Source organism: Butyrivibrio sp. WCD2001, assembly GCF_000424485.1.
Lineage (GTDB): Bacteria > Bacillota > Clostridia > Lachnospirales > Lachnospiraceae > Butyrivibrio.
In genome coordinates this window covers 692,054-748,168 of record NZ_AUJZ01000001.1, presented here as the reverse complement: position 1 = coordinate 748,168, position 56,115 = coordinate 692,054, and the positions used below count along the sequence as shown (strand labels likewise).

At 42.7% G+C, this 56,115-nt stretch carries 38 protein-coding genes, 2 tRNA genes and 1 pseudogene (1 of these 41 running past the window's edge); 32 read left to right on the top strand and 9 right to left on the bottom strand.

The genetic code is table 11. The annotated features are described in order from the left end of the window. A pseudogene (locus G630_RS24520) lies at positions 1–163 on the bottom strand (ISNCY family transposase); the annotation flags it as partial. Positions 164–333: 170 nt separating this feature from the next. Between G630_RS24520 and G630_RS20510 the strand changes: the two are divergent. The 9 genes from G630_RS20510 (at position 334) to G630_RS0103090 (ending at position 14,172) form a co-directional block, all read left to right on the top strand. Continuing rightward, complete coding sequence (locus G630_RS20510; protein WP_022760563.1) at positions 334–3,018, top strand: right-handed parallel beta-helix repeat-containing protein; 2,685 nt, start codon at positions 334–336, stop codon at positions 3,016–3,018. An 18-nt stretch (positions 3,019–3,036) separates the two neighbouring features. After that, the gene (locus G630_RS0103125) at positions 3,037–4,341 is read left to right on the top strand and encodes a hypothetical protein (RefSeq protein ID WP_022760564.1); all 1,305 of its coding nucleotides are present in this window, start codon (positions 3,037–3,039) and stop codon (positions 4,339–4,341) included. Then, the gene (locus G630_RS0103120; protein WP_022760565.1) at positions 4,342–5,061 is read left to right on the top strand and encodes a DUF6320 domain-containing protein; all 720 of its coding nucleotides are present in this window, start codon (positions 4,342–4,344) and stop codon (positions 5,059–5,061) included. Between the two features lie 88 nt (positions 5,062–5,149). After that, complete coding sequence (locus tag G630_RS0103115) at positions 5,150–6,322, top strand: pectin acetylesterase-family hydrolase (protein ID WP_022760566.1); 1,173 nt, start codon at positions 5,150–5,152, stop codon at positions 6,320–6,322. Between the two features lie 188 nt (positions 6,323–6,510). Next, positions 6,511–7,317: a class B sortase gene (locus G630_RS20505; protein ID WP_022760567.1), complete on the top strand. Its 807-nt coding sequence runs from the start codon at positions 6,511–6,513 to the stop codon at positions 7,315–7,317. 58 nt (positions 7,318–7,375) lie between these two features. Further along, positions 7,376–7,834, top strand: coding sequence for a hypothetical protein (locus G630_RS0103105; RefSeq protein WP_022760568.1), 459 nt, complete (start codon positions 7,376–7,378; stop codon positions 7,832–7,834). Positions 7,835–8,500: 666 nt separating this feature from the next. After that, positions 8,501–9,664 (top strand): hypothetical protein, encoded by a 1,164-nt coding sequence (locus tag G630_RS0103100; protein ID WP_022760569.1) that lies wholly within the window; start codon positions 8,501–8,503, stop codon positions 9,662–9,664. A gap of 146 nt (positions 9,665–9,810) precedes the next feature. Continuing rightward, positions 9,811–12,849 (top strand): hypothetical protein, encoded by a 3,039-nt coding sequence (locus G630_RS0103095; protein WP_155831916.1) that lies wholly within the window; start codon positions 9,811–9,813, stop codon positions 12,847–12,849. Positions 12,850–12,912: 63 nt separating this feature from the next. After that, entirely contained in the window at positions 12,913–14,172 is a 1,260-nt protein-coding gene (locus G630_RS0103090) for an NADase-type glycan-binding domain-containing protein (RefSeq protein ID WP_026497725.1), read from the top strand. A 2-nt stretch (positions 14,173–14,174) separates the two neighbouring features. Here G630_RS0103090 and G630_RS0103085 read toward each other — a convergent pair. Beyond that, a tRNA-Gly gene (locus tag G630_RS0103085) sits at positions 14,175–14,245 on the bottom strand. An 80-nt stretch (positions 14,246–14,325) separates the two neighbouring features. Between G630_RS0103085 and mscL the strand changes: the two genes are divergently transcribed. Beyond that, positions 14,326–14,808 carry a large conductance mechanosensitive channel protein MscL gene (gene mscL, locus G630_RS0103080; protein WP_044958459.1) on the top strand — a complete coding sequence of 161 codons (483 nt, stop codon included), beginning with the start codon at positions 14,326–14,328 and terminating at the stop codon, positions 14,806–14,808. 74 nt (positions 14,809–14,882) lie between these two features. Here the strand turns inward: mscL and G630_RS0103075 are convergent, their stop codons facing one another. Further along, entirely contained in the window at positions 14,883–15,911 is a 1,029-nt protein-coding gene (locus tag G630_RS0103075) for a 3-deoxy-7-phosphoheptulonate synthase (protein WP_022760573.1), read from the bottom strand. A 301-nt stretch (positions 15,912–16,212) separates the two neighbouring features. Between G630_RS0103075 and G630_RS0103070 the strand changes: the two genes are divergently transcribed. The 5 genes from G630_RS0103070 to G630_RS0103050 all read left to right on the top strand — a co-directional run bounded on the left by G630_RS0103070 (position 16,213) and on the right by G630_RS0103050 (position 22,601). Beyond that, complete coding sequence (locus tag G630_RS0103070; RefSeq protein WP_026497723.1) at positions 16,213–18,279, top strand: methyl-accepting chemotaxis protein; 2,067 nt, start codon at positions 16,213–16,215, stop codon at positions 18,277–18,279. 101 nt (positions 18,280–18,380) lie between these two features. Then, the gene (locus G630_RS0103065) at positions 18,381–19,466 is read left to right on the top strand and encodes an acyltransferase (protein ID WP_026497722.1); all 1,086 of its coding nucleotides are present in this window, start codon (positions 18,381–18,383) and stop codon (positions 19,464–19,466) included. A gap of 57 nt (positions 19,467–19,523) precedes the next feature. Next, a complete protein-coding gene (locus G630_RS0103060) occupies positions 19,524–20,069 on the top strand; it encodes an NUDIX domain-containing protein (protein WP_022760576.1) in 546 nt (181 codons plus the stop codon). Continuing rightward, positions 20,066–21,931, top strand: coding sequence for a C1 family peptidase (locus G630_RS0103055; RefSeq protein WP_022760577.1), 1,866 nt, complete (start codon positions 20,066–20,068; stop codon positions 21,929–21,931). The genes G630_RS0103060 and G630_RS0103055 overlap by 4 nt, the downstream gene beginning before the upstream one ends. A 370-nt stretch (positions 21,932–22,301) precedes the next feature. After that, a complete protein-coding gene (locus tag G630_RS0103050; protein WP_026497721.1) occupies positions 22,302–22,601 on the top strand; it encodes a hypothetical protein in 300 nt (99 codons plus the stop codon). Between the two features lie 59 nt (positions 22,602–22,660). Here the strand turns inward: G630_RS0103050 and G630_RS0103045 are convergent, their stop codons facing one another. Continuing rightward, positions 22,661–23,353: a PilZ domain-containing protein gene (locus G630_RS0103045; RefSeq protein ID WP_022760579.1), complete on the bottom strand. Its 693-nt coding sequence runs from the start codon at positions 23,351–23,353 to the stop codon at positions 22,661–22,663. Between the two features lie 128 nt (positions 23,354–23,481). Between G630_RS0103045 and G630_RS0103040 the strand changes: the two genes are divergently transcribed. The 4 genes from G630_RS0103040 (at position 23,482) to G630_RS0103025 (ending at position 31,580) form a co-directional block, all read left to right on the top strand. Further along, positions 23,482–26,043, top strand: coding sequence for an ABC transporter ATP-binding protein (locus G630_RS0103040; protein ID WP_242829890.1), 2,562 nt, complete (start codon positions 23,482–23,484; stop codon positions 26,041–26,043). After that, positions 25,964–27,862, top strand: a complete 1,899-nt coding sequence (locus G630_RS20500) for an ABC transporter ATP-binding protein (RefSeq protein ID WP_242829889.1) — start codon at positions 25,964–25,966, stop codon at positions 27,860–27,862. The genes G630_RS0103040 and G630_RS20500 overlap by 80 nt, the downstream gene beginning before the upstream one ends. Positions 27,863–27,962: 100 nt before the next feature. Further along, positions 27,963–30,935, top strand: a complete 2,973-nt coding sequence (locus tag G630_RS0103030; protein WP_026497719.1) for a glycosyl hydrolase 115 family protein — start codon at positions 27,963–27,965, stop codon at positions 30,933–30,935. Positions 30,936–31,010: 75 nt separating this feature from the next. Further along, complete coding sequence (locus tag G630_RS0103025; protein ID WP_026497718.1) at positions 31,011–31,580, top strand: hypothetical protein; 570 nt, start codon at positions 31,011–31,013, stop codon at positions 31,578–31,580. 100 nt (positions 31,581–31,680) lie between these two features. Here G630_RS0103025 and G630_RS0103020 read toward each other — a convergent pair. The 3 genes from G630_RS0103020 to G630_RS0103010 all read right to left on the bottom strand — a co-directional run bounded on the left by G630_RS0103020 (position 31,681) and on the right by G630_RS0103010 (position 34,062). Beyond that, positions 31,681–31,752, bottom strand: a tRNA-Trp gene (locus G630_RS0103020). A 124-nt stretch (positions 31,753–31,876) separates the two neighbouring features. Then, a complete protein-coding gene (locus tag G630_RS20495; protein ID WP_049946062.1) occupies positions 31,877–33,496 on the bottom strand; it encodes an alpha-amylase family glycosyl hydrolase in 1,620 nt (539 codons plus the stop codon). A gap of 23 nt (positions 33,497–33,519) precedes the next feature. Then, positions 33,520–34,062, bottom strand: coding sequence for a VanZ family protein (locus G630_RS0103010; protein WP_022760585.1), 543 nt, complete (start codon positions 34,060–34,062; stop codon positions 33,520–33,522). A 157-nt stretch (positions 34,063–34,219) separates the two neighbouring features. Between G630_RS0103010 and G630_RS0103005 the strand changes: the two genes are divergently transcribed. The 6 genes from G630_RS0103005 (at position 34,220) to G630_RS0102980 (ending at position 45,084) form a co-directional block, all read left to right on the top strand. Further along, positions 34,220–34,687 carry a hypothetical protein gene (locus G630_RS0103005; RefSeq protein WP_026497717.1) on the top strand — a complete coding sequence of 156 codons (468 nt, stop codon included), beginning with the start codon at positions 34,220–34,222 and terminating at the stop codon, positions 34,685–34,687. Between the two features lie 40 nt (positions 34,688–34,727). Beyond that, the gene (locus G630_RS0103000) at positions 34,728–35,318 is read left to right on the top strand and encodes a TetR/AcrR family transcriptional regulator (protein WP_022760587.1); all 591 of its coding nucleotides are present in this window, start codon (positions 34,728–34,730) and stop codon (positions 35,316–35,318) included. Positions 35,319–35,448: 130 nt separating this feature from the next. Further along, on the top strand, positions 35,449–39,324 hold the full coding sequence (locus G630_RS0102995) for a phosphoribosylformylglycinamidine synthase (protein ID WP_026497716.1): 3,876 nt from the start codon (positions 35,449–35,451) through the stop codon (positions 39,322–39,324). A 137-nt stretch (positions 39,325–39,461) separates the two neighbouring features. After that, positions 39,462–40,664 (top strand): carbamoyl phosphate synthase small subunit, encoded by a 1,203-nt coding sequence (locus G630_RS0102990; RefSeq protein WP_022760589.1) that lies wholly within the window; start codon positions 39,462–39,464, stop codon positions 40,662–40,664. Positions 40,665–40,734: 70 nt separating this feature from the next. Beyond that, positions 40,735–44,019: a carbamoyl-phosphate synthase large subunit gene (carB, locus tag G630_RS0102985; protein WP_026497715.1), complete on the top strand. Its 3,285-nt coding sequence runs from the start codon at positions 40,735–40,737 to the stop codon at positions 44,017–44,019. 108 nt (positions 44,020–44,127) lie between these two features. Then, positions 44,128–45,084 carry an alpha/beta hydrolase gene (locus tag G630_RS0102980; protein ID WP_026497714.1) on the top strand — a complete coding sequence of 319 codons (957 nt, stop codon included), beginning with the start codon at positions 44,128–44,130 and terminating at the stop codon, positions 45,082–45,084. Between the two features lie 102 nt (positions 45,085–45,186). Here G630_RS0102980 and G630_RS0102975 read toward each other — a convergent pair whose 3' ends face one another. Continuing rightward, entirely contained in the window at positions 45,187–46,149 is a 963-nt protein-coding gene (locus tag G630_RS0102975) for a GTP-binding protein (protein WP_026497713.1), read from the bottom strand. 177 nt (positions 46,150–46,326) lie between these two features. Here G630_RS0102975 and G630_RS0102970 point away from each other — a divergent pair, with 177 nt between their 5' ends. From G630_RS0102970 to G630_RS0102945, 6 genes are all read left to right on the top strand, one after another. Further along, positions 46,327–47,295: a hypothetical protein gene (locus tag G630_RS0102970; RefSeq protein WP_155831915.1), complete on the top strand. Its 969-nt coding sequence runs from the start codon at positions 46,327–46,329 to the stop codon at positions 47,293–47,295. 192 nt (positions 47,296–47,487) lie between these two features. Further along, positions 47,488–49,584 carry a leucine-rich repeat domain-containing protein gene (locus tag G630_RS0102965; RefSeq protein ID WP_026497711.1) on the top strand — a complete coding sequence of 699 codons (2,097 nt, stop codon included), beginning with the start codon at positions 47,488–47,490 and terminating at the stop codon, positions 49,582–49,584. Positions 49,585–49,696: 112 nt separating this feature from the next. After that, positions 49,697–51,130, top strand: a complete 1,434-nt coding sequence (locus G630_RS23295; RefSeq protein ID WP_049946061.1) for an Ig-like domain-containing protein — start codon at positions 49,697–49,699, stop codon at positions 51,128–51,130. A 204-nt stretch (positions 51,131–51,334) separates the two neighbouring features. After that, complete coding sequence (locus G630_RS0102955) at positions 51,335–53,077, top strand: vWA domain-containing protein (protein ID WP_044958457.1); 1,743 nt, start codon at positions 51,335–51,337, stop codon at positions 53,075–53,077. A gap of 265 nt (positions 53,078–53,342) precedes the next feature. Then, on the top strand, positions 53,343–54,053 hold the full coding sequence (locus tag G630_RS0102950) for an RNA polymerase sigma factor (protein ID WP_242829888.1): 711 nt from the start codon (positions 53,343–53,345) through the stop codon (positions 54,051–54,053). Next, positions 54,046–54,951, top strand: a complete 906-nt coding sequence (locus G630_RS0102945; protein WP_155831914.1) for a hypothetical protein — start codon at positions 54,046–54,048, stop codon at positions 54,949–54,951. Before G630_RS0102950 ends, G630_RS0102945 begins: the two co-directional genes overlap by 8 nt. Before the next feature lie 58 nt (positions 54,952–55,009). Here the strand turns inward: G630_RS0102945 and G630_RS0102940 are convergent, their stop codons facing one another. Continuing rightward, the gene (locus tag G630_RS0102940; RefSeq protein ID WP_026497707.1) at positions 55,010–55,573 is read right to left on the bottom strand and encodes a TIGR01440 family protein; all 564 of its coding nucleotides are present in this window, start codon (positions 55,571–55,573) and stop codon (positions 55,010–55,012) included. A 177-nt stretch (positions 55,574–55,750) separates the two neighbouring features. Here G630_RS0102940 and G630_RS0102935 point away from each other — a divergent pair, with 177 nt between their 5' ends. Then, positions 55,751–56,115: the 5' portion of an SLC13 family permease gene (locus G630_RS0102935; RefSeq protein WP_026497706.1), read on the top strand. It continues 760 nt past the right edge of the window; 365 of the gene's 1,125 nt are visible here — the first part of the coding sequence; the start codon lies at positions 55,751–55,753; the stop codon falls past the right edge of the window.

Here is a 56,115-nt window from a genome sequence, read left to right as displayed (position 1 = left end):
TGCCCGTTGATGCATAGAAGTGATTTCTAAAAGAAATCGGAATAATTTCATCAAGGTCGATATGTGTTTCTAATAGAGACAGGAAAGCAGGTTTGTCATTTTCAAGTTTATCTTGGCAATCTGCAAAGATATCAGCCAAAGAAAGCTGTTTGTATGGTATCATATATATCAGAATAACTCCTTTCTTGGTGTTGGTCAGTGGTTTCTTGTCAATTCTATTGTACCATATCCGGTGAGGGGTTATTCATTTTTATTGCTAGAAAAATGCCGTATTTATGCGGCTTTTGGCGTTTCGCAAACGCCTAATTAAATATTTTTTATGGGGGTAAAGCCATGCAGATTTATGTTTCACAGAGCGTAGTTCGAAGTGGCGACGGAACGAGAAACCATCCATTCCGTTTCATTCAGGAGGCTGCCGACATAGCGCGTCCCGGAGACGTAGTAATTGTTGCTCCGGGTATTTACAGAGAATTTGTGCATCCGAAAAACAGCGGAACCAAGGATCAGCCTATAGTTTATTGTACCACCGAGCCTCAGGGGGCTGTGATCACAGGCGCCGAGGAAATAAAGGAATGGGAACCCTTCAGGGGGGATGTCTGGAAGGTCAGTGTTCCCAATAATATTTTCGGAAATTACAATCCCTTCACAACGAAGGTAGAAGGTGACTGGTACTTTGCCGACAGAGAGAATCATACAGGAGAAGTTTATTTGAATGGAAAATCCATGTATGAAGAGAATTCCCTTGAGGCGGTTGAAAATCCCGAAGTCAGAAGAAGCTCCTGGGATCCGGAATTTAGCGTTTATACCTGGTTCTCAGCGCAGGAGATGAATGACACCGTTATCTTTGCCAATTTTCATGGAAAAGATCCGAACGAAGAAACTGTCGAGATAAGCGTAAGAAGGAACTGCTTCATGCCACTTACCGATGGTATAAATTACATCACTGTGTCAGGCTTTGCAATGAGGCAGGCAGCAACGCAGTGGGCACCGCCTACAGCTTATCAGGACGGACTTATAGGACCGCACTGGGCTAAGGGTTGGATCATTGAGGACTGTGAGATCTATGAATCCAAGTGCTCGGGCATTTCTTTGGGAAAATATCTTCAGAGCGGCAATGATAATAAGTGGACCAAGACCTACATTAAGGATGGCACTCAGACCGAGCGAGATGCTGTTTGTCAGGCAGTAAATGAGGGCTGGGACAAAGAGCATATTGGTTCTCACATAGTAAGAAGGTGTGAAATCCATGATTGCGGGCAGACCGGAATTGTTGGACATCTCGGAGGTGCCTTCAGCGTAATTGAAGATAACCATATTTACAGGATAAATACCAAGCATAATATAGAAGGTGCCGAGATTGGCGGCATCAAGATGCACGCCGCGATCGATACGATTTTCAGAAGAAATCACATCCATCACTGCACCAGAGGAATCTGGCTTGACTGGCAGGCACAGGGAACAAGGGTTACGCAGAACTTTTTCCATGATAATACACCGCCCGAAGGGTGCGAAATAAAGAGCGGATTGTCTCTGGGAGAGGATTTGTTTGTCGAGGTATCGCACGGACCGACTCTTATTGACCACAATCTTATGCTGTCGGATATTTCCTGCAGATTAAGCACTCAGGGTATCGCACTGGTGCACAATCTTATAAATGGTTCGTTTACCTTTGTAGGTGAGGGGTGTGACAACGGCGGACTTAAGTTCCAGAGCTGCAGATACACGCCGTACCATGTTCCGCACTCCACGAAAATTGCGGGATTTATGACTATTCTGCACGGCGATGCAAGATTCTATAACAATATCTTCGTTCAGAAGGAGATAAGGCAGGACCTCAGAGATTATGTGCATCAGGCAGGCTTTGAGTCACTGACGCTATACAATTTTATATGCGGAACCAAGCCCTATGACGGTTATCCCACGAAGGAACAGTATTTTGCCTCGTTAAAACCGATGTCCGGAGACTTCGCTAAGCCCGGCAGCAATGATAAATACTATGATCATCTTCCGGTTTACACCGGTGGAAATGCGTTCTTTAACGGAGCGCAGCCCTGTGACAGCGAGCATTCGCCCTATATTGAGAAAAATCATACCGTTAAGATAATTGTCTCCGAAGAGGACGGACATTTCAGACTTCACACAAACCTCTACGAGTATCTGCCAAGGAGCATGACTCGAATGGTTTCTACTAAGGTTATGGGACAGGCATTTGAGCCGGAGCAGTTTTTTGAAAATCCGGACGGGACAGAGATTATATTTGATACGGACTATTTTGGAAGAAAAAGATCAATCCATCCTCTCTGCGGACCTTTTGAAGAAGGTGCTGCGGACAGATTTACCGTTGCATATCCCACCATGGGCGGACGTGCAATATATTATCACGATAAACACCGCCTTGAAGGAAGAGCGCGTAAGCGTATTTCTCAGAAGGACTTGGAGGATATGGAGCCGGAGCAGAGACCTTTTGGGGAGTTTGAGAACGGTCCCGAGGGTGAAGCAAGCTGGGAAGCCATGGAAAAAGAGGATGAAGTGGCAAGAATCCAAGCTGATATTACAATGACCGGCTGTGAAAATGTTACCTTCCCATACAACGGAACGTTGTTCCAGGTTCAGGATATTTTTGTAAGAGGCAACACGGCGTGGCTTCGCGATCTTAAAACGCAGAGGCTTGTTGAGGTTGACTGCGAATACGGAATCTATTCGGAGAAGAAAAAATGGAGTGTCAGCTCATTGCAGTCTGTAGATGCCGGTTCTGATGCCAATATGAGCGGTATTGTTCAGACAGTGGGAACACTTTTGTGCGTACTCAGTAAGAGTATGGCTCATGATCCCGCAGATGCCTGCAAGACTATAAGCGAGAGAGTAAATAAGGCTCTCGAGCCCCGCATAACTATGAGACTCACACCTAAATATTTAAAATTTATACAGGAGAAAAAATTCATCTCATTAGAGGATGTTATTTACAGAGTAAAGACATCACCTATTGAGCCTGTCACAGAGACTGTTGAGAATCTGTGATACAGATAACTATTAATAATGGAAAGACATACAAATTGGTACAAACTTGATAACGCTGCAAAGATCATTCCTTCAACAGTTAGCGGGGCAAATACGAGAGTTTTTCGTATTTCCTGCGAACTGTTTGAGGAGATTGATCCGGTTATATTACAAAGGGCGCTTGATGAGTCCATCGTCGAATACCCTTTTTTCAATTGCATTTTAAGGAGAGGACTTTTCTGGTATTATCTTGAGGATTCAAACCTTTCCTGCGAGGTGGAGGAAGAGCATCTGCCGCCCTGCAGTGCGCTGTATCTTCCCGGTAAAAAGAGTCTTTTATACAGAGTGTTTTATTATAAAAGACGTATAAGCATAGAGATGTTCCATGTGCTGGCCGACGGAACGGGTGCGTTCATGTTCTTTAGGCGTATGGTGACGAGATATCTCGAGATTGCGCACGATTTTCATGCGGATGACGATTTCTTCGCAGCGGAAATTTCATCACTTCAGGAGAAAAATAACGATGCCTTCAGGCATTTTTATCAGAACCAGAAAGGCTTAAAGCAGCTAAAGAGCCTTTCTTCAAACAATGCTTATCAGCTTCATGGAGAAGCTGACAGTAACAATGAGTCACATATTGTTGAAGCCTGTGTTTCGGCTAAGGCTTTCAAAAAGCTTGCAGAGAAGTATGGCTCAACAGTTGGAGTTCTTTCGACTGCGGTTTATATCGCAGCCATAATAGATACGATGTCGACTGCACAGAAGAAGAAGCCTATTGTTGTAAGTGTGCCGGTAAACCTGAGGCAGTATTTTCAATCTTACACAGCGAGAAATTTCTTTGGGGTAATAAGCATAAAATACGATCCCATGGATTTTGACAATACGCTGCAGAGCATTATAGATGTGGTGAATGCAGCTTTTAAGAAGCAGCTTGAGCCTTCAAGAATTAATGAGACCATGAATTCTTATGCGGCGCTTGAGCATAATATAGCGATAAAGGTTGTGCCGCTTTTCATAAAGGATTATGTCGTAGGACAGTTTGATGCTGCTGCCAAGAAAGGTGTGACGACTTCGATTTCAAATATGGGTGTTATAAAAATGCCCGCTGAGGTGACTCCTTTCATAGAGAGATTTGCGGCGTTTATGACTGCTTCCAAGGAGCAGATAACCATATGCAGCTTCAGGGATAAGATGGTGTTCGGAGAGTGTTCGGCCTTCACCAATCATCCCACGATGCTGAACCTTTGCAGAAGGCTGACTGCTGAGGGAATCGGTGTTGAGATAAGCACCAATGATTATGATGTTCCAATTATTAAGGAAAAGAAGACAAGGGAGAGTAAGTAAATGCATTATTGCCCGAAATGTAAAATTGTAATAAGAGGGAACAAGACCTGCTGTCCTTTGTGCGAAGGAAAAATTCTCGGCAGGAGCGACGTTCTTAGAACCGGTATAGATGAGAGGATGTATGATATCGATGACTTTTCGGAGGAGCCGGATGAGCCCTACCCGACGCTTCCCGAGAGAAAAATCAACGGCGTGACTTTTGTGAAAATATGCACCTTTTTACTGGCAATCATTATAGTACTTGGAATTACTCTTAAGTATCTCTTCGGAGATATGGTGACCTGGGTTGGAATGGTTATTCTCGGAAGTGTTGTGTTATGGCTGGATATACTGGCCATCATGCGCTACCGCTATAACATATTAAAAGTTCTTGCAGTTGAGGTACTTGTCGCGATAATTGTCGACTATTACATTGACAAGGTTACAGGCTTTCACGGATGGAGTGTTATTTGGATGATTCCTTTTTGCCTGGTGGGGCATTCGATCGCGAGCTGGATTATCGCTAAATTTATGAAGCTTCGTATAGAGGAGTACATCATATATATTGTATTTGATGCTGTGCTCGCCTTTTCCCAGGCCTATTTCATCTGGAGCGGTGAAAACACATATCCTTACGCAGCGGTGTTTGTCATGGCAGCTTTCGCGATTGCTGTCGCCGCATTGTTACTGTTCCGCTTTAGAGAGCTTAGCAGTGCAACGCAGAGGATGTTTAACGTGTAAACCTTCTATGTGGCGAGAAGCCACAACGAGAAAATGCTTGCATTTTCGAGTCTGGCTCTGAAGAATTACTTACAAGAGATGATGGATCATGGACTACAAAGAAAAACGCAAAATCAGAAAGCAAAAACTAGAGCAGCAGTTTGGCGACTTCGTGGAGAATTCCATCGGGAAAAGAATAGTTGATAAAGACCTTATTGCCCCTGAACTCCCCGATAAGCCTGAAAAGAAGAAGTGGTACCGCGTTATAATTCCCATGGGGCTAAGTGGTGATGGCTCTGAATATCATGTTTATGTAAAGATTGCAGATCCCAAAAAGCTCTGCATCTTTTTTTCAGGCGGAGGTGTGGCGTACAACGAGTACACTGCTGCAAGGCCTATTACCGGTGGAAAGGTTGCTGCGGATCTTCCCAATTACTATTGGAATAATCTGCGCCCTTTTACTCAGATAATGAACATCGATATGGGGATCATGAACCTCAAGGATAAGGCAAACCCTTTCAAGGACTGGTCTATAATTGATATTCCTTATGCCACCGGCGATTTTCACGTAGGAAACAACGATTTTCCCTATGAAGGTGAGGATGGAGAGAAGCATGTTCTGCATTTTCACGGATATATCAATTTCCTTGAAGCGATGGGGGTATCCAGAAATTTGTTCGGAAACCCGAAAAGACTTCTGATAGCTGGTAACAGCGCAGGCGCTTTTGCGGTTCCGGCACTTACTGATGAGATACTCAGAGTGTGGTATCCTGAGGTGAAAGATGTGACGCTTTTATCGGACAGTGCGCTTCTTCTTTACAATAAGTGGGAGTATACCGCACGGGAAGTTTGGAAAGCTCCGGAGCCGATATGTGATGCCATTAAGTCAGACAACATCACGCTTAGCTGGTATAGACGATTATTTAAAAAATATGGTGACAGACTTAGATATCTTTACTCCAGTTCCACCAGGGATTATGTGCTTAGTGCCTACTATAATGATGTTACCAACAAAACCTACAAGACGGATGCGGATGTTCAGGATGCGTACTATAATCAGCTTAAGGAAATGGTGAAGGAGTTAAAGAATCTTACTCCGAAGTTCGGTATGTTTATAAATGACTGGACGTTGCCTATCGTCACAAAAGGCGGAACTGTCCATACAGCTGTACGGGAACCGTATTTTACCCTTTTTTCGCAAAACGATGTGACAATGGCGCGATGGCTTCACGATGCCGTAAACGGGAATGTTTATGATGTCGGGATGGAGCTACTGAAATGATGTCATAACTATATAGCCTTCCCCCTGTGGGGCGCACGACGTCCGGGGGACGTCGGCTTTGCGCTGACCGGAGCGGAGCGTAGACAAGGTGGCACGAAGTGCCGGATGAGGGGAAACAATATACTAAATTTTTTCTAAGTTTATGCCGAAATAAAGTATGAAAAAATAAAAGCAGGGGATTTATGCGCATGCAAAAACGTAGGGGGAAAATCAGGAAAACAATAAGAAATACTATCCTTACGTTATCCTGCATCACCTTTCTGGTGGTGACAGGTATTTTTGCTGTAGAGATTTATCAGGAGCAAAAGAGCAGCGCCAACATGAGAAAAGTTCAGGCAATGGCAGCCGTTACGGTTGGCGAATCAGGCACCGTAAAGAAGGCTATAAGTGATGATCCTGATGATCCAAAGAACAATCTCGCAGCTCTGAAAATCGAGTACCTGTATAAGAAGAACAAGGATCTGACCGGCTGGCTTCGAATCAACAATTCGGATATTGATTATCCGATAATGTACAGGGAAGGGGATAATGACTATTATCTTCAGCACGATTTTTTCGGAAATGATGACAGAAACGGCCTATTGGTTTTAGATAAAAGATGCAGTTTTGATTTGTCTGATAATCACCTTCTGATACACGGACATAACATGAAGTCCGGAGCATTGTTCGGAACTCTGAAGTATTATAAAGAAGATGAGTATCTTAGAAAGCACCAGGCAGTTGAGCTTGACACACCGACAGAACAGCGATTTTATGAGATAATAGCAGTGGTTGATACCACAGCAAACGGTGAGAAGGATGGCTTTAACTACGCAGATTATATCAATATAAATGATAAGCAGACTTTTGATACCTACATTGCATATCTTAAAGCAAAGTCACTTCACAAGATAGCAGCGACAGCTTCCTACGGTGACCAGCTGCTTACACTTTCAACCTGTGACTATACAATGAAGAACGGAAGATTACTTGTTGTTGCGAAACGAGTAGGATGATAATTTGCTAAATGACAGAGATGAATTTTGAGTCTAAACATCGGAAGGGGAATTTGACATGAAAAAAATACGAGTACTTACAATAATTCCAATTTGTCTTATGCTTATGCTTACGCCTGTATCTGGAATCCGCGCAGGTGCTGTAACGGTTGATATTAAGGACAATTACGATGCCGGACTTTTAGGCGAAGAGAGGGATGGTAACGGTAAAGATGAAGATGAGGATGCTGCAAGCACCGCGAGCTCAAGTACTGCAGCAAACAGTGCATCCAAGGCTTCATCAGCAGCAAGTAATACGGCTTCATCAACTGCTCCGGCAGCAACCACGCCGACAACTACTACGCCGGCAGCAACAGATGTCGCTGCTAACACTGCTTCTACAGCAGCAACCACCACAACAACAGATCTTCCCAAAACAGGTGATGATAACCGCATAATGATTACCTTCATTGCAATGCTTGCCAGCTTTTCCGTATTCCTGACAGCACTGCTTACAGGGAAACATCTTAAGGCATGAAGATACACATATTGTTGATAAGCTTAGGTCCGGACATATTGTTCGGGCCTTTTTATTTTTGGTCTAAAATTTTTAAATTTCCTCTAAAGTTATAATGTTTTTAGCCGATATATAAGATAGCAAGGGATATGCCGAATATCAAAGGATTGATAATCTTTGGTATTCGGCCGTTTTTGTGTTCAAGGAGTGATGCTTTTACCCATAAATGATGCAGAATGGGGATTTATGGGTGTGCCTGGTTAGAGAGGTTACCAAGATTATTCCAATATAGGAAAAATATTGGTATAGCGGAAGGAATTATTTGCCAAGATATTTGATAAATTAGAAATATCTTGGTAAAGAAGCTAGGACTATTTACCAAGAAATTGCTAATAGTAGAATAATCTTGGTAAAGAGAAACGAATTTCCTACCCAGATTTTCAGGAAAAGAACGTTATCTGGGTAAGAGAGGAAGCAAGAACGGGAAATAGTCAGTTAAAAAGAACATAGTTTGCCTTGATATGGACATATCAAGCAATTTCAAGGTAAAGATAAGAAAAATGCCAAACTAGTAGTATCAAGGCAAATATAGGAAAATGCTTACCTTGAATGAGTTCAAAAACAAAAATTCAAGGCAAAATGGGGGATATCTGGGACAACTGCGATTAATAAAAGGAGGGATTGTCTATGATGGAACTCACCGGAATTAAAGAGCAAAACGGTATCTATACATATAGTTATAACGTTACACCGGATAAAGTATCATCAAACGCTAATTCTGCACAGATAGAAACCAATAAAATACAGCAATCAAAGCAAACATCACAGATAAATACAGCCAATACCCAAAGCTTTGCTGACTGCTACAACAATGCGGCCGATACAATTCAGAAAACCTCAAAGTCAGATTACTCAAAGGCAGAGTGGGATGCGCAGAGAACAAAGAATACTGCAATAGGAAAACTTCAAAAGCTGGATGCGGATGTTGCTGCGCTTGAGAGAGTTGCGCCTAATGCACCGCAGGAAGTCAAAAGTGCGTGGATTGATGCTTCCAGGGAGACAGGTTTTAATGGCATGGGATACGGGGAAAGCGGTGCAACAAAGCTCTTTGCGGAAGTATCGGCCAGTGCAAGAATGACAGACAATAGTATTGCAGGAGTCCAGGATCTTTTTGGCGGGACTGTGGATTCAGCAATAGATGCTGTGTCAGCGGCCAGATATGACACCATAAACAACAGTGCAAACGGAAATAGTAAGGAACTGGAATTCTACGACAATCTCTTGGGGAAACTGAACGGCCTCAAGGATGGAAGCTATACGCCGTCAGATGTCAGTACTTTTGAGAAAATGAATAAGAATAATATTGATGTATATCCGGGAGAAGAATCAAAAGCAGTAGAAAAACTGGAACTTCCGGATAATTACGGCCAGGGTTATTTCTTCCATAGGGCGGCAGCGTCTGATGCGGAAGGAAATAGCTTAGAACTTAGTGCTAAGTATCCCGCCGACTATGATAAAACAAATCCGTCGGTTGAAGTCTATGTGAAACAAGGTGATCAGGAAGGCTTATACAAAGTTGAGGTGAATAAGGTAAATCCTGAAACTGCCGGACAGGCAGAACTTTATGGCTTGTTTGCTTATATTGAGGATGACAAAAATGTTCCAAGGAATATAGACCCTGACTCATCAGACCTCTATTATTCAGAACTTGATAAAAAACTGGAGAAGCTTAAGAGTGATAATTTTTCGCAGATAGACACTCAGGAAATGGTAAACACCTTCAAGAGTATGGATACACTTTCCTATTGGGATAAGATAGACCTTAGAAAAAGTCTGATGGAGATTATGTAAATATGATGTTAAAAGGCGGTGTGCGATTGCATACCGCCTTTTGAAATATTGTAAATAATATAGCTTTGATTTAAACTTAAACGAGGAAACTCAACTAATTCAGTAAATAATGATTTTGTTCATTTAGGTCAATAGGGGGAAACCAAATGAGAAGTAAACCATTATCTCTATTACTTATGTCTACGATAGTATGCTGCCTGTTTTCCGGATGTGGCAAAAAGGGAAATGATGCTGCAACAGCTCCTGAAAATAATGGTACGACAGAAGCAGCCCAGAACAGCACGTCCGATTCTGCCGGGGATAAATCTGCAGAAAAATCTGAATCTGCTTCTCCTTATGATGGAGTACCACCGCTTGTCCTGCACAAGACAAGTAAATATGAATGGAATGAGGATAATAAGCCTTATCTCAAACATTACTACAGTTATCTTTCTCTTGGCAAAGAATATGCTGCTTCACACAGCGAGCTTGCGAAGAATATAAATGATGCCAGAGATGATATTGAAGCACACGAGTATGACTATTATACGTTATCCATGGAAGAGGCGAAGGAATATGATGATCTTACCTTCGAGTGCAGCTGGTATACGTATCTTAGGAGGGCTGACAGCAAGTACATCAGCTTTGTCAATGAATGTGAAAATGCGGGAACCTTCGACTTTAATGTCCTGTCATATATAGCGCATTCATATTATGTGGATAGCGGAAAAGAGATTAAGCTGACAGACATCGTTGCTGATGAGGATGCTTTTTATGACCTTCTGGCAGAGAAAGTAAAGAAAAATGTTGACGAAACACTGACGGATTATATGGGAGAGCCGTCGAACCTTGACAAGGAAGGTATTAAAAAAAGTATAAAGACCTGTATGCAAGGCACAGGGTGCGCATGGACTCTGGATCCTCAGGGGGTAACCTTTTGGTTTGATTCAAATGTATTTTCGCCATTTTCAACGTCAAACACTGTATTCTTCTCAGAAGATAAAGATGGGAAGATTTTTAAGGAGGAGTTTGCAAAAGATATCCCGGATGAATGGATAATGATGATGCCGGGAGGAGACAATACGCATTTTGATGAGGATGATGACGGAGAAGAGAATACTGTACTTTCTTCGGAAATAACTGAGTATGATCCGGATTTTGATGACTACTATGTTTCAGGTTTTATGATCAGCTATGAAGATGACTACAAAAAGTACAAGGGGGAAGAGGCTAGCTCCTACTTCATTTTCCTTATGCATAAAGATCATAAAAATCTTATTCTTGAATCACATTATGAGTATGATTATGCACTTATCAGTGCTTATCCGCTTGTTAATGGCAAAATAAAACAGGGCGACACAATGCTTGCTGGACTCGAATATGCCTGGGATGAGGCAGACGAAGATGAAGACGCTGCTCCTTTTTATATGCCGGTAGGAACGGAAGATATCAGGGTGCTTATTGATGAAGGCGGTGAGGAGCATGATGTAAAGGCTGATACAATAAGCGTCTCCATGGATGGAGAACTTTATAAAAAAGGTGAGGAAAATGCGTTTGATGGCCCCAAATCAGAAGAAGACCTTTTCACCTTCATGGAGGGGGAGTGGAGTCTTGTAAATCCGGTGACACTTAAAGATTATGGTCATATGGAAATCAAAAACGATGGCTCTTTTACATATGGATATACAGGCTCTGACGAGACCTGTACAGGTGAGTTTACACCAGATCACCAGTGTCCCGGAGAGAAAAATGTACCCTTATCATTTTCTGTAAATGTGTCAGGGATAGATAAGATGACCTTTGCAGACAATGGATATTATGTGCCTGATGACGGTAAGGATACATCAAATGTGAAACTGTATTATGGCAGCTGCGACAAAGAAGACTTCATTTACATGGAGGAGACAGGTAACGGCGATTCCTTCATGGGAAGCGTTCTTTTCCAGGATCAAAGTAGTGTGGACGGGTCATTTTCACTTTCATCAAATTCTTATCTGATGCATAGAAAGAGCAGCGAAACGATAGAGGCATCCGCAAACACAGGAAGCTTTTATGCATGGGTATGGAAAGCTGACGATAAAGGGCTCTGGGCACAGGAAATGAAACCCCTTACCTGGGACGGAGAGAATGAGTACACATTAAATCGCTTTACGGCAGCAGCTTTTGAACCGAAACAGATGAGCGCCGAATACTATAAATATTCAGATGGAATAGATAAGAAGCTGCTCTTAAACGGACAGCGACTGGAAATGGAATATCCAAGATACATGTGCAAACTGAGTATCGGATCAGATGGAAGCATAAAAGATATTGAAGAGGTTGACAGTGCATTTTACGGAATGTATGACCTTGGGGATTTGGATCCGGAGATTTCTTATGATGGTCTGAAGTTCAATTATAATGGCACTACCTTTGATTTGGAAGGAAAAGGCGCGGGAAATGCAATTCTTGATGTTTATCATGCATATGGAAAAGAGATTGTGGAGTGTCATGTAAATCCACATACAAGTTTATATTACATTTTTGATAAGTTCCGCGGAGAATTCTGCGAGGAACTCATAGACGGGACGAATCTTATCTGGCTGGATGATGACTTCACAACTGCAATTTATGCGCAGAAGAATGAAGTGAGAGACCTGTGCGGTGATTTTATGTTTGCTGTAGATGGTGAAGAAATTTCAGATCTTGAATTTACCGATGGCGGAAAGAGGGTAAAATGCTCTTACTATGTAAATGGCTATAGCGATGTCGAGGAAGAGACATTTGAAATGCCCGAGCGCCGAGACGCTGCAATGAATGCATATTGTAATTATGTGGATTCCGGAAGAGCAGGTGACTACAGAAAGTTTATGGAATATGCACCTGAAGATGCCGTATTCCTTGCTGTTACAGATCCGCAGGCTTGGGCAAGAGACCTCTTTTTCCTATCAGACATGCTTGAAGAGACAGCTGTAAACTATGTAATGGTTGTCTCTCTGCACGACAACTCGGTCGTTGATGTATATAAGGACGGCGAAACATGTACTGCTACCGAGTATCTGGATAAAGGAAAGAGCAGCATGTACAAGATGACGGTTTCTGAGACTATGCCTTTATATACCATTAAGGTAACAACAGACGAAGATGGAAAAGAGACCACTACAGAGTGGCCGGTAACGGAATTCAGTGGTGAAACCTACCAGCATTGCAGTTTTATTTCTAAGTGATGGCAAGGATATTTCTTTTGGCGAAGAAGTGTGAAAACTGAGGACTATCTAGGGGAGAATGCTATGAAAAGGAAGACTTTAAGAACACTTTTATTGGTATCTGTAATGACCGTTATGGCGTTGAACATGATTGCGTGCGGAGGAAGTAAAGAAGGTGGGAGTGGCGATACGGCTACAGCTACAGAAAGCACAGCTGCGGAGGAAACTGCCGGGGAAGAGGCTGAAGCAAAAGAAGAAGCTGGATCACAGAACGCATCAGAAGATAATAAGAATACAGAATCAGTTAAAGTAGCTCATTTATCAGAAAGTGAATGCTCAGAGAAAATTGATCAGCTTCTGGCAACTAATCCTGTGACTCCTGACAACATAGGTGTACTTAAAGAAATGGCAGAATGCGTGACCTTTGGCCGGGTTATTGATGATGATGGAGTTATCTTTTCAGAGATGGATAACAGGAATAAGGCATCACTTCGATTCCAGATTCTAGATAGCATTCTTTGGCTAAAGAAATCTGTTCATGAGGATATAGCAACTACTGTAAATGATGAGACAGCGATTCCATTAGAGGATGCAGAGAGGATTTTCAAGGACTTTTACGGAGAAGAGAATTTTACTCCGTACGAATACGAAAGGGTAGAAGACGGATATGTTTATCCTTTGATGGCTGACGGTGAAGCCTGGCAACGGGTTGAGCATATGCAATTTTTTGAGGATGATGACTACATTCTCTTTACGGGGCCGGGATTCTATGAAAGTAACGGCGGAGATGAGGAGTTCTTGGGATATGCAGATATTCTCTTTTCTAAGAATCCTGACAGCAAATATGGAGCAACGCTTCTTTATGGAAGATACCGTGATGAGAAAATAAACATATCTTCCGTAGAAACTTCGTCTGAGCTTTCTGCGTCCAGTGGGAAGACTTATTCAGGAGATAATTTGATTGATGGGGATTATACCACTGTATGGGCTGAAGGTGTTTCGGGAACAGGTGTAGGCGAGACTATCACACTTCATTTGGACAAAAAACAGCTTGTATATGGAGTAGTGATCTGTAACGGCTATACTGCAAGCTATGAACAGTTTGAAAATAATGGAGTGGTATCAGAGGCAAGTGCTGATTTTGGAGAGGGAAATACCGTAAAAGGTGAAGTTATAAGCTGTAATTATGAGGGATACACAGCGGAAAATCTGGCAGAGTTTAACCGGACAAAGCTTGAATTGGAAGAGCCTGTGATGACAGATACAATCGTTATTACGATAACCGGGGCAACTTCCGGAGCCAAATATGATGATACCTGCGTAAGCGAGGTGATGGCATACTAAAAAGCAGAACACGGGAGTCGAACCCGCCTCTTCAGCTTGGGAAGCTGACATACTACCGATGTACTAGTCCTGCAAACAACTATTTAATAATAAACAATTTGTGCTATAATTTCAAGTGGTTGAAAATAGTTTCGTTTCAGATTGGAGGAGAATATGGTAGTAGATAAGAGTAAGGCTCTCGAGAAGAGCAAAGGGTTTGCTAACGAGTTTCGTGAGTTCATCATGCGCGGCAATGTCATGGATCTGGCTGTCGGTGTTATCATCGGTGGAGCTTTCCAGAGCATTATCAATTCACTTGTAAATGACATCATAATGCCTGTTATCAGTGTTCTCACAGGTGGTATCGATTTTTCAAACTGGTTCGTTTCACTTGATGGCTCCAAGTACAGCAATCTTGCTGCAGCACAGGAAGCAGGAGCAGCTACACTTAACTATGGTGTATTCATTACAGCGGTTATCAACTTCCTGCTTATGGCACTTGTTATTTTCTGCATAGTAAAATCTCTTAACAAGGTCAGTGAAAAAGTGAAGAAGGAACAAGAGGAGGAAGCTCCTGCAACAAAGATTTGTCCTCACTGCAAGAGCGAGATCAACATCGAGGCTACAAAGTGCCCTTGCTGTACATCTGATTTATAATTTCTGATAAAAAAGCGGATCGCCAATGACTAATTGACGATCCGTTTTTATATGCTCATTATGTGTTACACGCTTTATGCAAGCTCCGCAATATCAAGAAGAAGTCTTTCTGTATCATCCCATCCAAGACAGGGATCAGTGATTGATTTTCCATAGATACCTTCACCTATCTTCTGGCAGCCTTCCTCAATATAACTTTCAATCATTACGCCCTTTACAAGCTCACTGATGTTTTTGTTCTGATTTCTGGAATGTAAAACTTCTTTTACAATACGTACCTGTTCCTGATATTTCTTGCCTGAATTGTTATGGTTGGCATCGATGATGGCAGCAGGATTTTTTATGTCTCTCTCGGAATATAGATAAGCAAGAAGACTGAGGTCCTCATAGTGGTAGTTGGGCTGGGACTGTCCGTGCTTATTCTGAGAACCGCGAAGGACGCAGTGAGAGAGAGGATTTCCGCTGGTTTTTACCTCATAGCCTCTGTATACAAAGGAATGAGGAAGCTGAGCTGCATAAACGGAATTGAGCATTACGCTTAGGGTACCGCTTGTAGGATTCTTCATTCCTGCGGGAACCCCAAATCCGCTGGCAACCATTCTGTGCTCCTGGTCCTCTACAGAGCGTGCTCCGATGGCAACATATGAAAGAATATCCTCAACATATCCCCAGTTCTCGGGATAAAGCATCTCATCGGCAGCGGTGAGTCCTGACTCCTCTATGGCACGAATCTGCATGTGACGCATTGCTACAAGACCGGCTCTGAAATCTGTCTTACCCTCGGGATCCGGCTGAGAAGTAATTCCCTTATATCCTTCACCTGTTGTACGAGGTTTGTTTGTATAAACTCTGGGAACGATTATCAGCTTATCCTTTACCCTGTCATTTACCTTGGCAAGTCTTGATACGTAATCGCAAACCGCATCCTCATTATCTGCAGAGCAGGGGCCTACGATGACAAGAAATTTATTACTGTTTCCTGTGAGAACATCAGCAATTTCCTTATCTCTTTTCTTTTTTAATTCAATTAAGTCCTTTGAAAGCGGGAACTCATCCCTGATTTCCTCAGGAGACGGAAGCTGCTGTATATATTGAAATGACATTTGAAAATACCTCCAATAAAATTCTCTAACGTGTTCCACTATAACACGTTAAAGTAAGAAAGTAAACGCCAATAATTTTAAATATAAAAAAAGTGTAAAGAATATCGGGAAAATCTGCAACTTTGTTTCCAAAACTTTAATAATTAATAATCGTTTATTTGATAATTTTCCACATAATTTATGATACACTTTTTATATGGAAAAATAAAATTATGATTTTTCAAAAAGCAAGCTGTTATTGACACCGGTTCGGGTGACGGTATAGTCCCTGGCCACAACAATAATTTATGAGGGTATGACTATGTGGAAAAAGATGTCTATTATGGCAAAGATGCTGATTGGTATTATTCCTATCGTTGCTATAGCAATGATTCTGATGACCTATATCAGTGTCTCAACCAGCCGCAGTCTGATCCAGGAGCAGACGACTGAAAGAAATGAGGCAATAACCGAAGGTAATATCAATAAGGTCGACAGCTATTTGGATGCGATAAGAACCACGGCTGTAGGACTCGCGGAAACTGTTGGCGCAACCTACAGAAGTGCGACAATGGAAGATTTTAAAGATGCTTTCACCAATGTCCAGCTGAACAATGAACTCATATCCGGATGCGGAATCTGGTTTGAGCCCTTTGTTTATCAAGGCGATCAGGAGTACATGGGACCTTATTGGTATAAGGATGGTTCTTCTGTAGTAGAGACTTGGGATTACAGTAATGCTGAGTATGATTATCACAATCAGGAATATTATCTTAATGCCAAGGCTTTGTCGAAGGGAACTGCGAAGATAACAGATCCTTACTATGATCCGACATCGGGAACTGTTATGTCGACCTGTTCGGCACCTATTTACAATAACAAAGATGAGTATATCGGCTGTGTTACTGTAGATGTTGTGCTTGATTCGATTGCTAATATTGCCGGTGCAATCACAGTAGGCAAAACCGGATCAGCTATGATGGTAACCTCTGATGGAACTTATCTCTATACCGCAGATAATCAGAAGGTTCAGGATGGCGCAAAGATAACAGATGAAGATAACGCTTCGCTTGTAGTTGCCGCATCTCAGGTACTTGCCAATGAGACAGGTATGGCAAGATTTGAGGAGAACGGAAAATATATTATTGTTAACTACGGAACGGTTCCGGAGGTTAACTGGAAGCTTATGATTCGCATGAATCAGGATGAGCTTGAAGAAGACGTAAATCAGATGACTTATATGATGGTGGGGATTTTGATAGCTGCCCTTGTTATAAGTTCACTGGTAGTAATACTCCTTGTAAGTTCTATTGCAAGAAATATCGCAAGCGTTAAAAAGTTTGCAGGATCCCTTGCAAGCGGCGACTTTACTGTATCAAAGCTTCATGCTAAGAACCAGGATGAGCTTGGACTTATGAGTGATTCCTTAAATAACATGTATGAGTCCAACAGAAGCGTAATCAGCCAGATATCCGATGAATCGGAACAGATAAGCTCGGCAAGTGCTTCACTGTCATCGATGGCAAACGAGCTTACCAGCCAGTTTGAGAAGATTCAGAGCAACATGTCCGGTGTAAACGATGCGATGATGTCATCCGGAGCAGCTACAGAGGAAGTAAGTGCATCCGTAGAGGAAGTTAATACTTCGGTTCAGAGCCTTGCAGATGTGAGTGAGGAGAGCCTTGCTGCTACCAAGGATATCATGATTCGCGCACATGAGATCGAGCAGAACAGCCAGAAGGCATACGATAATGCAATAAATATCGCGCAGGAGAGAAGTCAGGAGCTTTCGGATGCATCCGAGAAGGCAAAGGTTGTTGAAGAGATCAGTAACATGGCGCAGTCTATTGCTGAGATTGCCGATCAGATCAACCTCCTTTCACTGAATGCTTCAATTGAGGCTGCAAGAGCAGGAGAGCATGGTAAGGGCTTCGCGGTTGTTGCTTCTGAGATCAATAAGCTTGCAACGGACACCGCCGAGGCAGTTCAGCAGATCCAGACCACTATCGACGGCGTTCAGGATGCTTTCCAGACACTTACCGAGAGTTCACAGGCACTGCTTGATTTTGTAAATAATACTGCTGCACCTGACTATGAGAACTTCGTGCATGTAGCCCGTCAGTATGGTGATGATGCTCAGCAGTTCGGCTCACAGTCCGATCAGATAGCTCAGATGGTAGAGAATATCAGAAATGCAATGAATGAGGTTAATAATGCGATTCAGAATATCGCAGAATCAACTCAGGAAACAGCATCCCATAGCTCTGATATTACCGATTCCATCAATACTGCTGCTGATGTAGTTGAAAACGTCGGTGATATGTCCAGCAAACAGGAAGACATTGCTGTTACTCTTGACGGAATTGTAAAGAACTTCAAACTCAGGTAAGGGCATATATCTCATAATTGCAAATTGTGATACAATTAAAGCTGTTCAGGATGAAAATTTTGACATTTTCTCCTGAATAGCTTTAATAATTTGGGGGATATATGAGTCAGAGACCACTTCGTGAATCAAATATAGAGCTTCTGAGAATATTGTCAGCCTGTGGGGTAATAATGCTGCATTATAACAGTATGAAAAACGGAGGCTTTGCAGGAGCTGCTGATGGCAGCATAAATCAGTTTATTCTTGTTTTACTCGAGACCTTTAGCATTTGTGCTGTAAATGTATTTGTTCTGATCACCGGTTATTTCATGTGTAAAGTTAATAAGCGTGATGGCATTAAACCTCTTAGCCTTGTAATGCAGGTGATTGTTTTTGCGCTGATTACTGTTTTGGCAAAGCGCGTCTTTTTACATCAAAGCTCTTCAATTGACGACTTGTTTGAATATATTTTTTCAGGCAACTGGTTTGTGTATGTGTTTGTGGCGCTCTATTTTATTTCGCCGTTCATCAATATTGCCTGGGAGAAACTTGATGTTTCCGGAAGAAAGCTTCTTATCGGAATATCATTTGTTTTGTTTTCGGTTTATCCAACAGTGATTGATATTTTAAAATACTGGTCAGGCAGACAGCTTGCCGGAAGCAGTACTATTGGAATTGATGGAGCTCAGGCAGGATATACAATTGTAAACTTTGCGCTTGTCTATCTGATTGGAGCTGGAATTCGGGATATGGATGAAAAGCATGTTCCGACGGTTGGACATCTGTTATTCTGGTATATTCTGAGTATCCTGGTGACGGTAGCCTGGAGCTATGCTGATGGAATAAGGGCAGGAAAGAACATCTATGATACGATAGCCTGGAACTATAACAATCCGCTTATTATTTCCCAGGCAGCGCTTTTATTCATGATGTTCAGAAAAATAAAGATAACGAACAATCGTATAATAAATGCCATAGCCGGAGGAACCTTTACTGTCTATATTTTAAATCTCAGACTTGTAGGCTTTTTGGATGCTAAGAGATTTGCGGGAGGTGACACCCCGCTGCTCATACTTCATATTATAGGCAGTATCATAGGCATATATGTATTTAGTTATATATGTTATATCCTTTATTTGTTTATAAAGCGTCCGATATATAAGATGATATCTGAAAAATGGTATCGAAACAGACGTTTTACAGTATAGCAAATGAATTTAAAATAATGATAATATGGCTTCAATCAGCCATTTGGGGAGGATACTATGAGCGATTTATTTAAAGATAAAAACGGATTAACAGAAGAGGAATATTTAAAGGATTACAATCCGGACAAGTGGAAAAAACCATCTGTTACGTCTGATATTTGTATAATAACAAATGATCCTGATAATAGAAAACTGCTTCTTGTAAAGAGGGGAAACCATCCATGCATAGGCATGTGGGCACTTCCGGGAGGATTTACCCAGGCCGGGGAGAGTATAGAAGAAACGGCTTCGAGAGAACTTGAGGAAGAAACTGCTGTAAAAATGGCTCCAAGCGACCTTGAGCTTGTCGGAGTCTACAGTAAGCCCGGGAGAGACCCCAGGGATTGGACAATTTCTATTGCGTTTCTTGCAGAGGTTGATGAAAATAAGGTAAAGCCTATAGCGGGTGACGATGCTGATGCCACCGGATGGTATAAGATTGAGGATACTGCGGAAGGAGTAAAGCTTTCCTGCGGTGATAATGTTTTTTATTCAAAGGACCTTGCATTCGATCACGAAGAGATCCTTCGTGATGCTTTAAAACTTATCAGGGGTATAGGATGACGAAAAACAAAATAGCCGTCACTGTGATAAGGCTTACAGTGACGGTATTGTTTACATGTGCGATCTGTGCATGCGCAAATAGTGAGGAAAACGAAGATCCTCCGGAACTCTTTGAGAAGATACCGGAGGGTGAGCATCCTTCTGAGCTCGCAAGAGCAATAACTCAAGTGGATGAGGATACCAAGCCTGCGCTTTCTGAAAGTAAAACAGATGATATTTCTGCAAGTGATGATGCTCAGGAAGAAACCGGTGAAGCAAACGGCGAAGAAGTCGATATTGAAGAATTACAACCGATTGATATCAAAGAACTTGAGGTGAGCGAAGCAATTGTTATTGATGATGCTGATGAGGACCTTATAACCGCTGCAGATGGGACAGAAACAGACTATGAATCGATATCGGACGATACGGAATTGCCGAGTTTTTATACTTCCGATAAAACTGATAACAGGGATTATATAACAGCTGTAAGGAATCAGGGTGATACTGCACTTTGTTGGAATTTTGCGGCGCTCGGGGCTGTGGAAAGCAATCTTCTAAAGAAGCATGAGGATCTTGAGACAGATTCGCTTAACCTATCGGAGAAGCACGGAGCATACTATAACATGCATAAAGCCGAAGGCTCTGCAGGCGGTGGCATCGACGAAGACTATCGCGAATTTGTTTATGAAGAGGGTGATGGTTTTTTAAGCAAGTATGACACCGGCTATTTATCCGTTGGAGGTGTTACTGACTATTGCCTTAGTATTTTGACAGCCTGGAAAGGCCCTGTTGTGGATGAAAATATGAATTCAATACATGTTCTCAGAGGTCAGAATGATTTTTATACGCAAAATGCTGATGTACCTACTGATGCGTATGGGAATGCCGTTTGCCATGTCCAAAATGTCATGGAAGTTCCGGCTACAGAAAAGAACAGGGAACTTATTAAAAGGCTGATAGTAAAGCACGGAAGCGTGACGGCCAGTATTTGCGCTGATGATGACTATTGGACAGGCAAAAAGGTTGCGCTGTACGATTATAAAAAGTACGGAAACGGAAATTATGCCGATCATGAAGTACTAATAGTAGGTTGGAATGACGACTACCCTGCTGCAAACTTCATTACAAAACCTTCAGAGAATGGCGCTTTTATCTGCAGGAACAGCTGGGGTACCAAATACGGGGCATCAGGTTACTTTTATCTGTCCTACGAGGACAGTATCTTGTGTAATAACAATGTTGCTGCGTATGATTGTGCAATGCCGGAAGATGATAACTGGTATGATACGAATTATCAGTATGCAGGTTTTTTGACACATATCAAGGATCCGATAATCGACCAGGAAAACGTAGTTTACATGTTTGATAAAAATAACGCGGAGTATGGAATTGTCTTTTCACCGGAAAGTGATGAGGAACTTTCAGCCTTCGGATACTTTACGATGAGTACTCTTTCAAATGATACTGCAAGCATCTACGAGCTTCCGGGAGAAGCAGATGGTTCAAATGCAGATTATTACAGTATTAGTGTGCTCGGAAGCCCAATCATAACAATGGATTGCAAATCGATTACCGGAGGATATCACACGTTTTCTTTAACTGAAAAGATAGAGGTACAAAAAGACAAAAAGTATATTCTGGTTATAAAACCCGGTAAGGAGCAGTACCTCGTCTATGAAAAGGCCATGGATTACACAACTGAGCAGCATAAGGATGAGTGGCATAACAATCTGGGATCAATACATACAGTGAACACGGCAAGCGGTCACAGCTATCTGGTCGATAGAACCGGCAATTACATGCTCAGGCAAGATGAAAGAGACTTCTTTGTGAAGATATACACAAAGAAAATAAGAAATACAGATTTGATTACAAAATAAAATCCCCATTAATGGGAGGTGACCATGCGATGGGGAGTCGCATGGCCATGTTGTATGAAAAAAGTTTTTGGGGTTCAGAAGATGTTCTTCATCTCTGATGTGTTTATATTAAGATAAATATGTTGCCAAAATATGGACGGTTCATAAAGTAAAAATATTATGTTTATAAACTATATCTGTAATGTGTGAAGCAGAAATAAAAATTAACGGATTAGCGTAGTCAAATTCAGAAAAAGCCCAGAATTTATGGGATTTTTAGTTTGTTAAAGAAATACCGATTCTTGCAATGTTATTTTGAATGTGCTATATTTTGTGGTAGGAAATGATTTAAACACAAATTCTGCTAATTGTGATTCATAGGAGGTTTGTAGTGGGGAGAGAAGATAAGACACCTGCAGAGATTCGTACCACAGATAAATTGAAGATTCAGAGAATCCTTTCTGAAGCCGGCTATATGGTTGAGATGGGAAACGGAAGTGTTCCGACAGTCGTTTGTAAGAGACGCGAGGATATGAGCAAGGATCTTCAGGCTATCCGTAAGATACTGAAGGAACAGCGATACGAAGGAAGCTTCGGAGTTCGCGCTCCACGTAAGACGGATGAGCTTATATCAAATGAGAATATAGATAATTCAGAAGTTATGGACGAGATGGTACCTGCAGCAGGTTGAGACTGATGATAAAAATAAGGAGTTGACTTATAATTAAGGCAACTCCTTTTTTATACCTATTACTGAACCACAGCATTCGCTTCATCCTGAGCAGATTCATCATGAACGGTAACCATTGAAAGAGACTGAGCTCTTTTGATCTCATCTTTCTGCTTTTTAACAGAGAGGATGTAGGTCATAAGCTGACTGTCGATACCACGCATCTTACAGCCTACTGCATCGTAGGTCCCGATTTTGAAATTTCGTACAACTGTAAGGTTCATCTCAAAAGCTTTTGTATAACCGGCTGGCTTAAAGGTAAGCCTTATTGTGTCACCGGCTTTTGCTGTGGCGGATTTTCCGAGAAGAAGTGATAAACCGCGAATAGAAATATCATAGATAATAGCGCTTGTTGTAGTCACATGATTTATAACTGCTTTGCTGAGGGCATTTATTACATATCTTTCAGCTTTTCTCTGATTATCTGCATCGGATATCGCTTCGGTTCCCTTTAGAAGATAATACGTATCATTCCAGTTTTCATACGGAATAACTGACTCAAGATGGAAATTTATAGAAATACCGGAAGGCATCTTAGCTATTGCTGTAGCCTGAGTAGCAGCGGGTATGGGTTGTCCGTGATATTTAAGCGGACCGACCAGAAGTGAGTCATCCATAACCGAGATGGCTTTCGTCTTAATGTTTACCGGCATATTATCGATTAGTGTGCTCACGGTGAGTTCTGTTCCTTGAGCTAAAGCAGTGATATTCATAGCGCCCTCATACGTTTGAATAAAATGTTTATTTGTACATGAATAATTGCAACCTTATATATTAAACAATGGGAAAACACAAATGTAAAGTGAGTTTTCACAAAAAAATTAAGCCGTGGTGAAAGTAAATGCCAAAAACTAATAAACTATATGAAAAAATAATTCCTAAATTTGTGCCCAATTCAGTAGTTCTGGCTCTTTTTTCCATTATTGCATTCTTTTCGGGACCTGTAAAGAAACGGATAAGAGAACTTCATTTCCGGGAAAACAGCAGGCTGTTTTCGGAGCATGCAGAACGTTTTCTTAAGAATACCGGGCACATAGAGAACCAGTCGGAGTGGACAGGTGTCTTATTTGGTACTCATAAAAAATCAGATATGTCTTACTCGGGCTGTGAAATAATAGCAACCTACAATGCACTTAGGAGTCTCGGCGATAAGAGCGATACTATACCTTATCTTATAAGATATTTCGAACAAAAAGGGATTGCACTTAAGGGTGGCTTTGGAATTACTCCGTCAGCGCCGTGCAAATTTTTTAGGAGCAGGGGCTTTGAAGTAAAAAAGCTTACCACAAGAAAAAAGGAGGATATCAATTCCTTTGGCGAGAGATATCGTACTTTTATCGTGACATTTTACTGGAATGTAAATAATATCAAAGATCAGCTTCATACAGTAAATATCTCGAAAGAGGCTGACGGCTTCTATATACACAACAATTATTTCAGGGCAAAGGGAGGCGGCTACTCACGTCAGGGGGCCTATTCAAGCCTTGCGGAAGCGATAGATAATCTTGGGGCCAATGCCGTGCCATTGGCTATTGTCTGTATTCGCCCTTCCACAGCCCATATAGATCGGAGGACTATGAAAAATACCGACGAAAGATTTACTACTAAAACATCACTGGTCCTGTATTTTTTAGAAGGGTGTAAAGCATTATTCCTTTCAGAAGTCATCTTTTCGATAATGGTGGCTTTTCTTGATATGGTTAATCCTAAAATCATACAGTATACGGTCGATTATCTAATCGGGGATTCAAATTCCCGCATGCCGTTTTATATGCAGATGATAGTCGATTTCACAGGTGGAAAGGAGTATCTAAGGGCGCATATAGCTATGATGGCTCTTATTGTAGTTATCATAGCATTTCTATGTGCTGTTTTCAGGTATCTCAATAAGCTGCTCAACTCGATGGCTGCTGAAAAGCTTATATGCAGGATGAGAGATATTCTCTTTGAGCATATCAGCCATCTGCCCTTTTCATGGCACAGTGAGAACCATACGGGTGACATTATTCAGAGATGTACATCAGATGTGGAGACAATCAAGAACTTTCTCTCTGAGCAGCTGACCGCACTTTTCAGAATTGTGATCATGATAGGGCTCGGTTTAACATTCATGTTTCAGATAGATGTGAAGCTTTCACTGATTTCAGCCGCATTCATTCCGGTAATAGTACTGTATTCTCTTTTCTTTCATAACAGGATCGGAAGTGCCTTTGAAAATGCGGATATCGAGGAGGGAAAGCTCTCAGCTATAGCGCAGGAGAACCTGACCGGAGTCAGAGTGGTAAGAGCGTTTGGACGTGAGAAGTTCGAGCGTGAGCGCTTTGAGAAAAAGAACACAGAATATACTAATATGTGGGTTCACCTTATGAAGTTGCTGGCAGCCTTCTGGACATCAAATGATCTGATATCAGGCTTTCAGGGTATGACGGTACTTGTGATGGGTTCTGTATTCTGCGTCCAGGGGCGAATTACAGTGGGTGAGCTCATAGCATTCGTTGCATACAATGCTATGATTTCTTGGCCTGTGCGACTTCTGGGGCGTGTTATATCCGAGATGAGTAAGGCCGGCGTTTCCATTGACAGGCTTCGTTATATCATGAACTCCGAGGTGGAGAAGGATGACGAGGATGCCGGAGAACCACCGCTTAACAAGGATATAGAGTTTAATCATGTGAGCTTTACTTATGAAAACGGGACAGCAGAGATTCTTAAGGACGTCAGCTTTAAGGTTGAAGCAGGGAAGACTGTGGGTGTGCTTGGAGGAACGGGTTCCGGAAAATCGACACTTATGTACCTTCTTGACAGACTCTACAACCTTCCGGAGAATGGTGGAAGCATTACTATAGGCGGAGTCGATATTCGCAAAATCAAGATGCATTACTTAAGGGAAAACATCGGTTTCGTGCTTCAGGAGCCATTCCTGTTTTCGAGAACGCTTTTTGAAAACATCGGAATTACCAGTAAGTCAGCTAAGATGGAGGATGTCAGAAAAGCTGCTAAGATGGCGTCGCTTGATGACACCATTAAAAATTTCGATGAGGGCTACGATACCTTCGTAGGAGAGCGTGGAGTAACCCTTTCAGGCGGACAGAAGCAGAGGACTGCGATAGCGCAGATGCTCATTACTAACCCGCCGATTATGATCTTTGATGATTCGCTTTCAGCTGTTGATACGGAGACGGATGCCAAGATAAGGGCAGCTCTCGATAAACACGCGGGAATGGCTACAACTATCATCATTTCCCACAGAATAACTACGCTAATGCATGCGGATCGAATAATTGTACTTAGTCACGGAAAGGTTGTAGAGGAAGGAACTCACGATGAGCTTCTTGCAGAGAATGGCCTTTACCGCAGAATTTATGACATACAGATTCAGGGAGGAGGTGAAGGTATTGCCTGAAAATGATACCAATAAAACCGTCACCAGGCTTCCATGGTTTGGAATACCAAGACTTATGCCTTTTTTGAAACCTTATCTGCCAAAGATGGCAGTAATGGTCTTTCTGGGGAGTATGGTAAGTCTGGTGGATTCGGTTGTACCGCTTTTTAACAGGTATGCACTAAATAATTTCGTTGCCAGGGGAACGATTAAAGGAATAGGCATCTTTGCTTTTGTTTACGCTGTTATTCTTGTACTTAAGCTGATTATGGACTTTACCAGTGCGTATATGTGCGGGGAAATAGAGATGTCTGTGGACAGGGATCTTAGAAATGCAGCATTTAACCATCTGCAGGAGCTGTCCTTTTCCTACTTCAACCAGAACAATGTCGGCTATATTCATGCCAGGGTAATGAGTGATACCGGTAAGATCGGTATGATGTGCGCCTGGAGAATGATGGACATAGTCTGGAACGGCAGTTACATACTATTCGTATTTATAGTTATGCTCACGGTTAATGTAAGACTTGCGCTGTATGTTCTTGCACTTGTTCCGATTGCAATAGTGCTTGTTATTTATTTCCAAAAGCATTTGATAGTGCTTAATAGGAAAATACGAGAGCTGAATTCAACAATAACAGGTAATTTCAATGAGGGTATTACAGGTGCCAAGGCAATAAAAACACTTGTTGTTGAAAAGAAGATTCAGGAAGATTTCATGGAGGATACAGAGAAGTATAGAAAAAACGCAGTTCATGCGACGCACTTTTCTGCAATGTTTACGGCCTCGGTAACAATGCTTTCGTCCTGTGCCCTTGCGCTTGTGCTTTGGAGAGGTGGTATGATTACGATGGAGGGCGTTATGGAAATAGGAACGCTTTCGGTTTTCCTGTCCTATGCGCTTGGAATACTTGAACCTATACAGAACATAATCGTTACGATTTCCGAACTTATTGCTGTTCAGGTTAATGTGGAGAGACTTACAAGACTACTTAACACAGAGTCTGATGTTGCGGATTCTCCTGATGTTGTAAGGAAGTACGGAGACACCTTTAATCCAAGGAAGGAAAACTGGGAAGAACTGGTGGGAGACGTAGAGTTCAAGGATGTATCCTTCCATTATCCCGACGGAACCGAGTATGTGCTGGAGCATTTTAATCTGAAGGTTCCGCAGGGAAGTAACGTAGCTATTGTCGGCGAGACCGGAGCAGGCAAGTCCACACTTGTAAACCTCGTTTGCAGATTTTTTGAGCCTACCTCAGGACAGGTGCTTATAGACGGAAGGGATGCAAGAGAGAGATCGCAGCTGTGGCTTCACAGTAACATCGGCTATGTTTTGCAGACACCGCATCTTTTCTCGGGAAGTGTCAGAGAAAATCTGAAATATGGCAATCCGAATGCGACTGATGAGGAGATATGGGAAGCACTCAGGCTGGTATCTGCTGATAAAATTGTAAACAGGATGGAGAAAGGCCTTGATAGTGATGTCGGAGAGGGCGGAGATATGCTATCGACTGGTGAAAAGCAGCTCTTGTCCTTTGCAAGAGCTATTCTTGCAGATCCCAGGATACTGGTACTCGATGAAGCTACTTCTTCCATTGACACCGTGACAGAGAAAGCCATACAGGATGCCATATCGGTTGTTATTAAAGGCAGAACATCCTTTATGATTGCCCATAGATTATCAACAGTAGTTGATGCAGATTTTATACTTGTTGTAAGAGACGGAAAGATAATTGAACGCGGAACACATAAGGAACTTATGAAGAATATCGGTGGTTATTATCACCAGCTCTTCTCCAGACAGTATGAGGAGATGGAAGTCAGAGCAGCACTCTAAAATCATGCCTTCCCCTTGGGAAGGATGTGAAGTTAATTAAAGCCTTCCCCTAGTGGGGAAGGTGTCAGCGTAGCAGACGTATGAGGGGATAATTATAAATATGGATAAATTCACTATATTTAGTAACAATATACCTGCCACTTTTCTTATCGAAGAGGAGAGCTTTGAAGGGATTAAACTAATAGGAAAAACTGTCGCAGAGGACATACAGAGTGTGACCGGTATAATGCCTGAGATTATCCGGGGCATATTGGACATGCAGGCAGAAAACGTTTCTGAAAGTTCATGTGAAAATATCATTCTCATGGCTACCTGTGGACACAGCCCGGTTCTTGACAGGCTTGAGTCCCTTGGAAAGATAACGACAAAGGACATAGAAGGTAAACGTGAAGTCTATAAGATATCACTTGTTGATGAACCTTTCCCTGAGAATGGTCATGTAAAGCAGATGCTCGTGATTGCAGGAAGTGATAAACGCGGAACCATCTACGGAATGTTCAGACTTTCTGAGATGTGCGGAGTATCTCCGCTGATTTATTTTGGAGATGTGACACCACTTAAAAAGAACGAGATAATCCTAAAGCTTGATAAAGAAATTGTATCCAAGGAGCCTTCTGTTAGATATCGAGGATTTTTTATTAATGATGAGTGGCCTGCCTTTGGAAACTGGGCTACAGAGAAATTCGGCGATGTGAATGCAAAGTGCTATAGGAAGATATTTGAACTCCTTCTAAGGCTGAAGGGCAATTACATGTGGCCTGCCATGTGGAATTCCAATTTCTCGGAGGATGGTCCGGGGCTTCTTAGCGCTGAACTTGCAGATAAGCTTGGCGTAGTGATGGGGCTGTCTCATCATGAGCCTATGTGCAGAGCAGGTAACGAGTGGCAGCAGCAGTATAAAAAATACAGTGACGATAACACCTGGAGCTTTTTATCAAATGAAGAGGGCATTACAAAGTTCTGGGAGGACGGAATAAACAGGAATAAGGCATTCGAAAATGTGATTACCATAGGTATGCGCGGTGAGGCGGACTCAAAGCTCATGCCTGAGGATGCTACACTTTCAGATAATATCAGGGTTATAAAGAAGGCTATTAAGACTCAGGATGACCTTATCAGAAGAAATGTGAATGAGGATATTTCAATGGTGCCAAGGATGCTCGCTATCTACAAAGAGGTAGAGGACTACTATTTTGGTGATGAGTACACCGAGGGACTAAAGGACTGGGATGAGCTTAAGGATGTCATCTTTTTACTTAGTGATGATAATCACGGTCATGTTCGGGCACTTCCTACAGATGATACAAGAAATCATCCGGGCGGATTTGGAATGTATTATCATTTTGATTATCATGGCGCTCCTGTCAGCTATGAATGGGTCAATTGTACGAGACTGACTAAGACCTGGGAACAGATGAGCCTTGCTTACGAATCAGGAGTGAGGCAGATGTGGATTGTGAATGTGGGCGACCTTAAGCTCAATGAGTATCCGCTTTCATTTTTCATGGATATGGCATATGACTATGAAAAATATGGTGAAAAGTCTGTTAATAAGATAGAGGAGTATGTCTATGGTTGGATTAACAGGCAATTTCCCGGTGTTAGCGATGAGCAGAAAAAAGATATCGCTAAGGTGCTCGAGGGTTATACGAGATTCAATGCGCAGAGAACGCCGGAGACTATGAATCCGGATGTATATCATCCCGTGAACTTCATGGAGGGAGACAGAGTCTGGAGAGATGCAAGGGATATACTTGATACTGCTGACAGATTAAATAGAGAGCTTAGAGATGAAGCACTTACTGCATACAGGAGTATGATTTATTATCAGGCTGCAGCAAGCCTTAACAATGTGCTTATGAATGTTGAAGCAGGTATGAATAGAGAGCTTGCTCTTAGAGGCTGCGTCTATGCAAATCATTATGCTGAGTCTGTCAGGAAAAGGATCGAGGAGGATATCCGATATGTTAATGAGTTCCATGAGTTTAATGACTGCAAGTGGAAACATATGATGAGCTCTGATCACACTAATTTCAGAAGCTGGGATGCATATAACTGGACATACCCTACGGTATCGGTTGTTTCGCCAATTCACGGGCCTAAGGCAGCAGTGTCATTCAGGGGGGAAAAGATAGTAAACTATGGTGCTCATTGGCAGTGCCCGCCTGCACCTGTAAGCTACGGATTTACAAGACCTGAAACTACGGAAGTCTTTCTTGATATTGACAGTAGAGGTGATGTGAGCTATGTTTATGAAATTGAGAATGATATTGATTGGCTTATTTGCAAGAATGCTAAGGGAAGAGTAGAAGTTTCGCGAAGCAGAGTGGCAAATCTCATAGCAGAAGACGATAACGGCACTTCAAGTGACGGAAGGAAAACTGTATGTTTTGCAAAAAGGGGAGAGCTGATAACCGGAAAAATCGAGGCAAAAGCCAAGGTGAAGATTAGCTTTGATGATGGCACTTTTACTGATGTGGACATCATTTTTAAAGCTGACAAGGAGAACTACCCTGATGGTTATAGTAGAGAAAACCTCTATATGGAAAAATGTGGAATCATCACAGTAAATGCTGAGTGTTTTCATGAGAAAAAAGATGTGCGCGGAGCTGGCTTTAAGGTAGTGGATTATCTTGGAAAGAGCGGCAAGCCTGCAATCAAGGTATTCCCTTCGACTTCAAATTTTGATAAAAAGGAAATCCTTGATGGAAAGGCTCCTTTGGTGAAATACAATGTACTTGTCGAAGATGATGGTGTTTATACATTGGATTTCCATCTTGCCATGACTAATCCCATAGTAAAAGGGGGACTCCTTAAGTTTGGCTACGCAGTAAATGAATCTGAAATTATAATCGAAAACGCCTTGAAAGATGGCTATTTTACAGATTTTCCATGCAGGCAGTGGTGCGACGACGTCCTTTCACACGAGCATACAAAAAGTGTTAAGGTAAGCCTTCATAAGGGGATAAATACTATCGCGCTCTATGCAGGAGATGCCGGCGCAGTATTCGACAAGCTGGTACTTTGCAGAGAGGATGTTATACTTCCGAAAACATATTTATATCGACAATGAGTTCTACTCAGTAAGCCTTGTAAAAGCAAAAGCTAAGAAATAATCATTTAAATATTATATCCGGAGGGAAAAAGTATGAAAAATCATTTTTTAAAAGTTAGTGCTGTCGCAAAAAGATTTTTGGCACTCGCACTTATTGCGGCACTTGTTTTAGCCAATCCTTTAAGTGTTGAAGCTAAAACAAAGGTAAAGACATTAAAGTCAATCAAGAATGATGCCGGTAACCTCACAGTAAGCGTTGCTAATTCATGTGCAACTGAGATTAAAGCAGGCAAGAGCTACAAATTCAAGCTCAAGCAAAAGAATCATAGAGGTTTATCATATGTAAAATTCACAGCTCCTGCTACAAAGGATTATACATTCACATTATCTAAATTAAGTACACCCAATGGCAGCTATGCAAATGGATTCTACACTTTATACAAGCAGCAGGCTGATGGTGTTGATGGACTTACTTCTTACGAAAATATCAAGACCAACGCTCCCGGTGAAGGCTATTTTGCAAGCAGATCAGGCAACAAGCGGTTCCCTAAGACAAGAAAGCAGACAGTAAGTCTTAATGCCGGTGATACAGTATATATCTTCTTCGACACTTTGGCAATTCTTGCGAAGCACGTTACATTTAATTTCAAGGTAAGTAAATAATTACTATGATATAGGTGTCAAAAGATACTTTTGACACCTATATCATTTTTATAAACAATAAAACCGCTTAACCATTATGATTAAGCGGTTTTGTTTTGAGCAGGGGAAGCAGGATTCGAACCCGCATGAACGGTTTTGGAGACCGCAATACTAGCCATTGTATGATTCCCCTATCCTTGGCGCTTTATGTCGCCAACGAATGAAATTATATCACAGTAATATGGTGATGTAAACATGTTTTTTGAACTTTTTACATCTTAAAAATAGTGTGCTGTTACTACGCGCTTTTTAGGGCTTTACTTTGTCAAAACCGCGAATGAAAAGGCAGGAAGAGTAAGGGTGTTCCCATCCAGTACTGCGTCTTCGCCACCGGTTGAAAGAGATGCTCCAAGAGTCTTGAAGCCATCAGCATCATCACTTTTGGCTAAATCGATCTGAAGCGGCTCTTTACCGTTATTCAAAGCAATAAGAATAACAGAGTCTGTATCTGATATTTCTTTTGTCCATACAGCACAGCGATCGCCGCAAAGCTGATCAAGGATAGCGCACTTCCCACGTGCTATTGCAGGATAAGCATTCCTTATTCTGATTGCTTTTTTATAGTAATTGTAAATAGAAGACTCATCATTTTTCTGATCTTCAAGGGTACCATAGGTCATCTCGATTTTATCCATACCGGAAGGACCTTTGGTCATGCCTTCAGAACCCGATTCGCCCCACTGCATGGGAGCGCGCTTGTTCTCATCTTTTCCGGAACCCTTCATTCCAAGCTCTTCACCATAGTATATGAAGGCGTTACCGCTCATAAGGAGATTCAGCGCTCCGGCTAGCTTGGTGCTTTCCTCGGCATTTTTTCCTATAAAATATCCGGCACTCCTTGCCATATCATGATTGGTGTAGAAGGGAGCGTTAACGTAGTTCTCGGAATATGATGAAAAAAGCTCATCTCCATCGATCTGCTGCTGCACATATTTGGCAGGCTTCAGCTTACTCTTGGCACATTTTGCTATAGCCCCTTCACTTCCTGAAAAATCGAAATCAAAAAGTGAATCAATGCCGCTGGCATAATACTTGGAGTAGGTAGAAGAATTTGTCCAGGCTTCACCGACGATATAAGCATCGGGATTTATAGATTTTACGGCACTGACAAATTCCTTTAGCTGCGCGGTGCTTGTATCGGTATCATCAGTTGTATATGAAGTAACAGCGTCCATTCGGAAACCATCGCAGCCAAGATCAAGCCAGAACTTTGCGATATCAGCAAATTCCTGTCTTACCTTTTCGTTATCAAGATTTAGATCAGGCATCTCTGACCAGAATCTGCACTCGTAGTACCAGTCGGTACCTGCAAGCTTCTCATAACCTGTTGCAGACTCTTTTGAGAAATTATAGTAGTCAAAGTAGGGACATTCCGCAGAATCGGGCTCTGCACCTTCAGGCAGATTCTTCAGATAATCGCAAGCTTCTTTAAACCATGGGTGCTGAGAAGAGGTATGATTCATAACCATGTCATTGATAACACGGATTCCGCGCTTGTGAGATTCTTCAATGAGCTGTTTGTAATCATCAATGGTTCCATACTCGGGATCGATGTCACAGTAATCGGTCACATCATATTTATGATATGTTGGAGATGGACAAACCGGCATAAGCCATATCTGATTACAACCAAGATCTTCAGCTGTAGAATCATCTCCGTCATTTATGTAATCAAGCTTGTTGATCACACCCTTCAGATCCCCGATTCCATCACCATCGCTGTCACAAAAGGAGTACACGAAGATCTCGTAAGTGGTGCGATAGTTATCATCGATGGTGGTACTTTCTTTTTTATTTCCACATGCAGAAGTGCTTGCCATTAAGCAAAGTGTAGAGACAAGACTTATATATTTGAGTCTTTTGGAATATTTTTTCATACTGTTTTCTCCCCCTGTTGATTTTACTCCCTGACTTCCTTGTGGTTCGACAGTGGCCTGAAAATGGTCATACGCCCTGTCCAGCCGACAATTCTTGTAATTATGACTCCGGCAAGCACGCCGCAACTGTCGATAATGATGTCCTTCTTCTGAGGGGAGCGGCCGGCGATGAATGACTGGTGGTATTCATCGAGGCAGGCGTAGCCTACGCATATTGCACCGGCAATAATAACAAGTGGAAATCCCCTAAGCCCATAGACATAGAGCGGAAAAGCAACCGTAATAGCAAGAAGCATATATTCCGAAAAATGAGCAAGCTTCCTTATATAATACTGATATGTGGTACTTAGCTCTGAAATATGGGCATCAGTCCATCCCTTATCTAGAACATCATTGGTTACGTTCAAAACCTCAACCCCGACTTTGTAGCTAAGAGCTGAGCTTGCATCGGCATTTTGGTCAGAAAAATTAAAAATCAGGCACATCATTACAATTGCAGGCAGAAACGACAGGGGCTTTAAAACAAAGCGCAGCGTCTGCTTTATATATAGAAGAAAATATTTCATATTTTATATTCCTTTTTCTATCTGTGAAAATTGGTTAGGAACAAGTATACAGCAAAACTATTCTTTGAACAAATTTCCATATATATTTTTTTCTTTCTTATGTTATAATTCATTGAGATAAATTTTCTTAATATATTGAATCCGAGGGGGCAGAGATATGTTTGAAGGAAAAGACGGCGAGAACAGCGTAGAAGATATCATTTCAAGATATAAGGATGATGTTGCGAGCCTTGCACCTTACATAACATGGCTTAAGGAGCATACCAAGCAGCAGGTTGCAGAGAGTTACTCCAACAGCGAATTATCCAAATCAATGCCGTTTCCTGTCTATGATTCAAATCTTCTGAGCTTTGTAAAACAGGCACAGCAGACGAAGATGATGAATCGCAACTATACATATGTCTATACAAGAAATCATCTCCATACATATAAGGATGAACTTCTATTTATAGAAGATGCTGAGATCACAGACATGGATGACCTTGCAGGAATTCTCTCAAGATACATTCTTGAGGGTCAGACCAAGGGAACCGTGTGGGCCGAGGGTGTTTATACCGGAGTCCTCTATGCTGTTGTTTACAAGATGGATGATCTCATACACTTCTGGGGTACAATGTCGTATTAAGAAGATTATGAACTAACTTTTGATTTCAGGAGTTTTACTAATGGGTGAGAAATCTGCTCAGAAAAGAAAATACATTCTGGAAAAAGCTCGCGAAGTATTCGCGGAAAAGGGATTTAAAAATGTCACCATGAAGGATGTCGTAGAAGCTTGTGACATCAGTCGTGGAGGGCTTTATCTCTATTTCTCGTCCACTGAAGAAATCTTCCTTGCCGTATTGTCTGAAGAGACAGCGGATGAGGATGAGGAAGCTATTTCAAAAGCGTTGAATAATGACGCTACTGCCGGCGATATGCTGGCTCTTTTCTTGAAAGAGCAGAAAAAGGAAATTCTTCGAAAGAAGAACAGCCTTGTTATTGCCACTTATGAATATTTTGCAAACAGGGATATTCCCGCCTCTGACAATCCGCTTCGTAAACAGTTCGATACCGGAGTTCAGATTGTTCAGGCTTTAATTGAAAACGGAATACGTTCAGGCGAGTTTTTCTGTGCTGATCCGTATGGATGTGCCCGCAACCTTATGTATGTGGTTGAGGGTCTTAAAGTATCCGCTAAAACTATTGGTGTTAGCGAGTCCGCGGTTGACCGCGAATTGTTATATATATTGGAGGGCTTAGTGCCCGCAGATAATTAATCAGTGTTTTTCGACACTGATTTTTTGATATAAAAATAGTCTTCTTGTTCGGGCCTTCCCCCTGGGGGGAAGGTGTCAGCGAAGCTGACGGATGAGGGGATGACATTTATAAACTATCAGGAGGAGATTTATGAGCCAAGTCAGAAGAGTCTATGTGGAAAAGAAAGCACCCTATGCCGGAAAAGCCAAGGAGCTTCGTAAGGAGATCAAGAGCTATCTCGGTATCAAGAGTGTATCCAAGGTAAGGGAGTTCATCCGTTACGATGTGGAGAACATTTCGGATGAGGTATTTGAAAAAGCCTGCACTACAGTTTTTTCAGAGCCCCCGGTTGATATCCTTTATCATGAAAAGATCGAGATCCCGGAAGGGGCAAAAGTGTTCAGCGTTGAGGCGCTTCCCGGACAGTTCGATCAGAGGGCTGACTCAGCAGTTCAGTGTGTACGTTTTATTAAGGGCGACGAGGAGCCGGTTATCCGCACAGCTGTAACATACATGCTGATGGGAGACATTACTGATGAGGAACTTTCTAAAATAGAAGAGTACGTAATGAACCCCGTTGATTCAAGAATTGCTGATGAAGGAAAGCCTGAGACTCTTGTAGATAACTTCGAAGAGCCTGAGGATGTTAAGATTCTGGACGGATTTAAGGATATGGCAGAGGATGATCTTAAAAAGCTCTACGAATCCTTCGGTCTTGCTATGACCTTTAATGATTTCAAGTGGATTCAGCAGTACTTCCACGATGATGAGAAGCGCGATCCCTCAATGACAGAGATCCGCGTTCTTGATACATACTGGTCAGATCACTGCCGTCATACAACCTTCGGCACAGAGCTCAAAAACGTAAGCTTTGGTGACGGTTTCTATGCTGCGCCTATCAAAGCTTCATATGATAAATATCTTAGCGCGAGAGAGGACGTTTACGCTGATCCTAAGAAGCGCGAGGAGAAATTCATCTCCCTTATGGACATCGCCCTTATGGGAATGAAGAAACTCAAGAAAGACGGAAAGCTCACAGACATGGAAGAGTCTGAAGAGAATAACGCATGTACAGTTGTTGTTCCTGTAGATGTTGACTACGGTAACGGCCCTGTAAAAGAAAACTGGCTCGTATTTTTCAAAAATGAGACTCACAACCATCCTACAGAGATTGAGCCCTTCGGTGGTGCTGCTACATGCCTTGGCGGCGCTATCAGAGATCCGCTCTCAGGAAGAGGTTATGTATATCAGGCAATGCGTGTGACAGGTGCAGCTGATCCCACTGTTCCGGTTGCTGATACACTTAAAGGTAAGCTTTCACAGAAAAAGCTTGTTCGCGGTGCTGCTTCAGGTTATTCAAGTTATGGTAACCAGATCGGTCTTGCAACAGGCTATGTAAAGGAAGTTTACCATCCTGACTACGCTGCAAAGAGAATGGAAATCGGTGCTGTTATGGGCGCTGCTCCTCAGGAACATGTAATAAGAGAGAGCTCCGATCCCGGAGACATCATTGTGCTTCTTGGCGGTAGAACAGGACGCGACGGCTGCGGCGGAGCTACAGGTTCATCCAAAGCTCACACAGCTGATTCAATCCTTACCTGCGGCGCTGAGGTTCAGAAGGGTAACGCACCTACAGAGCGTAAATTGCAGAGACTTTTCAGAAGACCCGAGGTTTCAGAACTTATTAAAAAATGTAACGACTTTGGTGCCGGCGGTGTATCCGTAGCAATCGGTGAGCTTGCAGACGGTCTTGATGTAGATCTCGATAAGGTTCCGAAGAAGTACGCAGGTCTTGACGGAACAGAGCTTGCAATCTCCGAGTCACAGGAGAGAATGGCAGTAGTTGTTGATCCTTCTCAGGTAGATAAGTTCCTTGAGTACGCAGCAGAGGAGAACCTCGAGGCAGTTAAGGTTGCTATTGTTACTGAGGAGCCCAGACTTGTCCTTAAGTGGAGAGGCAAGAAAATCGTAGACATCAAGCGTTCATTCCTTGATACCAACGGCGCTCATCAGGAGACTGAGGTTGAGGTTCAGATTCCTGCAGCAGAAGATAACTATTTTGATAAGTATGCGTGCAAAGCAGCAGGCGAAGCACTTAAGAATAACGACGTAAAAACAGCATGGCTTTCAGAAATGGAAGACCTCAATGTCTGCTCACAGAAGGGACTCGTTGAGATGTTCGACTCTTCAATCGGCGCAGGCACAGTGACCATGCCTTACGGAGGAAAATACCAGCTGACAGAGACGCAGTCCATGGTAGCTAAGCTCCCTGTTCTCGGGGGAAAAACGGATACCGTAACAATGATGGCTTACGGCTTCGATCCTTACCTCTCTTCATGGAGTCCCTACCACGGCGCAGCTTATGCAGTAACAGAGTCTGTTGCCAGAATCGTAGCAACAGGCGGTGATTATAAAAAGCTTCATCTCACCTTCCAGGAGTACTTCCAGAGAATGACAGCTGACAAGACCAGATGGAGTCAGCCGCTCACAGCCCTTCTCGGATCCTTTGAGGCACAGCTCAGATTCGGTATCGCATCAATCGGCGGTAAGGATTCAATGTCAGGATCCTTCTTCTATGAGGGCGATGAAAAGAGAGCATCCGGTGAGATCAACGTTCCTCCGACTCTTGTATCTTTCGCAGTGGACGTTGCAAAGCAGAGTGATGTCATTACTCCCGAGCTTAAGAAAGCCGGAGATATGCTCATCGAGCTTCCGATAGACAGGGATGAGTACGGCCTTCCTGATTATGAAAAGGTTATGGCCAGATACGATGAGATACACGACCTTATGCAGAAGGGTTATGTTTCCGCAGCTTATGCAATTGATTCCTACGGCGTAGCAGCAGCTATAAGCCGCATGGCATTCGGTAACGGATTCGGTGTGAAGATCGCGGGCTGTGTGAAAAATGAGGACCTTTTCACAAACAGAATCGGAAACATCCTGGTGGAAGTTCCCGCAGATAAGGCCGGAGAAGTACTCGCACTCAGAGAAGCAAGAGAAATCGGTGTGGTTACCGATGACAAGAAGTTCACTATCGGAAACGTTGAGATTTCTGAAGAAGAGGCTCTTGAAAACTGGAAGAATAAGCTTGAAAAGGTATTCCCTTCAGTAGCACCCATTTCCGAGGAGGATACCGAGAGCGCAGATAAGAAGAGCATCTTTGATGATGGTGCACTTACAAAAGAATATAAGACTTCTGATATATATGTTTGCAAAAACAAGACAGCAAAGCCCACAGTTTTCATCCCGGTATTCCCCGGAAGTAACTGTGAGTACGACTCTGCTCAGGCTTTCGAGAGAGCAGGTGCTGACACCATAGTAAAAATCTTCAGAAACAGAAATGCGGAGGATATCGTAGAGTCTGTTGCTGAATTTAAGAAGGCAATCGAACAGGCACAGATCATCATGTTCCCCGGCGGATTCTCAGCAGGTGATGAGCCGGACGGAAGTGCCAAGTTCTTTGCAACTGCCTTCCAGAATGAGAGTATCAAGGAAGCGGTTAACGACCTTCTTCAGAAGAGAGACGGTCTTGCACTTGGTATCTGTAACGGATTCCAGGCTATGATCAAGCTTGGTCTTGTTCCCAACGGACAGATTACAGGACAGAATCCTGAGAGCCCGACACTGACCTTCAACACAATCGGACGCCACATCTCAACAATGGCGTACCTTAAGGTTGTCAGCAACAAGTCTCCCTGGATGCAGGGCGCTGAACTCGGCGGAGTTTATGTAAATCCCGCATCCCACGGTGAAGGAAGATTTGTAGCACCCGTAGATGCCCTTAAGAAGCTCTTCGAGAACGGTCAGGTTGTTACACAGTACTGCGATCCCGAGGGTCAGGTACATCTCGACAATCTCTGGAACATCAACGGTTCCTACATGGCAGTTGAGGGTATCACATCACCCGATGGCAGATGCCTTGGAAAGATGTGCCACTCAGAGAGAAGAGGAGACGGCGTAGCTGTTAACATCTTCGGCGAGCAGGATATGAAGATATTTGAGAGTGGCGTTAGATACTTCAGCTAACCCCTCATCCGTCAGACTTCGTCTGACACCTTCCCCCCAAGGGGAAGGCAATAAAGAAGAAACAAACCTCAAAGCCTTCCCCCAGGGGGGAAGGTGGCGCGCAGCGCCGGATGAGGGGAATTATACAGGAGGAGCGAATGAAAGCATTTTTGATCTTAGAGGATGGCACAGTTTTCAAGGGCCATGCCATAGGCGCGGTAAAGGAAGTAATAAGCGAAATCGTATTTAATACTTCCATGGCGGGCTATACAGAGGTCTTTACTGATCCGTCCTATGCGGGACAGGCGGTCTGCATGACCTATCCGCTTATCGGAAATTACGGCGTGTGCAAGGATGATATGGAATCCGAGCGCATCTGGCTGGACGGAGTTATAGTCAGAGAGCTCTCTGACGTGGCATCCAATTTCCGATGCGACATGACAATCCAGGAATTTCTTGAAGAATACGATATTCCGGGAATAGAGAGAATAGATACGCGTAAGCTTGTTCGCATCCTTCGTGAAAAGGGCACAATGAACGGAATGATAACCACCAACGAGAACTACAACCTTGATGAGATCATTCCGAGGCTCAAGGCATATACTACAGGAAAAGTTGTTGAGAAGGTTTCCTGCAAAGAAGTAAAGAATATTGCAGGAAGTAAGGAACTCTCTGACAATGGACCGCTTTCCGGAAGTGCGGTATTTAAGAAGGAAGACTACGAGGCATCCTTAAAGGGAGACCTTTCCAAGAGAGAAAAGCGCCCCAGCCTTGTTAAGGAGCTTAACGGCAAAGGCCTAAAGGTTGCGCTTTTGGATGTAGGAGCAAAGGATAACATAGCAGCTTCTCTTGCTGCACGAGGATGCGACGTAACAGTTTATCCTCAGGATACATCAGCGGAGAAGATTCTTGAGGGAAAACCGGACGGCATAATGCTTAGTAATGGCCCCGGCGATCCGAAGGAATGCACAGGCGTTATCGAGGAAATTAAAAAGCTCTATGCATCGGATGTTCCGATTTTTGCAATCTGCCTTGGACACCAGCTCATGGCACTAGCAACAGGAGCAGATACCTATAAGATGAAGTACGGTCACAGAGGTGGTAACCACCCCGTCAAGGATCTGGAGACCGGAAGAGTTTATATATCATCCCAGAACCACGGCTACGTGGTAGATACCGATAAACTCGACAGCAATGTAGCGGTACCTGCATTTGTGAATGTAAACGACGGAACAAACGAAGGACTTAAGTATGTCGGAAAGAACATCTTCACAGTTCAGTTCCACCCTGAGGCCTGTTGTGGTCCCCAGGACAGCGGATACTTATTCGATAGGTTCATTAACATGATGAAGAATAAATAAAAGCCTTCCCCTTGAGGGGAAGGTGGCGCGAAGCGCCGGATGAGGTGTTGAACTAGAGAAAGGATATAAAATGCCCAAAAATTTAGATGTGAAAAAAGTTTTGGTTATAGGTTCGGGACCGATCGTAATCGGTCAGGCGGCGGAGTTCGACTATGCTGGAACTCAGGCCTGCCGCTCCCTTAAGGAGGAGGGCATCGAGGTTGTCCTTGTAAACTCCAATCCTGCAACCATCATGACAGATAAAGACATAGCGGATGAGGTTTATATTGAGCCTCTCACAGTCAAGGTTCTCGAGCAGATCATTGAAAAGGAAAAGCCCGACAGCGTTCTTCCTACTCTTGGAGGACAGGCAGGACTTAACCTTGGAATGGAACTTGCAGAGTCAGGATTTCTTGAAAAGCACGGTGTAAAGCTTCTCGGAACAACAGCTGAGACTATCAAAAAAGCTGAGGACCGTCAGGAGTTCAAGGATACCATGGAAAAAATCGGCGAGCCCTGCGCAGCATCACTGGTTGTGCATAACGTCGATGACGGTGTGGCTTTTGCTGAGAAAATCGGATATCCGGTAGTTCTCAGACCTGCTTTCACACTTGGAGGATCCGGCGGCGGAATCGCACATAACAGAATAGAGTGTGAGGAGATTCTTGAAAACGGACTCAGACTTTCAAGAGCTAACGAGGTTCTTGTTGAGCGCTGTATTGCAGGCTGGAAAGAGATTGAGTACGAGGTTATGCGTGACGGCGCAGGTAACTGCATCACCGTCTGCAACATGGAAAACATTGATCCCGTAGGTGTTCACACAGGTGACAGTATCGTTGTTGCGCCTTCACAGACACTTACCGACAAAGAGTACCAGATGCTCAGAAGCGCAGCTCTCAATATCATAGATGAGCTTCAGATTACCGGTGGATGTAACGTACAGTTTGCGCTTCATCCCACAAGCTTTGAGTACTGTGTAATCGAGGTTAATCCCCGTGTAAGCCGTTCATCAGCTCTGGCTTCCAAGGCAACAGGTTATCCGATCGCCAAGGTTGCTGCTAAGATTGCTCTCGGTTATACACTTGATGAAATTAAGAACGCTATTACTGGAAAGACCTACGCCAGCTTCGAGCCTACACTCGACTACTGCGTAGTTAAATTCCCGAGACTTCCTTTCGATAAGTTTATTACGGCAAAACGTACACTTACAACGCAGATGAAGGCGACCGGTGAGGTTATGAGTATCTGCACCAACTTTGAGGGTGCGATGATGAAGGCTATCCGCTCACTTGAGCAGCATGTTGACTGCCTTACAAGCTACGATTTTTCAGAGCTTGATGACGACGAGTTAAAGGACAGACTCACCATCGTGGATGACCAGAGAATCTGGGTTATCGCAGAGGCGCTTCGCCGCGGAATGAGCCATGAGGAGATTCATAAGATAACCATGATCGATCTCTGGTTCATCGATAAGATACACAAGCTTGTCAAGATGGAGCTTAAGCTCCTGCGACTTGGTGAAAAGAGCACAATAGCACGTCATAAGCCCTCCGAGGAGAATGTTCCCGAATTCGAGGAAGCTAAGAAAATCATAAGCGCCGATACACTTCTTAATGCTAAGAAGCTTGAGTATCCTGACAAGGTAATAAGCAGACTTACAAGATTTTCAGTTGAAACAATTAAGGCTCTGAGGGACTTCTATGGAATCAAGGCAGCCTACAAGCTCGTTGATACCTGCGCTGCGGAGTTTGCAGCTGAGACACCTTATTACTACTCGGTATACGGCGATGCAGATGAGGAAAATGAGGCAGAGGGCGAAGGAAGCGGCAAAAAGAAAATCCTTGTTCTCGGTTCAGGCCCCATCAGAATCGGTCAGGGTATCGAGTTCGACTATTGCTCTGTTCATGCAACCTGGGCTTTCGAAAAGGCAGGTTATGAGACCATTATCATCAACAATAACCCTGAGACGGTTTCAACCGATTTTGATATAGCGGATAAGCTCTACTTTGAGCCCCTCACTCCCGAGGATGTTGAGAACATAGTAAGACTTGAAAAGCCCGACGGAGCGGTAGTACAGTTTGGTGGACAGACCGCAATCAAGCTCACTCAGGATCTTATGAAAATGGGTGTCAAGATTTACGGAACCAAGGCTGAGGATGTTGATGCAGCAGAGGACAGAGAAATCTTTGACAGAATCCTTGAGGAGACTGGAATTAAGCGCGCTGAAGGTGCGACAGTTTATACAGCAGAGGAGGCTAAGGAGGTAGCAAACAGACTTGGCTATCCCGTACTTGTTCGCCCTTCCTACGTACTTGGCGGACAGGGAATGCAGATTGCGCTCTCTGATAAAGAAATCGAAGAGTTTATTAACATAATCAACAGAATCGCTCAGGATCATCCGATACTTGTAGATAAGTATCTGCAGGGCGTTGAGACTGAGGTAGACGCAGTGTGCGACGGAGAGAATATTGTTATCCCCGGAATTATGGAACATATCGAGAGATCAGGTATCCATTCCGGAGACTCCATTTCGGTTTATCCCGCACAGTCACTTTCCGACAAGGTAAAGCAGACCATCGCCGATTACACAGAGAGACTTGCAAAAGCGCTCCATGTAATCGGACTCATAAACGTACAGTTCATCGCAGTGGGAGATGAGGTTTACATCATCGAGGCGAACCCCAGATCCTCAAGAACCGTTCCTTACATCAGTAAGGTTACGGGCATTCCGATTGTTGATCTTGCAGCTCAGGTAATGATGGGCAAAAAGCTCACAGAGCTTGGTTATACACCTGGACTTCAGCCCGAGGCAGAGCATATCGCTATCAAGATGCCGGTATTCTCCTTCGAGAAGATCAGAGGAGCTGAGATTAGCCTAGGACCTGAGATGAAGAGTACAGGTGAGTGCCTTGGTATAAGCAAGTCATACAGTGAGGCTCTTTATAAGGCCTTCATCGGAGCAGGAATAAAACTTCCTAAGCATAAGCAGATGATAATTACCGTTAAGGATTCGGATAAGGGCGAGGTTATCGACATAGCAAGACGCTTTGAAAAGCTTGGCTATATCATCTATGCGACACGCTCAACTGCTGACACACTTAACGAGAACGGCGTAAAGGCAAGGAAGGTCAACCGTATCAGCCAGGAATCACCTACGGTCATCGACCTTATCCTCGGTCACAGAATAGATCTTGTTATCGATACGCCCACCCAGGGACGAGATAAGAGCCGAGACGGTTTCCTGATTCGCCGCACAGCAATCGAGACAGGTGTTAACGTAATCACTGCACTCGATACAGCGAAAGCGCTTGTTACAAGCCTTGAGGATACCTACAAAGAGGATACTCTTGAGCTTGTAGACATAGCAAAAATCTAATGAATATGTAAAAGTTGGAGGCTGTAAAAGGCCTCCAATTTTTTCTGCTCTTTTCATGTTTTTTATGGTAAGATATTAACACTGTGTGAAAAAGGAGAATTTGGGGAAATGAAAAAGAAAATCACTAAAATTTTAAGTATTATACTGATTGTCATCGTAGTACTGTTTATTGGCGGATCAGTAGCAATGGGCGGCTATATCACAGACCGTATTCTGTATCAGAACAAAGATAATGATACTGTTGGAAACAGCTTAAAGCAGCTTGAAAAGTGGGGCTATGATCTGGAAGGCTTCAGGAGTAAGTATACAGGCGTGGATATCAGCGCTACAGCAGAGGATGGGAATGAAGTTCCCGGAACTTATTATGATAACGGAAGTGATAAGCTGGTAGTGCTTGTTCACGGTGCAGGCGGCGACAGAACATTCGATGCAACCTTGGCTGAGCCTTATCTTGAGGATGGCTATGATGTAATTACCTATGATCAGAGAGGCCATGGAGCTAATCCCGACGAAAAGGTTACTTTCGGAATTCATGAACAACTCGATGTGAGAGCACTTGTAAAATATGCAAGAGAGACTCTCGGTAAAGAAAAGGTTATTGTTCACGGACAGTCAATGGGGGCTCAGACCACCGCGATCTATGCATCAAACGTAACTCCCGGAACACCCGAGGCAGCTGATGCGGTTATCTGCGACAGTCCTGTTCCCAGCATGGAATCCATGTTGCGACTTATGTTCGGAGATGGCCTCGAGGGAATGTATTCACCCATGACTAACTATCTTATCGCGGTAACTAAGGGATATATGAAGGTTGTAAACCACGTCGATTTCGATGACGGAGATACTGTGAAGGAAGTGGCAAAGGATCAGCTGCCGACCATGATAATCGTATCCGATAAGGATGAGGTATGCCTCCCCGATATGGTTGAAGATGTTTATGAAAATGTCGGAAGCTCTGTAAAAACCATTTATCATGCAGACAGTGCCCACATTGAGGGTGTCCTCGATGACAAGGAAGGTTATATGAACGCAGTAAGAGATTTCCTTGATCCTCTTGGATTATAATAATTATCTGATAAGCAAAATATAAAAAGGAATGTGCTGAAGACAGTACATTCCTTTTTTGTCGTGCGCCTAGCGGCGCACGTTTCGCCTGACGATATAGCTTTATAGCGATACTACTTTACAGTAATCCTTAAGAATCGAATTTATGTATTCCTTATTTAATTCTTCACCGATGATTATCAGTACATTCCTGCTTGAAACAACAGGTGCAATCTTCAGCTCGTTTTCAGTAGCATTAAATTCAATCTGCGAGTTGTCACCGGTCTTTACAAAGCCTTTAATTCTGATAACTTTTCCGGCATTAGTATCTTTGAAAAGTGATTCTGCAATTTCTCTCAGATTATCCTCGGATATTTCAACATCAAAATAAAAGAGCGGAGTGAATTGTTTATCTTCCAGGGGAAGCTTTACATAAGATGCATGTCTGTAGCCACAACCTGCAAGAGATTTAAAGTCAGTCTCTGTAAACTCATCATAATGCTTGGCAATAAAATCCTTGGAGAGATCAAACCAGGGGCCTTCTTTTCCCAGTCCGAATTTTGCCATGATGGAATTAACGCTTGAAATAACTTTGGGAACGTCTGTGCCATCCGAAATCTTACTTACAACTATTTTTCCTGCATGAGCGATTTCAGACATGAAGAGATAGCGTGACATTCCTTCAAGTGAACTCACAGATGAAGCATCTACTATAGATATTACATTTCCTATCTCATACCAGCGATCAAGTGGCTCGTCGTAGAGCACATCAAAGAATTCATCCACGTCGTAAATTCCCGAGGGTTCGATGATAACTCTTGTGTAGCCGCTCATTCCCATGGATATCAGTTTTGTTCTAAATCTTCGTCGGTGAGCTTCCTGGCCGTCGCCTCCGACAATCATCTCAAGGTTGCAGTTTTCACCAAAAAGATCCTGAAGCAGCACCATGTCTATATTTACAGCGCCGTAATCATTTTCAATGATACATATACGCTCACCCTGTGATAGCAGATATTTAGCATATTCCCTAATGAAGGTAGTTTTACCGGAACCAAGAAAACCGGTTATCAAGTCTATTTTTACCATATTTCATCCTCTGATCATTTCTTTTCTACCAATTATAGTATAAAAAGGAATTTTGCGATGATAAAAAATCTCTACTAAGAAATAATTACCTCCATTTGGGGGTAGATGTGTGCGGGATTTTTTCCTAGAATAATAGGTGGCAACATAAATTTTCAATTCAGATATGAAGGGGGCAATATGAAGAGAAAAATTCTGGCCGTTGCAATAGTTCTTACTATGTCAATTTCTATAGTTGCATGCGGTTCCTCGAAGAAAGGCGCGGATAGTGGTAATACCGGCGAAACTACGAGCATTCCTGAGGGAAAACTGAAGGCAACTTCTGACAAGATACCGGAAACAACCGAGACTACAGATAATACTGATAATAAAGAAGCAGCTTCTTCGGAAATCGCGCAGGATGAGAATACTCTTGCCGGCTACTACAAGGTAATATCCATGACCACGGACGGTGAGGATATAACTGCTGAGCTTGAGCAATTAGCTGCAATCGGATCAGGTATATTCGCTGTCATTAATCCCGATGGAACAGGTCAAATTAACATGATGGGTGAAATGACGGATTTCGACTGGGATGAGAAATATTTCCACATGCATGATGATACAGTGAGCGATACTGATGTGCCCTATACTTTTGCCGACGGTAAACTTACAATCGCTCAGGAGAGCGACGAGATGATATTTGTCCGCATGACTGACGAGGAAAAACAGGCCTACGATAACGGTGATTATGACAAAACCATAGATCAGCTCACGGATGAGATGCTGGATTCCTCATATTTGCCGGATATGTCTTCAGCAAAACATAACGATACAGGGTATTATGAGATTATGGCTTTTCAGGAGGATAGCAAGACCTACACCGCTGACCAGCTTAAGAAAGCAGGAGTAGCTTTTGATATGATGCTTTGCCCTGACGGAAAAGGCTATGCGAACTTTATAGGTACCTACTACGATCTCTCCTGGGATGATGGTACCATCTATGTTGCGACAGACCAAGGACAGGAGAAGATGATCTACTTTAAATCGGATTATGACGGCAAAAGCATAATCACAATAAATGATTCAAATATGGCGATGGTCTTTGAATATGTTAAAGAAGCTGATCCGACCTACGAATGGACAGGCGTGTCGGGAGTACTTGAATAAGAAATAGAAAATCGGATATTTGATTATGGGAAACTGAGGTAATGCAGAAACGTATCAATCTGCGTTACCTCTTTTTTAATTTTTTGACAAAATTACCCCCAAATGGCGGTAGTGGAATTTTTAAAAAATATTTACAATAATCTCGCGGAAACGTGAAAACAAATTTCACAGCAACAAAGGGGGTTATAAAGAATGAAGAGAAGGAAACTAATGAAGCAAATGGGACGAAAAGTCCTGGGGGCAGTGCTGGCGTGTGCCCTGAGTGTAACAATGTTGCCGGCTGTAGGAGGAGAGGCCATTAAAGCTGAGGCTGCGGTGGTGAAAACAACAGCTAATACAAGCTTGGGGGCTAATTCGATTACTAATATCGAGCCTGGACATTTTAATGTTATTACGTATGGCATGGCAGATGGACGAGAGGAACTTTTATTCAACGTTCTCAGCAAAACGAAATGTCAGAGTGGGTTTACAGTGTCCACGCCTTGTCTGTTAATCGACTGTAAGATGCCGGTATGGGAGAACAGCCATAGGTCAACTTATGATGTAAATTATTATTTTAGAACTGCCAGCGTAGAACAAGCACATTTTTCTCCTTTGGAATCCAGAGTGATACAGGAGATTGATGATGGATATCACGGCTGGGATTATTGTTTGCTTAGTAAAAGTGATATTAATGAATTTTATGGTAATAATTCACAAGCTATGATAAAAAGCTATAACGGGATCAAGAGAGACTGGTGGTTAAGAGATACGTATGGCACTGATTATGGGTACTATGTTAATACAAATGGTAGTGTCTATAGTGATAAAAAAAATACCCAGGTAATTGGCTTTACTCCATCAATGAACATACCTTTAAACAAAATACTGTTCTCTACAAAAGTTGGGCAGGCGGATTCAACACATGGTATGTATAAGCTTACTCTGTTAGATAAATATGATTCTGATAAACGTAAAATAACAACTAAGACTATTGGAAGATGCCAAGGTAAGATCAAGTTTTCATATGAAGTTGATGCAAACTACAAATATAACAACTATAGCAGAATGTCTCTTATTATCACTAACAAGCAGATACTAGGTGATAAATATCTTGCTGATATGTCCAATACAAAACTCTATGAATATGTGAATTTAGGGAAATATGAAAATGCTAAAGGAGAAATTACATACGAGCTTCCCTTCGATCTGAAGAATAAAACTTATGGAAAAGACTATTTTGTTTATTTCACAATCGAAGGTGAGCCGGATGGATCTGATAATGGTTCCTCATATTTTGCTGCATTTCCAAGTCAGGTAAATGTTCCTGATACAGATGCGCACGTTTTTGGTGAGCCGTATTGGAGAGTAAGCGCTCCTGCATCATGTGAAAGAGCAGGTAATAAACAGGAATACCATGATTGTCTTATATGCGGAGAACATGTAAGGACAGGGAATAGAGATTCTATTCCGAGACTTGGACATGATTATGCGGATCCTGTATATGAATGGAGTGCAGATGGAAAGACATGTACGGCGTCAAGAACCTGTAAAAGAGATAAATGCGGAAAAGTAGAAAAGGAAGAAGGACTGGTTTCATCAAAAGTTAAAACTCCGGCATCAATAGGTAAGAAGGGAACAACTACATATACAGCAGAGTTTACAAACAAAATTTTCAAGACTCAGACAATAGACATCGAAGATATCCCTGCTCTCGACAAGGATGGCAAGCCAATAATTGAACCCGGCGAAGAAACAAAGCCCGGTGAAGAAGGCAAGTCCGGCGAAGCAGGAAAGCCCACAGAGGAGGCTAAGAAGGTCGAGGATGCTGCACCTGTAACAGAGGCTGATGTTGATGGCGCTCATTACAAGGTTGACGGAGAGAATGCATCACTTGAATCCACAAAGGATGTAAGCGGAGACTTCACTGTTCCCGGAACTGTAAAGATCGGAGATAAGGATTATCCCGTAAACAAGATCGGACCTTCGGCATTCAAGAATACTGAGATCACAAGTCTCGCAGTTGAAGGCGAGGTTACTGAAATCGGCGACAGTGCTTTTGAGGGCTGTAAGAAACTTAAGAAGGTTACAATCGGTGCAAATATATCCAAGATCGGTAAGAAGGCATTCTTCAAGTGCTCAAATCTTAAAAAGATCACCTTCAAGGGAGCCAAGGTAAAGAGCATCGGTGCTAAGGCCTTCAAGAAGATTAAGAAAGGCGCTACTTTCAAGACACCCAAGAAGAAACTTAAGGCTTACACAAAGCTTCTTAAAAAGAAGACGGATGCCGGAGTGAAAATTAAAAAGTAATACAAAAATTTTCTGCCTTCCCCCTTGGGGGAAGGTGGCTGCGAAGCAGACGGATGAGGGGGATTAAAATGAAATTTCTCTCAAAATAAGAAGTTCTATAAGGAGGATTCAGATGAAAAAAAGAATTTCAGTAGTTTTATTCTCGATATTATTGTCATTTATCCTGGCGGCAAGCCCGGCAGCAAGCGTTTTCGGACCTCAGGCAACAATTACCGCAGAGGCTAAGAAGAAAGCTAAGAAATCTAAAAAGAAGACTAAAAAAGCAAAGAAGGTTAAGAGTAAGAAAGCTAAGGGAATAACCCTTGTAGCGGGAGCAACTAAGAAGATCTCCGTAAAGGGCGGAAAGAATTTTAAGAGCTCAAACAAGAAAGTTGTATCTGTAACAAAGAAGGGCGTGCTTACAGCTAATAAACCCGGCACAGCAACAATTACAGGAAAATGCAGCACAGGTAATTATTCTGTAAAGGTTACGGTACCTGATATGAATATAAATGAGACAATGGCTCAGGTTTTCCTTGGAGAGTCATTACAATTAAATGCAGGTAATGCAGCAAATGTAAAGTGGAGCAGCAGTAACGATCAGGTTGCATCAGTAAATAACGGCCTTGTAACAGCTGTAGGCGTAGGAAGCGCAGTTATCACAGCTTCGGCAGGAAAAACTTCAGTATCCTGCACAGTATCTGTTCCTCAGTTCACAATAAGCCAGACTTCTGCAACAATTAACTATGGGCAGACACTTACACTTACTGTAAGCGGAGCATCAAATGTAACCTGGAGCAGCAGTAATGAAGCAGTAGCAACAGTTTCAGGCGGCGTTGTAAAGAGCGTTGATGACGGAAGCGCAGTTATCACAGCAACAGCAGCCGGGTATTCTGTTTCCTGCAATCTTACAATCGTTGATCCTGTTGTGATCAGACAGCCCGCTATTTCATACAAGACTGTTACAAGAGAAGCTACAAGAAACGGAAAGCCGGTATATGAGGAGATTAACCAGACTACAATCACCTTTAACGGACTACCTCAGAGAGCAAAACACATGAAGAAAATCGACCGCAGTAACGGTAAGGGAAGTGAAGCCGATGGAAAACAGGATGGTAAGTATCTCACAGTTGCATGCGCACTTGCAGCTATGACAGCTTATTCAGAGGGCAGAGACGCAGAAGGTCAGGCAATGATGAATGAACTTTTGGTTTCACCTCACATTTCCAGAGCATCTGTTGGTGGTGCCGGAAACCTTACATATTATTTCGGTTATGATAATAAGAAGGAAAAACTTCCGTGGGCATTCTTTGAGGGATCAAAGCCTTATAACTACAACCACAATCAGCCAATTACCGTTGTTATGGAAGAATCTCCCTATGCACCTCAGAAGAGCACAATTTACGGCGTAGAGCTTTCGATTGAACAGATTTTGTTCCACACAGATAACCATCCTTGCCTTAAGAACAACCTGACAGTACAGGTTTACCGCGATCCTTCCGATGGACAGTGGTATCTGTGGCCTAGCGGATTTAATTCACTGTTAAGTACCGCTAGTATCTACTGAGTTTCTTCATTCTTTTTATAAACCTCAATAGTTTCAGGAAAAAGTCGCTGCAGAAATGTGGCGGCTTTTTCTGTGGAAAAAAATAAAAAAATTTTTGAAATATCTGCAACATTTTTTGAATCCCATCTGTATATAGAGTAGAACGGCAACAAACAAGTTATTTTTTAAAAATCTGACACATTTTTAAAAACGGAGGGAAAAATTATGAGAAGAAAAATGAATGTTGCATCAGTTGTTCTAAGCATCATAATCGCAGCAAGCTCTGTATGCGGATGCGGCGGAAGCACACATGAAACGGCGACCACAGCACAAGAAACCTATACTACAGAGTCGACATCAGACCAGGCGTATTATGAAGAGCCGACAGCTGCTACTGAGTATTACGAGGAAGAGGCCTGCGAAGCACCTGCAGCTACAGCAGATAAGAGTGCAGCAGGGGCTGAAAATTCATATGAAACAGCGATGTGTGAAACTGAGGATTGCACCGACATTTACGATCCTTACGTTCAGGAGTACAACACAGAGTCCTATGAAAAACCTGAGGAGAATGGATATGACCTTGTAACCGCAAAACCGCTTTCAACCTTTGCGGCAGACGTTGATACAGCATCCTACTCCAATGTAAGAAGAATGATTGAGGATGGATATTCTCTGACAGATATAAATCCCAGCGCAGTCAGACCGGAAGAGTTCATCAACTATTTTTCCTATGACCTCAATAATCCTGTGGGAGATGAGAAGTTCGGTATCACGACAGAAATCGCTAAGTGCCCTTGGAACGAGGACCACGAGCTCATGTTTGTTGGTATGAAAACAAGAGACATCGACCTTTCTGAGGCACCCGACAGTAATCTGGTATTCCTGGTAGATGTATCCGGTTCAATGGATGAACCCGATAAGCTTCCTCTTTTGCAGAAATCACTCACAGAGCTTGTGGATACACTTCCCGACAAGGGCTGCGTCTCAATAGTTACCTACTCAGGACAGGAGGCAGTACTTCTTTCCGGAACAAGCATGAAGAATAAATCAAAGATCAAAGATGCCATCGACAGCATGCAGGCAAGCGGTTGCACAAACGGTGAAGCCGGCATTCAGAAAGCTTACAAGATTGCTGAAAATAACTTTATTAAAGGCGGCATCAACAGAATCATCATGTGCACCGATGGCGACCTTAACGTAGGAGTTTCAAATCCCGACGATCTCGAGAAACTCATTGAGCAGAAGAGAGACAAGGGCATTTTTTTATCAGTACTCGGCTTTGGTAGCGGCAACTTAAAGGACGACAACCTTGAGAGACTTGCAGACTGCGGTAACGGTAACTATTCATACATCGATTCACTTTTCGAGGGCAAGAAGGTCCTCATCGATGAGATGGGATCAACACTTGTAACAGTAGCCAAGGACGTTAAGCTCCAGGTTGAGTTCAACCCCGAGAGAGTTAATTCCTACAGACTTATCGGCTATGAAAACAGACTCATGAACGACGAAGATTTCAACGATGACACCAAGGACGGCGGCGAGATCGGCGCAGGACACAGCGTAGTAGCACTTTACGAGATCATTCCTGCAGGTGCAAAGAGCGAGATCAAGCTTAAGTACCAGGATAATGATTCAGATAATAAAAAAGAAGATAATCGTAAGAAGGATTCAGACAGTGCTTACAGCGATGAGTACGCAACAGTAAGCGTTCGCTACAAAGAGCCCGAGGCAGACAAATCACAGCTCTTCTCAGTAGTTGTGGGCGACAAGGACTTCTATGAAAACGGAAGTGAAAACTTAAAGTTCGCAGGACTTGTAGCAGAATTTGCAATGATCCTTTCAGACAGTGAATATAAGGGAACAGCAACACTTACAGGCATTATGGACGATTACAAAACAATCGAGACCAAGGATGAATACAGAGATGAATTCGGCCAGCTCGTAAGAATGATGGCGAAGAGAAGTTGATTACAGCCTTCCCCTTGGGGGGAAGGTGCCCCGAAGGGGCGGATGAGGGGATAATCTTAACCAGCTCCTGGTGCAAAATCTGGAAAAACGCACCGTTATCGTGATATACTATGCATTGGAAATTTAAACAGTTGTCTTTTTGAAAACAAAGGAATAAAAATCATTTGGGGAATCCGAGGGACAAAAGACAACTCATAAAGAGGGAATCGATGTCGCGTGGGAGGAAATCATACGGTATGAAAAATGACATCGGGTTAGGGAAACGATGAGAACAATTTCAATGCATAGGAATATCGCGAAATATTATGTAGAAACAATTTTTGAAACGATATTCTTTTTAAAGGAAAAAAAAGATTACAGAGATTTTAGTGAAAGGGCTATCCGTGCGATTTTAGCAGATGTAAAAAAGCAAACTAACGGTAGCCGGTATCATGCTTTTGGCGGTGAGACTCAAAGTATGTCTTATGAAGAGAAGACCGCAAGTGCGGATGCTCAGAATGCCGCAGCAGCAAGAGCAGGAGAAATTCTGGAAAAATACGGGAACAATATTTTGAGAGTAGCTTATTCTTACCTTCACAATATGAGTGATGCGGAGGACATCGTCCAGGATACGCTCATTCAGTACATCAGGAAGGCACCTTATTTTGAAAATGAAAAGCACGAGAAAGCATGGCTTCTTACAGTAGCAGCGAATTTGAGTAAGAACAAGATCGACTATCTGAATGTGAGAAAAGCCGATGAGCTTTCAGAAGAACTTGTTGCAGAGAATAAGGAGGACCTGGCATTTGTATGGGAGGCAGTAAAACAGCTCCCTGAAAAGTATAGAGAGGTGGTACATCTTTTCTATCAGGAAGGATATTCAACCAAAGATATAGCGGGGATCTTGAATCGAAAGGAGTCGACTGTCCGCTCTGATTTAAATCGCGCAAGAGGACAGCTAAAAAATATTCTAAAGGAGGCGTATGACTTTGAGTAAATATAATGAAGTTATGGAATCAGTAAAAATTACCAATGAAATGCGCAATAGAATCCTTTCGAATGTAGATGAGAAACTACGTGTGGGGGATGCTAATATTACCGAATTTGATAGCACAAGAAAAAAGAAATCCGGTAATAATGTAATAAAATTTGTAAAGAGATATGGTTCTATGGCAGCGGTCTTTGCTCTGCTGATTCTTGGAACCTATGGAGTTATCAGAACAGTTGGACTTGGCGGTTCAAAGTCAGAGATGGCTACTACAGCACCTGCCGAATATGAAACTGATTCTGCAACGGAAACAATGGAAGAAGCCACTTCAGAAGCTATAGACTATGCAGAGGTTACCGAAGAAGCAACCGAAGATGCTGCTTTACCTGAATCAGCAGATTCTGTTATGACACCATCCATAAGTGCAGCAGAGGGTGCAAAGGGTTCGGAATCTGAGAATGCTATAGATTTTACAGGAAGTGCTAAAGAGGATTCAGCTTCCGAGGAGGCTGAGAGCCCGGCAATGACAAAAGATGAGTTTTCATCTGCATCAGAGCTTTCACAGGCTTTAGGATTTGATATTACAGACATTGAATCACTGAAAAATGAAGCAACAGAGGTTCAATATTTTAAATATGATGAAGGCGGAGAGATCCTTTATAAAACAGATAATAACAGCATAAGCTATTTTGCATCTGAAATTGGACTGTTCACCGGTTCCGAGGAATTAGATGTTAGTTCTTTTGAAAACAAAAAGCTTATGGAATTTGACAGTTACAGAGTTATCGCCTGCGGCGACGACACAACTTATAAATTTGCTTATTGGGAAAAAGATGGAATCATGTACTCCCTTGTTTCTGATAAAGGCATGACGGAAGAGGAGATTCAGACATACATAAGTAAATAAAAAAGCCTTCCCCCTCCGGGGGAAGGTGTCTGCGAAGCAGACGGATGAGGGGACTTTTTTACATCAGCTCCTCATCATATATAGCTCTTTGTCCGCCAACATACTTAGGCCTGTGTCTTGCACAGATTATAGGAGCAGCGCCGATTTTTCGTAGTGATATACGCATCGGAACCACAACACTGTGCATATGCATACCAATCATGGTACCGCCGATATCTATTCCGGCGTCAGCTTTGCAATTGAGGCTTTCAACAAGAACTGGATCATCAAATCTCTCGTAGCATACAGTGCCAAGCGCGCCGCCTGCGTGATTTGGCTGAGGAATAGCATTTACCTGCTCGAAGCCGTATTTTTCCATGGTTTCTCTTTCAACTACCAAAGCTCTGTTAAGATGCTCGCAGCACTGAGCGGCTGCTAGGATTCCGTTTTCCTTAAGAACCGGAATAATGCCGTCATAGACAGCGTTTGCAACATCCACATTCGTGGCTGTTCCGATCTGGTCGCCAAGGACCTCACTGGATGAACATCCGATTACAAAGATGGAACCGGGACGAAGTTTTGCTCCTTCAAGTATTTCTGTTACTGCCTGTCTGCTCTGCGCAGTTATTTCTTCAAAATTCATAATGAACCTGCCTTTTTTATTTTATATCACCAATATCCATTATAGCAGTACCAAATAAAGTAGCAACCTGGGTTTGGAAAAATAGTGCTCCATCCAAATTTTCCTTGCAATAATTCTCCCACTGTATAGAATCTTATGTGGAAATAAAACAGATCCATTTATTTTTTGAGGAGTATTATGAAAAACAAACTTAAGAAGCTATTGTCAGATCCTGTGCTTGTAATAGCGTGGATTCTGGCTTTTTTATCGTCATTTATCGTACGCCCGGATTCTGAATATGCCGGATACATTGATTTCAGGTCACTTGGAATACTTTGGGGACTTATGATCATCATTCAGGGTCTTCGCGAGAATTCAATATTTGAGAAAATCGGAGACGTACTTCTTTCAAAGGTTAAGAAAAGCTGGCAGCTTGCATTAGTCCTTGTATTTCTTTGCTTTGTAAGCAGCATGTTTATAACAAACGATGTGGCGCTGATTACCTTTGTGCCCTTCGCGCTTATGACACTTAGTAGCTGTAAGAGAGAAGACCTGATGATTCC

Excerpts from the sequence above, each read along its gene's own strand:
- G630_RS0103095 (WP_155831916.1), top strand. The coding sequence starts at position 9,811 with ATGAGAAGTAAACCATTATCTCTATTACTTATGTCTACGATAGTATGC.
- G630_RS0102965 (WP_026497711.1), top strand. The coding sequence starts at position 47,488 with ATGAAGAGAAGGAAACTAATGAAGCAAATGGGACGAAAAGTCCTGGGG.
- G630_RS0102980 (WP_026497714.1), top strand. The coding sequence starts at position 44,128 with ATGAAAAAGAAAATCACTAAAATTTTAAGTATTATACTGATTGTCATC.
- G630_RS0103000 (WP_022760587.1), top strand. The coding sequence starts at position 34,728 with ATGGGTGAGAAATCTGCTCAGAAAAGAAAATACATTCTGGAAAAAGCT.
- G630_RS23295 (WP_049946061.1), top strand. The coding sequence starts at position 49,697 with ATGAAAAAAAGAATTTCAGTAGTTTTATTCTCGATATTATTGTCATTT.
- G630_RS0103055 (WP_022760577.1), top strand. The coding sequence starts at position 20,066 with ATGACGAAAAACAAAATAGCCGTCACTGTGATAAGGCTTACAGTGACG.
- G630_RS0102990 (WP_022760589.1), top strand. The coding sequence starts at position 39,462 with ATGAAAGCATTTTTGATCTTAGAGGATGGCACAGTTTTCAAGGGCCAT.
- G630_RS20500 (WP_242829889.1), top strand. The coding sequence starts at position 25,964 with ATGAGCTTCTTGCAGAGAATGGCCTTTACCGCAGAATTTATGACATAC.
- G630_RS0103045 (WP_022760579.1), bottom strand. The coding sequence starts at position 23,353 with ATGAATATCACTGCTTTAGCTCAAGGAACAGAACTCACCGTGAGCACA.
- G630_RS0103075 (WP_022760573.1), bottom strand. The coding sequence starts at position 15,911 with ATGTCATTTCAATATATACAGCAGCTTCCGTCTCCTGAGGAAATCAGG.
- G630_RS0103070 (WP_026497723.1), top strand. The coding sequence starts at position 16,213 with ATGTGGAAAAAGATGTCTATTATGGCAAAGATGCTGATTGGTATTATT.
- G630_RS0103065 (WP_026497722.1), top strand. The coding sequence starts at position 18,381 with ATGAGTCAGAGACCACTTCGTGAATCAAATATAGAGCTTCTGAGAATA.
- G630_RS0103100 (WP_022760569.1), top strand. The coding sequence starts at position 8,501 with ATGATGGAACTCACCGGAATTAAAGAGCAAAACGGTATCTATACATAT.
- G630_RS0103115 (WP_022760566.1), top strand. The coding sequence starts at position 5,150 with ATGGACTACAAAGAAAAACGCAAAATCAGAAAGCAAAAACTAGAGCAG.
- G630_RS0102975 (WP_026497713.1), bottom strand. The coding sequence starts at position 46,149 with ATGGTAAAAATAGACTTGATAACCGGTTTTCTTGGTTCCGGTAAAACT.
- G630_RS0103120 (WP_022760565.1), top strand. The coding sequence starts at position 4,342 with ATGCATTATTGCCCGAAATGTAAAATTGTAATAAGAGGGAACAAGACC.
- G630_RS20505 (WP_022760567.1), top strand. The coding sequence starts at position 6,511 with ATGCAAAAACGTAGGGGGAAAATCAGGAAAACAATAAGAAATACTATC.
- mscL (WP_044958459.1), top strand. The coding sequence starts at position 14,326 with ATGGTAGTAGATAAGAGTAAGGCTCTCGAGAAGAGCAAAGGGTTTGCT.
- G630_RS0103030 (WP_026497719.1), top strand. The coding sequence starts at position 27,963 with ATGGATAAATTCACTATATTTAGTAACAATATACCTGCCACTTTTCTT.
- G630_RS0103105 (WP_022760568.1), top strand. The coding sequence starts at position 7,376 with ATGAAAAAAATACGAGTACTTACAATAATTCCAATTTGTCTTATGCTT.
- G630_RS0103025 (WP_026497718.1), top strand. The coding sequence starts at position 31,011 with ATGAAAAATCATTTTTTAAAAGTTAGTGCTGTCGCAAAAAGATTTTTG.
- G630_RS0102940 (WP_026497707.1), bottom strand. The coding sequence starts at position 55,573 with ATGAATTTTGAAGAAATAACTGCGCAGAGCAGACAGGCAGTAACAGAA.
- G630_RS0103125 (WP_022760564.1), top strand. The coding sequence starts at position 3,037 with ATGGAAAGACATACAAATTGGTACAAACTTGATAACGCTGCAAAGATC.
- G630_RS0102950 (WP_242829888.1), top strand. The coding sequence starts at position 53,343 with ATGAGAACAATTTCAATGCATAGGAATATCGCGAAATATTATGTAGAA.
- G630_RS20495 (WP_049946062.1), bottom strand. The coding sequence starts at position 33,496 with ATGAAAAAATATTCCAAAAGACTCAAATATATAAGTCTTGTCTCTACA.
- G630_RS0103005 (WP_026497717.1), top strand. The coding sequence starts at position 34,220 with ATGTTTGAAGGAAAAGACGGCGAGAACAGCGTAGAAGATATCATTTCA.
- carB (WP_026497715.1), top strand. The coding sequence starts at position 40,735 with ATGCCCAAAAATTTAGATGTGAAAAAAGTTTTGGTTATAGGTTCGGGA.
- G630_RS20510 (WP_022760563.1), top strand. The coding sequence starts at position 334 with ATGCAGATTTATGTTTCACAGAGCGTAGTTCGAAGTGGCGACGGAACG.
- G630_RS0102955 (WP_044958457.1), top strand. The coding sequence starts at position 51,335 with ATGAGAAGAAAAATGAATGTTGCATCAGTTGTTCTAAGCATCATAATC.
- G630_RS0103010 (WP_022760585.1), bottom strand. The coding sequence starts at position 34,062 with ATGAAATATTTTCTTCTATATATAAAGCAGACGCTGCGCTTTGTTTTA.
- G630_RS0103060 (WP_022760576.1), top strand. The coding sequence starts at position 19,524 with ATGAGCGATTTATTTAAAGATAAAAACGGATTAACAGAAGAGGAATAT.
- G630_RS0102970 (WP_155831915.1), top strand. The coding sequence starts at position 46,327 with ATGAAGAGAAAAATTCTGGCCGTTGCAATAGTTCTTACTATGTCAATT.
- G630_RS0102995 (WP_026497716.1), top strand. The coding sequence starts at position 35,449 with ATGAGCCAAGTCAGAAGAGTCTATGTGGAAAAGAAAGCACCCTATGCC.
- G630_RS0103090 (WP_026497725.1), top strand. The coding sequence starts at position 12,913 with ATGAAAAGGAAGACTTTAAGAACACTTTTATTGGTATCTGTAATGACC.
- G630_RS0103040 (WP_242829890.1), top strand. The coding sequence starts at position 23,482 with ATGCCAAAAACTAATAAACTATATGAAAAAATAATTCCTAAATTTGTG.